General features: G+C 59.7%; 37 protein-coding genes and 1 pseudogene (2 of these 38 only partly in view). 18 read left to right on the top strand and 20 right to left on the bottom strand.

Annotated elements, in window-relative coordinates; translation table 11 throughout:
* The 3 genes from H9646_RS06825 to H9646_RS06815 all read right to left on the bottom strand — a co-directional run.
* A protein-coding gene (locus tag H9646_RS06825) for an efflux transporter outer membrane subunit (protein WP_404813088.1) crosses the window boundary here: on the bottom strand, positions 1-1287 show its 5' portion. The gene continues 168 nt to the left of window position 1, outside the view; only the first 1287 of its 1455 coding nucleotides appear in the window; its start codon is at positions 1285-1287; its stop codon lies off the left edge, out of view.
* A gap of 14 nt (positions 1288-1301) precedes the next feature.
* The gene (locus H9646_RS06820; protein WP_191722592.1) at positions 1302-4466 is read right to left on the bottom strand and encodes an efflux RND transporter permease subunit; all 3165 of its coding nucleotides are present in this window, start codon (positions 4464-4466) and stop codon (positions 1302-1304) included.
* Between the two features lie 105 nt (positions 4467-4571).
* Positions 4572-5765: an efflux RND transporter periplasmic adaptor subunit gene (locus tag H9646_RS06815; protein ID WP_191722591.1), complete on the bottom strand. Its 1194-nt coding sequence runs from the start codon at positions 5763-5765 to the stop codon at positions 4572-4574.
* Between the two features lie 179 nt (positions 5766-5944).
* Between H9646_RS06815 and H9646_RS06810 the strand changes: the two genes are divergently transcribed.
* Positions 5945-6505: a TetR/AcrR family transcriptional regulator gene (locus tag H9646_RS06810; protein ID WP_191722590.1), complete on the top strand. Its 561-nt coding sequence runs from the start codon at positions 5945-5947 to the stop codon at positions 6503-6505.
* Between the two features lie 229 nt (positions 6506-6734).
* Here H9646_RS06810 and H9646_RS06805 read toward each other — a convergent pair whose 3' ends face one another.
* On the bottom strand, positions 6735-7655 hold the full coding sequence (locus H9646_RS06805; protein WP_191722589.1) for a LysR family transcriptional regulator: 921 nt from the start codon (positions 7653-7655) through the stop codon (positions 6735-6737).
* Between the two features lie 179 nt (positions 7656-7834).
* Here H9646_RS06805 and hglS point away from each other — a divergent pair, with 179 nt between their 5' ends.
* The 5 genes from hglS (at position 7835) to H9646_RS06780 (ending at position 13362) form a co-directional block, all read left to right on the top strand.
* Entirely contained in the window at positions 7835-9238 is a 1404-nt protein-coding gene (hglS, locus tag H9646_RS06800; RefSeq protein WP_191722588.1) for a 2-oxoadipate dioxygenase/decarboxylase HglS, read from the top strand.
* On the top strand, positions 9235-10674 hold the full coding sequence (locus H9646_RS06795) for an FAD-binding oxidoreductase (protein ID WP_225214028.1): 1440 nt from the start codon (positions 9235-9237) through the stop codon (positions 10672-10674). Before hglS ends, H9646_RS06795 begins: the two co-directional genes overlap by 4 nt.
* An 83-nt stretch (positions 10675-10757) precedes the next feature.
* Entirely contained in the window at positions 10758-12002 is a 1245-nt protein-coding gene (locus H9646_RS06790; RefSeq protein ID WP_191722587.1) for an aminotransferase-like domain-containing protein, read from the top strand.
* A gap of 189 nt (positions 12003-12191) precedes the next feature.
* The gene (locus H9646_RS06785) at positions 12192-12590 is read left to right on the top strand and encodes a diacylglycerol kinase (protein ID WP_191722586.1); all 399 of its coding nucleotides are present in this window, start codon (positions 12192-12194) and stop codon (positions 12588-12590) included.
* Between the two features lie 67 nt (positions 12591-12657).
* On the top strand, positions 12658-13362 hold the full coding sequence (locus tag H9646_RS06780) for a riboflavin synthase subunit alpha (protein WP_191722585.1): 705 nt from the start codon (positions 12658-12660) through the stop codon (positions 13360-13362).
* Between the two features lie 136 nt (positions 13363-13498).
* On the opposite strand, the gene H9646_RS06775 is transcribed toward H9646_RS06780, so the two are convergent.
* The 8 genes from H9646_RS06775 to H9646_RS06740 all read right to left on the bottom strand — a co-directional run bounded on the left by H9646_RS06775 (position 13499) and on the right by H9646_RS06740 (position 23594).
* Positions 13499-14086 (bottom strand): hypothetical protein, encoded by a 588-nt coding sequence (locus tag H9646_RS06775; protein ID WP_191722584.1) that lies wholly within the window; start codon positions 14084-14086, stop codon positions 13499-13501.
* Between the two features lie 172 nt (positions 14087-14258).
* Positions 14259-15683, bottom strand: coding sequence for an efflux transporter outer membrane subunit (locus H9646_RS06770; protein WP_318244906.1), 1425 nt, complete (start codon positions 15681-15683; stop codon positions 14259-14261).
* Positions 15684-15685: 2 nt separating this feature from the next.
* Positions 15686-17704, bottom strand: a complete 2019-nt coding sequence (locus H9646_RS06765; protein WP_191722583.1) for a MacB family efflux pump subunit — start codon at positions 17702-17704, stop codon at positions 15686-15688.
* On the bottom strand, positions 17698-18879 hold the full coding sequence (locus tag H9646_RS06760; protein ID WP_191722582.1) for an efflux RND transporter periplasmic adaptor subunit: 1182 nt from the start codon (positions 18877-18879) through the stop codon (positions 17698-17700). Before H9646_RS06760 ends, H9646_RS06765 begins: the two co-directional genes overlap by 7 nt.
* A gap of 110 nt (positions 18880-18989) precedes the next feature.
* Complete coding sequence (locus tag H9646_RS06755; RefSeq protein ID WP_191722581.1) at positions 18990-19343, bottom strand: DUF3325 domain-containing protein; 354 nt, start codon at positions 19341-19343, stop codon at positions 18990-18992.
* The gene (locus tag H9646_RS06750) at positions 19340-21052 is read right to left on the bottom strand and encodes a PepSY-associated TM helix domain-containing protein (protein ID WP_191722580.1); all 1713 of its coding nucleotides are present in this window, start codon (positions 21050-21052) and stop codon (positions 19340-19342) included. The genes H9646_RS06755 and H9646_RS06750 overlap by 4 nt, the downstream gene beginning before the upstream one ends.
* Positions 21053-21055: 3 nt before the next feature.
* Positions 21056-21346: a hypothetical protein gene (locus tag H9646_RS06745; RefSeq protein ID WP_191722579.1), complete on the bottom strand. Its 291-nt coding sequence runs from the start codon at positions 21344-21346 to the stop codon at positions 21056-21058.
* Positions 21347-21359: 13 nt separating this feature from the next.
* Positions 21360-23594 (bottom strand): TonB-dependent siderophore receptor, encoded by a 2235-nt coding sequence (locus H9646_RS06740; RefSeq protein WP_191722578.1) that lies wholly within the window; start codon positions 23592-23594, stop codon positions 21360-21362.
* A gap of 519 nt (positions 23595-24113) precedes the next feature.
* On the opposite strand from H9646_RS06740, the gene H9646_RS06735 reads away from it, so the two are divergent.
* The 7 genes from H9646_RS06735 (at position 24114) to cueR (ending at position 32259) form a co-directional block, all read left to right on the top strand.
* Positions 24114-24413, top strand: coding sequence for a hypothetical protein (locus H9646_RS06735; protein ID WP_191722577.1), 300 nt, complete (start codon positions 24114-24116; stop codon positions 24411-24413).
* Between the two features lie 178 nt (positions 24414-24591).
* Positions 24592-25653 (top strand): biotin synthase BioB, encoded by a 1062-nt coding sequence (bioB, locus tag H9646_RS06730; RefSeq protein WP_191722576.1) that lies wholly within the window; start codon positions 24592-24594, stop codon positions 25651-25653.
* 13 nt (positions 25654-25666) lie between these two features.
* Entirely contained in the window at positions 25667-26260 is a 594-nt protein-coding gene (locus tag H9646_RS06725) for a biotin transporter BioY (protein ID WP_191722575.1), read from the top strand.
* A complete protein-coding gene (locus tag H9646_RS06720; protein WP_191722574.1) occupies positions 26248-27756 on the top strand; it encodes an AMP-binding protein in 1509 nt (502 codons plus the stop codon). The genes H9646_RS06725 and H9646_RS06720 overlap by 13 nt, the downstream gene beginning before the upstream one ends.
* A complete protein-coding gene (locus H9646_RS06715; protein ID WP_191722573.1) occupies positions 27747-28925 on the top strand; it encodes a thiolase family protein in 1179 nt (392 codons plus the stop codon). Before H9646_RS06720 ends, H9646_RS06715 begins: the two co-directional genes overlap by 10 nt.
* A gap of 367 nt (positions 28926-29292) precedes the next feature.
* Positions 29293-31791, top strand: coding sequence for a heavy metal translocating P-type ATPase (locus tag H9646_RS06710; RefSeq protein WP_191722572.1), 2499 nt, complete (start codon positions 29293-29295; stop codon positions 31789-31791).
* 21 nt (positions 31792-31812) lie between these two features.
* Positions 31813-32259: a Cu(I)-responsive transcriptional regulator gene (gene cueR / locus H9646_RS06705; RefSeq protein ID WP_191722571.1), complete on the top strand. Its 447-nt coding sequence runs from the start codon at positions 31813-31815 to the stop codon at positions 32257-32259.
* Between the two features lie 166 nt (positions 32260-32425).
* Here cueR and H9646_RS06700 read toward each other — a convergent pair whose 3' ends face one another.
* Positions 32426-32620: a heavy-metal-associated domain-containing protein gene (locus H9646_RS06700; protein ID WP_191722570.1), complete on the bottom strand. Its 195-nt coding sequence runs from the start codon at positions 32618-32620 to the stop codon at positions 32426-32428.
* A 279-nt stretch (positions 32621-32899) separates the two neighbouring features.
* Positions 32900-34351: an MFS transporter gene (locus H9646_RS06695; protein ID WP_191722569.1), complete on the bottom strand. Its 1452-nt coding sequence runs from the start codon at positions 34349-34351 to the stop codon at positions 32900-32902.
* Positions 34352-34439: 88 nt separating this feature from the next.
* Between H9646_RS06695 and H9646_RS06690 the strand changes: the two genes are divergently transcribed.
* Positions 34440-35105 (top strand): helix-turn-helix transcriptional regulator, encoded by a 666-nt coding sequence (locus H9646_RS06690; protein WP_191722568.1) that lies wholly within the window; start codon positions 34440-34442, stop codon positions 35103-35105.
* Positions 35106-35309: 204 nt separating this feature from the next.
* Positions 35310-36335, top strand: a complete 1026-nt coding sequence (locus H9646_RS06685) for a serine/threonine protein kinase (protein WP_191722567.1) — start codon at positions 35310-35312, stop codon at positions 36333-36335.
* Positions 36336-36547: 212 nt separating this feature from the next.
* Here H9646_RS06685 and H9646_RS06680 read toward each other — a convergent pair whose 3' ends face one another.
* On the bottom strand, positions 36548-37819 hold the full coding sequence (locus tag H9646_RS06680; protein ID WP_449720074.1) for a hypothetical protein: 1272 nt from the start codon (positions 37817-37819) through the stop codon (positions 36548-36550).
* On the opposite strand from H9646_RS06680, the gene H9646_RS06675 reads away from it, so the two are divergent.
* The 3 genes and pseudogenes from H9646_RS06675 to H9646_RS18630 all read left to right on the top strand — a co-directional run.
* Positions 37800-40040 (top strand): DUF7933 domain-containing protein, encoded by a 2241-nt coding sequence (locus tag H9646_RS06675; RefSeq protein WP_449720073.1) that lies wholly within the window; start codon positions 37800-37802, stop codon positions 40038-40040. The genes H9646_RS06680 and H9646_RS06675 overlap by 20 nt on opposite strands.
* On the top strand, positions 40018-41913 hold the full coding sequence (locus tag H9646_RS18635) for an SdrD B-like domain-containing protein (RefSeq protein WP_318244910.1): 1896 nt from the start codon (positions 40018-40020) through the stop codon (positions 41911-41913). Before H9646_RS06675 ends, H9646_RS18635 begins: the two co-directional genes overlap by 23 nt.
* Positions 41914-42555: pseudogene (locus H9646_RS18630) on the top strand (OmpA family protein); the annotation flags it as partial.
* Between the two features lie 2195 nt (positions 42556-44750).
* On the opposite strand, the gene H9646_RS18625 reads toward H9646_RS18630, so the two are convergent.
* The 5 genes from H9646_RS18625 to H9646_RS06645 all read right to left on the bottom strand — a co-directional run.
* On the bottom strand, positions 44751-48683 hold the full coding sequence (locus tag H9646_RS18625; RefSeq protein ID WP_191722563.1) for a DUF7933 domain-containing protein: 3933 nt from the start codon (positions 48681-48683) through the stop codon (positions 44751-44753).
* Between the two features lie 966 nt (positions 48684-49649).
* Positions 49650-52463, bottom strand: a complete 2814-nt coding sequence (locus H9646_RS06660) for a tetratricopeptide repeat protein (protein WP_191722562.1) — start codon at positions 52461-52463, stop codon at positions 49650-49652.
* An 875-nt stretch (positions 52464-53338) separates the two neighbouring features.
* Positions 53339-54214, bottom strand: coding sequence for an EAL domain-containing protein (locus H9646_RS06655; protein ID WP_191722561.1), 876 nt, complete (start codon positions 54212-54214; stop codon positions 53339-53341).
* A gap of 126 nt (positions 54215-54340) precedes the next feature.
* Entirely contained in the window at positions 54341-57526 is a 3186-nt protein-coding gene (locus tag H9646_RS06650; RefSeq protein ID WP_191722560.1) for an ATP-binding protein, read from the bottom strand.
* Positions 57527-57541: 15 nt separating this feature from the next.
* Positions 57542-57671 carry the end of a response regulator transcription factor gene (locus H9646_RS06645; protein ID WP_191722559.1) on the bottom strand. 488 nt of this gene lie beyond the right edge of the window, so only the last 130 of its 618 coding nucleotides appear in the window; the start codon falls outside the window, past its right edge — the gene reads right to left on this strand; its stop codon occupies positions 57542-57544.

Here is a 57671-nt window from a genome sequence, read left to right as displayed (position 1 = left end):
TTGGCTATCCACCCCTGCTCGCCAGCGAGCCTCGGCCAGTCGAAGAGACTCCATGCCTGACTGGGCCAGCTGCTCGCGCGCGCTCTCCTCACGCCGCAGGGTATCGGTCGCAGCCAGCGCGTCAGCAACCTCGCGGAAGGCGGTCTGAACCGTGCCTTCATAGGCAGCGACTGCGCTATCGCGCCGCAGCGTTGCGAGCTCCAGATTGGCGCGGTTACGACCACCATCGAAGATCGGCAAATGGATCTGTGGCGTGAACGACCAGGCGCGCTGCCCCCCGGAGAAAAGGTCCGACAGCTCGGCACTCGAAGAACCGAACAGGCCGGTGAGTGAAATGCGCGGGAAAAACGCTGCACGCGCAGCCCCGATGCTGGCGTTGCGCGCCTGCAGCCGGTGTTCGGCGGCTTTGATGTCAGGGCGATAGTTCAGCAGTTCAGAAGGCGCTCCCACCGCAATGTCCTGAACCAGCAATGTCGCAGTGCTCGGACTATCAGGCAGGGCAACCGCGGCATCCCCCACCAGCAGCCCTAAAGCATGGCTGGCCTGACGCACTTGCCGCTCTACGCTAGCCTGCTCAGCCCTTGCCTGCGCAGCCAGACCCAGGGCATCTTGGTACTCCAGCGCCGTCGCAGCACCCGCCTCACGGCGATGCTTTATCAGCGTCAGGCCAGCTTCACGCGCCTTCAGGGTGCTGGATGTGAGTGACAGCCGGTGCAGCGCACCATCACGTGTCACGTACGCCTGAATGACTTCAGACACCAGACTGATCTGCACGGATCGGGCAGCCTCTTCGGTCGCCAGAAACTCCTGGAGCGCAGCGTCCGACAGGCTGCGAACACGTCCCCACAGATCCAGCTCGAAAGCGGCAAGCCCTATGCCCGCCTGGTAGGAAGATTGCACCTGCGAACTGCCGGTGCTGCTCAGATCTGCAGGGGTACGCTGCCGTGCCCCGTTGCCCTGCAACCCCACAGCAGGCAAGCGATCCGCGCGCTCAACACGATAGGTGGCGCGTGCGGCCTCCACATCCAGCAAGGTTTGACGCAAGTTGCGATTGTTCGCCAGGGACTGCGTGACCAAGCCGCGCAGCGTGTCATCGGTGACAAACGACTGCCACTGCAGCGATGCAGCCGCAGAAACTGCGGACACATCCGACGGGTTTTGCACGGTGCTCCACTGCGCAGGAAGACTCACGTCTGGCCGCTGGTGTGCAGGGGCAAACGAGCAACCGGCTAAAAGCACGCTCAAAGTGAGCACTGCCAAAGTTGCTGGCGTGCGTTCAAGGTTCAATATGTTCATGTCGGTCAATCTCCTGCTGCATCGGCCGCAGGTTGGTGGGAGGTGGAAGTCGACGCGCTGGCTCCGGTCGACTTACGGCCTTGAAAGCGTGACAGCACCCAGACAAAGAAGATCGGTACAAACAGCACACCCAGCACCGTTGCCGTAAGCATGCCGCCAATCACCCCGGTGCCAATGGCACGCTGGCTGGCCGCGCCGGCCCCTGAAGCAATAGCCAGTGGCACCACCCCCAAAATGAAGGCCAGCGACGTCATCACAATCGGGCGAAAACGCAGGCGCGCAGCTTCGATGGCTGCTTCCGCCAAGCCCATGCCTTGCTCGCGCAGGCTCTTGGCAAATTCCACAATCAAAATCGCGTTCTTCGCGGCAAGGCCGATGATCGTAATCAGCCCCACCTTGAAGTACACATCGTTGGGCATACCCAAGGCCGTCACCGCCAGTACGGAGCCCAGGGCGCCCACAGGCACCACCAGCATCACTGCAGCAGGAATGGCCCAGCTCTCATACAAAGCGACCAGCAGCAAAAACACCACCACGAATGACAGCACAAGCAGCACAGGAGCCTGCGCACCGGCAGAGCGCTCCTGCAGGGACAGTCCGGTCCACTCGTAACCAATACCCGGTGGCAATTCATGCATGAAGCGCTCCAGCTCTGCCATGGCCTCCCCGGTACTGCGTCCAGGGGCAGCATCGCCCGATATCTTGAAGGCCGGATAACCGTTGTAGCGCGCAATCTGCACGGGACCGGTCTCCCAGACCGTCGTAGCAAAGGCGGACAGCGGCACCTGCTCGCCGCGTGCATTTGGCACATGCAAGGTGAGCAAGGACTCTGGCGTCATGCGGCTGGCCATGTCGGCCTGCACGACCACACGCTGCAAGCGCCCTTGATTGGCGAAGTCCGCCGCCACAGCTGAGCCATAGGCTGTTGAGAGGGCCGCGCTGATGGTGCCGTAGTTCACACCCAGTGCTTGCGCCTTCTCGCGGTCAATGTCCAGACGCAGCTGGGGTGCATCCTGCAGGCCTTCCATCATGGCGTAGAGGAACATGGGCGAGGTGTTGGCTTGCTGCAGCAGCTTGTCACGTGCCGCAGTCAGCGCTTGACGGCCCACACCGCCACGGTCTTGCAGCCGCAGGGCGAAACCGCTGGCATTGCCCAGACCTTCGATGGGCGGAGGAGACACCGCCATGACGCTGGCGTCGGTCATGCCCGCAAAGTGCGCGTTGAATGCCGCCACTTCATCGTCAGCCGACTGACCCGCTGCGCGCACAGACCAATCCTTGAGCACCGGAAACCCAATGGCCGCATTTTGACCTGTGCCAGAAAAACTGAACCCCATCACCATCGCGGTGGACTCTGTGGCTGGACGCGAGAGCAGGTACTCATCGATCGACTTCACGACCTGCTCGGTGCGCGCATGCGTCGCACCGGGGGGCAGTTGCACGTCCACGATGTAGTAGCCCTGATCTTCGGAAGGAACGAACGATTCGGGCAACCGGGTGTACACAAATGCCAGCAGAGCGACGACAGCCAGATACACCAGCATGTAACGGCCGCTGCGCTGCACCAGACGCGTATTGAGCCATGTGTAGCGCTCAGTCAGCGCACCAAATCTGCGGTTGAACCAGCCAAAGAAACCACGCTTCTCGTCATGGTGACCTGCAGGAATGGGCTTGAGCAGTGTCGCGCACAGGGCAGGCGTCAGGGTCAGCGCCAGGAAGCCAGAAAACAAAATGGAGACGGCCAGCGACAGCGAGAACTGTTGATAGATCACCCCCACCGATCCGCTCATGAAAGCCAGCGGCAAGAACACAGCCGACAGCACCAGCGTGATGCCCACAATGGCACCCGAGACCTGCCCCATCGCCTTGATGGTTGCCTGTTTGGGGGGCAGGCCCTCATTGGCCATGATGCGTTCCACGTTCTCCACCACCACAATGGCATCGTCCACCAAAATACCGATGGCCAGCACCATGCCGAACATCGTCATCATGTTGACGGAAAAGCCCAGCGCATACATCACCGCCAGCGTGCCGGCCAGACACACCGGCACCACGATGGCGGGAATGGTGGTGTAGCGGAAGTTCTGCAGGAACAGGAACATCACAACGAACACCAGCAAGGCCGCTTCCACCAATGTCTGAATGACCTTGGTGATTGCCACATCCACAAAACGCGATGTGTCGTAAGGCACGGCATATTCAATGTCGGCGGGGAAGTCTTTGGACAGCTCCGCCAGCCGCTCCTTGACGGCTTGTGCCGTCTGCAGTGCATTGGCCCCGGGTGCCAGCTGCACCGCGGCACCCACAGCCTTTTTGCCACTCTCCAGCATCTCGAAACTGTAGTCCTGCCGGCCCACGTCGATACGAGCCACCTGGCTCAATGTGACCTGTGAGCCGTCTGGGTTGGCGCGCAGCACGATACGCCCAAATGCTTCGGGCGACTCCAGCGTGCCCTGCACGGCAATCGTGGCCGACAGCTCCTGCTCGGGCGTGCCCGGACGTGCGCCAAAGCTGCCTGCTGGCACCTGCACGTTTTGCGCTGCAATCGCCGTATTGACATCGGCGATCGACAATCCATAACCCAGCAGCTTTTGCGGATCAACCCAGATCCGCATGGCGGCCTCGGCAGCAAAAAACTGCACTTTCCCCACGCCCGGCAGACGCCTGACTTCTGGATTGATCTTGCGTGCAGCGTAATCGGCCAGACCCACGACATCCTTGGTGGAATGGCTGTCCTTGTAGGCCAGCGTATAGATCATCAGAAAACCTGAGCTGGCCTGCTCAATCTGCAAGCCTTGCTGTGTCACCTCGCGCGGCAGGCGCGACTCAGCCTTCTTGATGCGGTTTTGCACATCCACCTGGGCCTGATCGGGATCAGTGCCGGGCGCGAAGGTGGCGGTGATCTCCGCCATCCCCGAAGAGCTGCTGGACGACTCGTAGTACATCAGCCCTTTGGAGCCATTGAGCTCTTCTTCGATCACGCTGGTGACCGAGTCGACCAGCGTAGAAGCCGACGCGCCCGGATAGGTGGCGGAAATCGTCACCTGTGGTGGCGCCACGGTCGGGTACTGCGAGACCGGCAGCGCGGGGATAGCCAGCAAGCCAGCCAGCGTGATGAAAATGGCGACCACCCACGCGAAGTTGGGGCGGTCAATAAAGAAACGGGGCATGTCGGGTCCTAGGACACGCAAATGTTCAGCGCAGGGCAGTCACAATCCGCGACAGGTGCGGGGGCATTCACGTCAAATGCAAGAGCTGGGGGACTGGGGCAGGCCTCAGGCCGTTTTGGCATCAGGTGCCAAGGTGGACGATGCAGCGGGCAATGCCGAAGCGGCGGGAGGGGCTTCATCTTTTTCAGTCACCTTCACCTTGGCACCAGGCGCTGCGTTGCCGCCAATCACCACGCGGTCTCCAGCCTGCAGTCCCTGCGTGATGTGCCACTGCGCTCCATACATGGCGCCCGTGTTCACTGGCCGCGACTGCGCCACATCGTCTGCCCCAATCACCAGCACCTGCGCACTGCCGTCCGCGCTGCGTTGTACTGCACGCTGCGGCACCAAAATGGCCTTCGGATCCGTGCCTTGCACGGTGGTTACACGCACATACATGCCCGGCAGCAGCATGCCATCGGTATTGGGGAACTTGCCGCGCAGCAGCACCTGCCCGGTGCCCTGATCGACAGAGATATCGGAGAACAGCAAACGCCCCTCACGCTCCTGCCCCGAGCCTTCTACCTTGAGCGTGATGCGGTCACTGGCCTCCCCCGTTTTCTGCCCCGAAACAGCGGCTGCCCGCAGTTGCTGGGCATCTGCCACGGGCTGCCTGAAGTCGGCATACACCGCATCAATTTGCTGAATGGTGGCCAAGGGTGTGGCTTCGTTTTGGCCCACCAGTGCGCCTTCAGTCACTTGTGCGCGGCCAATACGGCCAGCAATCGGTGCTGTCACTGTGGCGTAGGAAAGGTTCAGCTGTGCAGTCTCTACTTCGGCCCGTGCCGACTGGCGCTCGGCCTGCGCTGCCTTCAGTGCAGTTTGGGCAGCATCAAAATCTTGTTGACTCACTGCGTCAATGCTAACCAGCGGCGTATAGCGCTTCACCACCATCTGGGCATCCGCCAGCGTAGCTTCGGCCCGCGCCAGCCCTGCCTGTGCACGCGAGAGGACGGCTTTAAAAGGTGCCGGATCAATACGGAACAAGACTTGCCCCGCCTTGACATCCGCCCCCTCCTCAAAGTTGCGGCTCAGCACAATGCCTGCCACCCGTGCCCGTACCTCGGCAACCCGCGCAGCCTCGATACGACCCGGTAATTGACTGGAAATCGTGAGGGGGCGAGGCTGTACCGTCATCGTCTCCACAGCGGGTGCCTGCTGTTCATAGGCTCCTTGATGACTCTGGCCGCAGGCAGTCAGTACTACGGTGGCCAGCAAAGAAAGAGGCAGCAAGCGCCTTTTATGGGTAGATATGGACATCACAACGTCTCAATGCATGCATTTAAAAGAGCCGCAATGATTACAAAAAAATATCAAATGAATCAAATAAGTTTCAAATAGTCCTTTTAAAAGCCACTGGAATTGTGTTGCAGCACACAAAAGAAACTTATGTGATTCAATTAGTGAAAAATTTTTCTCAAAAGAAGTCCCACCCACCGATGAATGCCCACGCTGTCACCGAAGCCGATGACTCCCGAATGCTTGCTGCCTTGGCGCTGGCTTTGGTTGACCACCCGCGAGCCACACTGCAAGAGCTGGCCAAGGCGGCTGGCGTTAGCAAGGCTACGCTGTATCGCTTCTGCCGCACACGCGAGCAGCTGATTCAGCGGCTGGCAACACAGGCCAGTGAGGCCTTGAATCAGGCGACCGAGGACGCCTGCTTAGAGACAGACCCGCCTGCCGAGGCATTGCGCAAGCTCATCGCTCGCCACCTGGAACACCCTGAACTGACCGCCTTTCTGACGCATTACTGGAACGATCTCGCTCGAGAGATGCCACCTGAGACGATTGAAAAGTGCGAGCAAAGGATGGATGCGTTTTTTTTACGCGGCCAGCAAGCTGGTGTTTTCCGTATCGACGTCACTGCTGCCACGCTGTCAGAGTTGTGGTTCAGCATCTTTAGTGGACTGGTTGATGCAGAACGCCGTGGCCGTCTGGCGCGAGCAGGGCTGGCCCATATTGTGGAAACCACATTCCTGCGTGGTGTGTCAGCGCCTTGACGCTTTCTCGGGCTTTCTAGGGCGGCCCCCGGCTGTGGCCTTGCAGCGAGCGCTGTGGTGTCGCCACAGACCACGTCGATTGACAGCCATCCCATGCGTCAGCGCTGCAGCAACGCTCGATCGCTCATCGCCTGTCAGCAACGCCTGCATCCCACTTTGCCACCCACACATCGCCTGTCAGCGCGGCCTTGCAGATACGGGCTTGTGCAGCTTGCCCCGAGCAGCTTTTTCAGGGCTGGGGGGTGCCAGTCATGAAGCTTTGGGCTGCCTCCTGCAGCCAGCCCCGAAACGCCTGCAGCGGCGGATAGCCCGCACGGCTGGTGGGCCAGGCCAGGTAATAGCGCTCAGCACTCTCAACTTCCGGCAATTGCGGCAGTGCCCGCACCAGCTCTCCGCTTGCCAGCTCCCGTTCAATCAGGAACTTGGGCAGCAGCGCCACGCCAACGCCTGCCGTGGCCGCCTGTGCCGCCGTGGCGAACTGGTCAAACAACATGCCCTGAATTTCGCTGACATGGCAGCCCTGGTGGTCAAACCAGCGCCGCCACGCATCAGGGCGCGACACCAAGTGCAAGAGCGGTGCACGCAGCAAGTCCTGCGGCTGGGCAAACTGGTGCTGTGCCCACACGCCGGGGCTGCAGGCGGGCACCACCGTTTCGCTCATCAAAAACGCAAGCTCCGCCCCCGGCCAGTGCGGCAGGCCAAAGTGGATGCCCGCGTCCACTGCCTCGAGCTGAAAATCAAACTGTGACAGCCGTGTGGTCAGGTTGATGGTGATGCCGGGGTGCGCACTGAAAAACTGCGGCAGGCGCGGCGCCAGCCAGCGTGTGCCAAAGGTGGGCAGGATGGCCAGATTGAGGCTGCCGCCTTGCGGGTTGGTGCGAAACCCCAGGGTGGCGTTGGAGATGCGCATGAGTGCCCCTCGAATCTCCAGCGCATAGGACTGTCCTGCAGGGCTCAGGCGCACGGTCTGGCGCTCGCGCACAAACAACTCGGTGCCCAGCCGCTCCTCCAGCGCCCGGATCTGTCGGCTGACGGCGCTTTGCGTCAAGTGCAGCTCCCCCGCCGCAGCCGTAAAACTCTGGTGGCGGGCCGATGCCTCAAAGGCGCACAGCAAGGACATGGGCGGTAAAAAACGGCGGGACAGCTGCATGGAACGGGTACTCAAAGTCTGAAGGCACGCAGTCATTCCAAAAAGGTATGACCTGCGTGCCAGATTATCGTTTGACCAAAGTCAATACTGATCGCACCATGCACTGTGAATAGGGTTGCTGGCATACGTATTTACACGGTGCATGCACCCTGCCCCCCACTTTTACGCATTCGACTGTCATGAGCGCTACGCATCAACCCACGCCCGCCTTTGTCTCCAGCAACGAAATCCGCACCCGCTTCTCGCGCGCCATGTCCGAGATGTACCGCAAAGAGGTGCCGCAGTACGGCAGCCTGATCGAGCTGGTGGCCGATGTGAATGCCCAGACCCTGCAGGCCAGCCCCGAGCTGCGCGCACAGATGGAGCGCACGGGTGAGCTGGAGCGTCTGGATGTGGAGCGCCACGGTGCCATCCGCGTAGGCACACCCCAGGAGCTGTCGACCCTGCGCCGCCTGTTTGCAGTCATGGGCATGGAGCCTGTGGGTTACTACGACCTGTCGGTCGCGGGCGTGCCCGTGCACTCCACGGCGTTTCGCCCCGTAAGCGATGCAGCACTGCTGGCCAATCCGTTTCGCGTGTTCACCTCGCTGCTGCGTCTGGAGCTGATTGCCGACCCCGCCCTGCGCCAGCAGGCCAGCGATATCTTGGCGCGCCGCAACATCTTTACCTCTGAAGCGCTGACCCTGATAGAGCGCGCAGAAACCGACGGTGGCCTCGGCGATGCCGATGCCAACCGCTTTGTGCAGGCTGCGCTGGAAACCTTCCGCTGGCACAGCGATGCCACCGTAGATGCCGCCACCTACGATGCCTTGCAAAAAGCCCACCGCCTGATTGCCGATGTGGTGTGCTTCAAAGGCCCGCACATCAACCACCTGACCCCGCGCACACTGGACATTGATGCCGCGCAAGACGGCATGCCCGCGCGCGGCATGGACGCCAAGGACGTGGTCGAAGGCCCGCCGCGCCGCGCCTGCCCCATCTTGTTGCGCCAGACCAGCTTCAAGGCCCTCAAAGAGGCCATTCGCTTTACCGATGCCGCTGACACCAGCAACGGCGCGCACACCGCCCGTTTTGGCGAGATTGAGCAACGCGGCGTGGCACTGACCCACAAAGGCCGTGCGTTGTACGACGAACTGCTGGCCCAGGTGCGCAGCATGGGCAGCGCTGGCAGCGCCGCCCCCGACTACACCACGCGCCTGCAGCAGGCATTTGTGCAGTTTCCAGACACGCACACAGCCCTGCGCAAGCAGGGTCTGGCTTTCTACCGCTACACGCTCAGCGCACAAGGGCAGGCCCAAGCGGCGTCTGTGGACGCCAGCGCCGATCTGGAGGCGCTGATTGCCCAAGGCCTGGTGCATGCCGAACCCATCACCTATGAAGACTTTTTGCCGGTGAGCGCTGCGGGCATCTTCCAGTCCAATCTGGGTGGGGACGAGCAGAAACACTACCAGGCCAACGCCGCACAGCAAGTGTTTGAAACCGCACTGGGTGCACAGGTGCATGACGAGATTGCCCTGTACGCCGATGCGCAGGCACGCTCCATGGCTGCAGTGCGTGCTGCGCTGGCCGGAGTTGCTGCATGAGCATGTGGACCACTGACACTGTGGCGCAGGCGCTGCTGCCGCTGGTGGGCGATCGCGGTCTGCTGCAAGGCAGCGACATGGCCAGCTACGAACAAGGTGCCCGCTACGGCCACGGCAAGGCCTTGTGCGTGGTACGCCCTGCCAATGTGCAGGAAGTGCAGGCCGTGGTGCGCTGGTGCGCTACGCACCACATTGCGCTGGTACCGCAAGGAGCCAACACGGGCTTGGTTGGTTCCAGCACGCCCGACGACAGCGCCACACAAGTGGTGCTGTCTACCAGCCGTCTGCGCAATGTCTGTGAAGTCGATGCCGCCAACCGCAGCGTAACCGTGGACGCTGGCATTACGCTGCAGGAACTGAACGAAAAGTTGGAGCCGCATGGCCTGTGGTTCCCGATTGATCTGGGCGCCAACCCTTCGGTGGGCGGCATGGTGGCGGCCAACACTGGCGGCACGCGCCTGATTCGCTACGGCGATGTGCGCCACAACCTGCTGGCACTGCAAACCGTGCTGCTCAACCCGCAAGGTGAGCTGCTGGACATGGGCCGCGCCCTGCGCAAAGACAACACCGGACCCGACCTCAAGCAGCTGTTTGTCGGCACCTCAGGGGCAGGAGCCATCATCACCCGCGCCACGCTGGAGGTGCACCGCAAGCCCCAGCAGTCGGCCACCGCCTTGGTGGTCCCCACCTCGGACGAGGCCGTACTGCAGCTGCTGCAGGCACTGGAGCGGGACCTGGGTGACTACCTGAGCGCCTTTGAAGGCCTGTCTGGCCACGCCATGCAGGCGGCCATTGACCATGTGCCCAATCTGCGCAACCCCTTTGCCCCGGAGCCCGCCCCCGACTTTGCCATTCTGATTGAGCTGGAAGCGGCCAGCAGCAAGGCCTACACCGGGCTGGATCTGCAGGACACCCTGAACCTGTTCCTGCAAGATCAGTTTGAGCAGACGATTGACAACGCCGTCATTGGCAACGGCCATGAGCTGTGGCACCTGCGCCACAGCATCAGCGAAGGTGCCCGTGCACTGGGCAAACCGATTGCATTTGATGTGTCGGTGCCCCGCTCGCGCATCATGGACTTTTGCCGCGCTGCGCGCGCCGTGGTGGCGCAGGATTTCCCGTTCCTGCACGTGGTGGACTTTGGCCATATTGCCGACGGCGGTGTGCACTTCAATGTGATCTGGCGCAGCGATGCCAGCAAGGCCTATGACCCCGCCGTGGTCAGCGCACTGCGCGATCGCATCTACGCCATGGTGGTGCAGGACTTTGCAGGCAGCTTCAGCGCCGAGCATGGCGTGGGCCCGCACAACGTTGCCTACTACCGCCAGTACACACCGCCCCCTGCACGCCGGCTGGCGCAAGGCCTGCGCCAGTTGATGGACCCGCAGCAACTGTGCGGCACCGTGGATTTTGGCGACAGCAGCGCCGCGGTTTAGAGCGGTTTTCAAGCATTTCGCACATTCCTGGGCCGGTGCTCACACCGGCCTTTTTTACGCCTTTTCTTGCATCTTTGACGACCATGACAACCACCGCTGCACCTTTGGCTGCCTTCACGGCGTTGTTTGCTGAGCCTGCGGGCTCCCCGATCCGGGAGCTGTTTCCGTACCTGAGCCGCCCCGGCATGATCTCGCTGGCCGGGGGCTACCCCTCCACCAGCCTGTTTGATGCCCAAGGACTGGCGCAGGCCGCCACCCACGCCATGGCGCAAGGTGCCAGCGCCTTGCAATACGGCGCAACCGAAGGCCTGCCCGCGCTGCGTGAAGCCCTTGCACAGCAAGCCCGCGACCGTGGCATGCAGGCCAGCGCTGGCGATGTGCTGGTCACCACCGGATCGCAGCAAGCGTTTGACCTGCTGGTGCGCGTGCTGATTGAGCCGGGCGACACCGTGCTGGTAGAAGTGCCAGCCTACCCGGCCACCTTGCAGGCACTGCGTCTGGCACAAGCCAACATCGTTTCCATCCCCATGGATGAACATGGCCTGCAAACCGACGCGCTGGCCCAGCTGCTGGCCGATCTGCCTGCGCACCAGCGCCCCAAGCTGCTGTACACCGTGCCCAATTTTTCCAACCCGCGTGGCACGCTGCTGTCGGCGCAGCGGCGCACTGCGCTGGTCGAGCTGGCCTTGCAATACGGTTTTTGGATTGCCGAAGACGACCCTTATGGCGAGCTGCGCTTTGACGCTGCCAGTGGCCAAGCCGTCACCGTGCCCGACACCCTGCGTGCAACAGCGCAAACGCTGGCAGCGCCGGGCCACAACCCGGTGGTCTATCTGTCCAGCCTGTCTAAAACAGTGGCCCCGGCACTGCGCGTGGGCTGGATGCTGACCGATGCCGCCATGCAGCGCCGCTGCACCGTGGCCAAGCAAACCGTGGATTTGTGCACCTCTCCGCTGGCGCAGATGGTGGCGGCCAGCTATCTGCAAAGTGGCCGCTATGCCGGCACAGTGCAGCGCGCGCGCCAGGAATACCAGCGCCGCATGCAGGCGCTGGTGCATGGCTTGAATGCCTTGCCCGGCCAGCCCATCCGCTGCAGCACGCCCGCAGGCGGCATGTTTGTGTGGGCACAGATCGACCGCGACCTGGAGCCGCAGCGCCTGTTTGATGCGGCGGTGAGCCAGTCTGTGGTGTATGTGCCGGGCAAGGCGTTTTACCCCAGCCAGCCCGACATTCACACCCTGCGCATGTCCTTTGCCGCCCCCGAGGTGCCGCAGATTGAACAAGCGGTGCAGCGCCTGGCACAGGCCGTGCAGCAGGTGCTCAGCTAAAGCGTAGCGCGCGTGGCGCACCGCGCCAGCATGCTGCAGGAATGAGGCATGCTGGCAGCAACACCGCTCCCAGCAGGAAGCAGAAAGTAGCAGGCAGCAAGCACTGCGACAAACAGCCGCAGCCATGTTTTCTACAATCGTGCCTTTGCAGCAGGGCGCGCTGCGGTCTTCCACTTCTTTCTCTTTTGTATGCAACCCACTCCCACCGAACCCGTCAACGCCCAGAAAAAGCGCCGAGGCCTGACGCGCATGTGGCATGCCGCGCGCTACTCACTGGATGGGTTGCGGGCTGCATGGCAAGAGACCGCGTTCCGCCAGGAAGCGCTGGCGGCCATGGTGCTGGTACCTGCTGCGTTCTGGCTGGGCCAGACATGGCTGGAGACCGCCGTGCTGGCAGCCGTGGTGGTACTGGTGCTGGTGGTGGAGCTGCTCAACAGCGGCATCGAAGCGGCCATTGACCGCATGGGAGACCAGTGGCATGCCCTGTCCAAAAAAGCCAAAGACATGGGCAGCGCTGCAGTGCTGCTGAGCCTTTTGCTGTGCATGGGGATTTGGCTGGCGGCGCTGTGGCAGCGCTTTGCGCACTAAACTTGGGTGCGCTGGCACGCTGGTGCCGCATTGTTTTTTGTCTCTCTATCTCTGAAGGCCCCGACCCGTGTTCACCGGCATCATCCAAGCCGTGGCAAGCATTGCCGCGCTGCACGATCAGGAAGGTCTGCGCACCTTCACCATGGAATTTCCCGAAGGCTTTTGCCAGGACCTGGCCATTGGCGCCAGTGTTTCGCACGATGGTGTCTGCCTGACGGTCACTGAGCTGCTCTCGCCCACCCGCGCCACGTTCGATGTGATGCTGCAAAGCCTGAACATCACTACGCTGGGCCGCTACCAGGTGGGCGATGTGCTCAACGTTGAGCGTGCCGCCAGAGATGGCGCAGAAATTGGCGGCCACCCCCTGTCGGGCCACGTGGATTTCACCGCGCCGGTGCTGGAGGTGCTGAGCACCGAGACCAACCACAAGATACGTTTTGGCATTCCTGAAGCATTTCGCCCCTACGTGTTTGCCAAAGGCTATATCGCCATCAACGGCGCCAGCCTGACCGTGGCCGAGGTCGACCGCAAGCAAGGCTGGTTCGAGGTATGGCTGATTCCCGAAACCCTGCGCATGACGGTGTTTGGCCACAAGCGCGTGGGCGATGAGGTGAACATCGAAATCGAGCGCAGCACGCAGGTGGTGGTGGACACGGTGCGCGAAACCGTTCAAGCCAGTCTGGGCCGCTTGCAGCCCGTGCTGGAGGCCCTGCTGCAGGAAAAAGGCCTGAACCTGGATGACTTTGTGGATGTGCCAAAACTACCAAAATAAGAGCTTATATCGCTTATACAGCAAGGACTTCAGATACAAAACTATCTGAAGTCCTTTTGTTATGGGCGCTTTAAGCTATTAATTTCATCTGTGCACTTCACCCCCTGTACCACGCGGTGTGGCAATGCAGCACCCGTCATGCATGCACGTGAGACTTGCCTCGCTGTTCAATTTCTTCGTATTTCAGCGCTGCCAGATGCTTGAGCGCCAGCGTGCTGGCATCCCCCAGCCGCTGGGCAGCAGCTTGCAGGAGAGGCTGCGTTTCAATGAAGCGTGTAAAGGCGGCTGCGTCATAGGTGAACGGCTGACCGTCCAGCGCATCGAGCAATCGAAGCAGCATCAAATTGCCTTGCCGTGCGCGGTGAACCGTACGCTCCATGCGCCACAGCGCAAAGCAGGCCATGGCCGCTGGCAGCACCAGCCCGAGCACGCCAACGTCCGGGGTGGTAAAGGCCTGGTACATCACATACACCATCGCCAGCACAATCACACCGAACAGCGTGGCAATCGCGTAATGGCGGCGAGCAATCCGGTCCTGGTGCGCAATGGCGCTGCGGGCAAACGCCGCAGGCTGCTCCAGCATGGCGAGTACACCGCGCGGTAAATCGTTGCCGTGCGATTGCCTGGCCAGCGAAAGCACGATGTAAATTTGCTCCACATCCGACGGCTCAAGGAATGCTTCAAAGCTGTCACTGGCGGAGATGGGGGATGTGGATCGGGACATGGAACAAGCAGACACTGAAAGAGTGCGCAACTCTACAGGCTTCGCTCCTTTGCGGCCATAGCTGGCGCGAAAGGCAGCCCTTGACATACAGCTTCAGCGCCTAGCGGCTCATACGGTGCGCCCGCACTGCTAGTGCTGGTAACTGGTAGTGGTGCCAGGCAGGGCGCAGCCTTTACTGCGTATTCAGGCCATTGCCTGCGCCAACCGCTGCGGCCATGTCCCAGCCGCCGCCCAATGCTTTGTACAGCGACACATGGGCCTGCAGATGCGCCAGCCGCAATTGCACGGCCACATCTTGTGCGGCGTACAGCGTACGCTGGGCGTCGAGCAGCGTCAGCAAACTCTCGGCCCCAGAGCGGTAGCGCGTTTCTGCCAGGCTCAGCGCCTTGTGCGCCTGCGCAAGCTCCTCGGCCTGCGCCTGCGCCTGCGCCTGCACACCGCTGACGGCATGCAGCGCCAGCTGGACATCGGCAAACGCCTCAATGATGGTTTTGCGGTAAGTGGCCAGCAGTTCTTCGCGCTGGGCCATGGCCAGCGCATTGCCTGCCGCCAGCCTGCCCGCATCAAAAATAGGCGCTGTCAGACCGGCTGCCAGTGCATACAGCGGGTTGTCAAAAATGCGCTGCCAGCGCTCGTCCCCCGCCCCCACACTGCCGGTCAACGTCAGGCGGGGCAGCATGGCGGCACGGGCCACCTGTACGTTGGCCTGGGCTGCGGCCAGCTGCGCCTCAGCCCGCGCAATGTCTGGGCGGCGCACCAGCAACTGGGCTGGCACACCCGCCCCCACGGCAGGCATCTGCAACCCCAGCAAGCTGGTGGTGACCACCTCGGCCCCTCCCGCCTGCCCCAGCAGCGTGGCCAGCGCGGTCTGCGCATCCAGTGCCTGCTGCTGCAGTGTCAGCAAACTGCGGCGCTGGCTGGCCACCAGGCCCTTTTGCTGCGCCAGCTCCAGTGCAGACGCGGCCCCGGCACGCGCTCTGGACTCCACCAGCTGCACCAGCCGCTCAGCGCTTTGCAGATTCAGCCGGGCAATATCCACCCGTTCATGCAAAGCCACGCTGTGCAGCCACGCCTGGGCGGCACCTGCGGTGACCGTCAATTGCACGGTGTCGCGGTCAAACACGCTGGCTTTCCAGACGGCCTGGGCGGCATCACGGCCTGCACGGTTCTTTCCCCAGAAGTCCACCTCATAGCTGGCTGACAGCGAGACTGCGAAACGGTTTTGCGCTGCATCCACCCCGCCACTGCCACTGAGCGATTTGTTGCGGGTGGCGTTCATGCCGCCGCTCACCTCTGGCAGCAAAGAGGCCCCTGCCTCATTCCAGCGCGCCGCAGCCTGGCGCACACGTGCTGCGGCCTCTGCCACGCTCCAGCTCTGTATGCGCGCACGATCCACCACGCTATCGAGCTCGGCGCTGCCAAAGCTGCGCCACCAGTGCTGGCTCAGCGCAGCGTCGGCGTTGGCAGCATCAGCAGCAGCCTGTGGCCATTGCTGTGGCAAGGCAGGCTCTGGCTGGTCGGTATCGATCGCAGGCGCCGCACAGCCCCCCAGTACCAGCGCCGCGCCCCACGCAGCCACTGACTTATGCATACCCATTTTCATTCTCCTGCCAATGCCCGTACGGGGTCTAAACGCGCAGCCGTCTTGGCAGGCATGTAACCAAAAATCAAGCCAGTAATGACGGCGCACGCAAACGCCCCCACCATGGCGCGCACTGAAAACACCACAGGAACCCCGGCCACAATCAGTACCACACCCACCGCCAGCCCCACCAGCAGGCCCACGGCACCGCCCACCAAGGTCAGCAGGCTGGCTTCGGTCAGAAATTGCCGCAGGATGTCGCGCTGGCGAGCGCCCACAGCCATGCGGATGCCAATCTCTCGCGTGCGCTCCTTGACGGTCATCAGCATCACATTCATCACGCCAATGCCGCCAACCACCAGAGAGACCGCAGCAATCAGGCCCAGCATCATAGTCATGCTCTTGCGGGTAGCGGCTTCTGCCTGAATGCGTGCTGCCGCATTACCAATGCCGAAATCCTCGCGCCCGCCATGGCGGGCCAGCAGCAGCTGGCGCATCGCGTTTTCTGCGGCATGCACCTGCTCGGATGACATGGCCTCAATCACCACATAGTCCGGCTGCGTCTGGCTCTGGTAGACCCGCGCCCGGCCCGAGCGGTAGGGAATGAACACCATGTCGTCATAGTCCTGCGCGCCAGAATCTGCGCCGCGCTCACTCATCACGCCAATCACCTCAAAAGCCGAATTGCCGATGATGAGCTGGCGCCCCAGCGGATGGGGTTCATCCGGGAAAAAGTGCAATCGCGCCTTGTGCCCCAGCACCACCAGCGGGGCCAGATCCTGATCTTCTGCATCCGTGTAGAAGCGCCCAAGGGCCACCGGCCAGTGGTGCACGGCGGGCATTTCCTCGCTGGCCGCAAAAGCGTAAATCTGCTTGTCGGCGCTGCCATAGCGCACGGTAATGGGGTCACCGATGACAGGCAGCACCCGGCGAATGTCAGGCAGCTCGCGCACGGCCTCCAGGTCCTCCTCGGTCAGATTGCCTGCAGGCCCGCCCGTGGCCGGTGGCTTGCTGCCCATGTACAAGATGGCGGTTCCCATCGTTCCCATGCGCTCCATGACCTGGCGGCGCGCACCCTCACCAATGGCCAGCATCACGATCACTGAAGCCACGCCAATCACAATCCCCAGCAAGGTCAGGCTGGTGCGGGCGCGGTTGGTGTGCATGCCACGCCAGGCGCTGCGTGCGGCCTCCATGAGGTCGGCCCACCAGCTGGCACTGCTGCTGTCGGTGGCTGCAGGAAAGTGCGGCAAGGCAGGTATCGGTGCGCCCTCTGGCGCAGGCAAAGCCTGTGGCGCATGGGCGGCCTGACTGTCACTCACCACGCTGCCATCGCGCACTTCGATCACACGCCGCGCCTGCGCAGCCACTTCACGGTCATGGGTGATCAGCAAGATAGTGTGGCCTGCATCGGCTAGCTCGCCCAGCAAGGCCATCACCTCGGCACCGCTGTGCGAATCCAGCGCGCCCGTCGGCTCGTCGGCCAAAATAATGCTGCCGCCATTCATCAGCGCTCTTGCAATCGACACACGCTGCTGCTGTCCGCCTGAAAGCTGGTGGGGGCGGTTGTTCAAGCGCTCCTGCAGCCCCAGCCTTGCCAGCAAGCTGGTGGCACGCTGCGCACGCTCTTCTTTAGACAGCCCGGCATAGACGGCTGGCATTTCCACGTTTTCTTGCGCCGTCTCACTGGCAATCAGGTGGTAGCCCTGAAACACAAAGCCAAAAGCCTCGCGGCGCAGCCATGCCAGCGCATCGGCATCCAGCCCCGCAACGTCCTGCCCCTGAAAGTAGTAGGTGCCGCTGCTGGGCCGATCCAGACAGCCCAGAATGTTCATGAGTGTGGATTTGCCTGACCCCGAACTGCCCACCACCGCCACGAACTCGCCCGCGTAGATGTCCAGATCAATTCCGCGCAATATGGTGACCTCGGGCTGCCCTGTCGCAGCCCCGCCATAGTGCTTGCAGATGCCGCGCAGACTGATCAGTGGCGCAGCAGGTTCTGAGGAGGGCGTGCTGTCATGTACTGCATTTACCATTGCAGCCACCGCAGCGCGCTATCGGTGGTGCTCTGGCCGGTCACCACTTGCTCGCCTTCTTTCAGGCCTTCCAGTATTTGCACCTGGTGCCGGCTGCGCACGCCCACACGCACCTGCCGGGCCTCGGGCTGGTTTTTGGCGTTCAGCACCTGCGCCACATATGCACCACTGTCTCCATCGCTTTTCAAAGCAATCAATGGCACGGCCAGGGCACCTTGTGCACGGGCTGTGACAAACACCACCTGCGCGGTCATCTGCGGCATCAGCTCAGCATCCAGGTTGTCCACATCAAATAGCACGGTGTAGGCCACAGCTTTGGTGGCGGGTGCGGGCGCGCCTGTCGCCGCTCCCGCCGGTGCAGTACTGGCCGATGGCGCAGGCAATATCTGGCGAACCTGACTGCTCCAGCGGCGAGGCTTGTCCTGGTCCGCGCTGCCCAGTGTGGTGAAGTACACCGGCATATCTTCTTTGACACGGCGCACATCGGCCTCAGAGACATCGGTCCACACGGTCATGGCCGTCAGATCAGCAATACGCAAAATGCTCGGTGTCTGGTATGTGGCATTGAGTGTTTGCCCCTCACGGGCATCCACCGCAACAACGGTGCCTGTCATGGGGGCATAAATGCGCGTGTAGCTCAGTCTGACTTCGTCGGCCTTCAAGGTGGCCTGTGTCTGCGTGATTTGCGCCTTGAGGTGTTCAATCCGGGCAGCAGCACCGGCCAGTTGCGCCTGTGCAATCTGCAGATCTTCTTCGCGTGTGGCGCCATCGCGGGCCATCTGCTGCTGGCGCGACCATTGCTGCTGGGCCAGCCGGTGCTGCGCTTGCTGCTCAGCCAGCTGGGCACTCAGCCCAGCCAGAGAAGCACGGCCTGCATCCACCGTAGCCTTTTGCACACTGGGGTCAATCTCCACCAGCAGCGCCCCTTTTTGTACCTGGGTGCCCGGTGTCACCAGCAGCCGGGTGATCTGACCGGACACCTGCGCCCCCACATCCACATAGCGGCGCGGCTGAACCACACCTATGGCGGTGACTGTTGCCTCCACCTCACCTCGCGCCACCGGCGTACTTTGGTACGTCGTCACCGGGCGACTGGCCCACCACAGCATGGCACCCAGCCCACTCACCGCCACCAGGGCAATGATTGCCCAACGCTTCTTGCTACCCAACAACATCAGCCTGGCACTTTCAAAGAAAAACAAGAAAGCCCTGCGGCTTCCCACTGCACAAAAAACACATCAGCCCGGCGCTGTGCGGCACGCACATGCCTTGCCGCCACCTTGACTTACCCAGCCAGACCGAACACCGCCGCGCACGCGCCCAGCAGCCCAGCGCCGGCACCCATCCACGCAATCAGGCGCGGTGACAGCGACATCAGCCCTGCCACCAGCAGCGCTCCCAGCGACCAGAACCCCAGCATGGCAACCACCCCCACCGATGCACTCCAGGCCAGCACACAGGGCAGCAGGACTGCCGCCAAAAACAATGCGCCCAGGCTGCGCAAAACCACACGCTGCGTGGCAGGCTGCGCATCCGCGCCAGTTAACTGCTCATGGTGGCGGTCGATGGCAAAAGCCAGTGCTGCCATGCCTGCCGTAGACAGTGCCAATGCCTGCAAAGATGCGTAAAGTGCACTCATGCGGTCGTCTCCTGCACTGGCTCCAGCGGGGCCGGATGGCTTAAAGATCTGGGCTTCTTTGGCGCGCGGGCAGCGCCCATGGCACGCCGCTGGCGCTGCACACGCAAAGCCCACAGCGCGCACAGACCTGCAGCCACCGCAAACAGCTCCACGCCTGCACTTTCCCAGTCGCCCTCCAGCAGGTAGGCAAGCAAGTGCTCGTCCGTAGTGAGCGCATTGAGTACGGGCAGTGCAAGACACAGCAGCGCAAGCACCCCCAGTTGCTCACGCCATGCAGCAGCAGGGGGGCGGGCCAGCGCGTGCAGCAAGCTGAGCAGCCACACCGCAAAAAATGCCCCCAGCTCCCAGTCATCGCGGTGAGCCAGGTGAACAGGAATGACGCGGTTGGCCCACAGGAAGCCCACGCATGCCACCGCCAGCCCGGCAATGGCCGCCACGTTCATCCCCTCTATCAACCGGTAAACCGACGCGGTTGCGCCGCCAAACTCACCCTGATGCTTGCCGCGGCGTTTGACCATGAACAAAATGGCGCCCGTGGCCATCATGGCGCTGCCGGCCAGCCCGCAGACGAAGTACACCCACTTGAGCATCCAGCCGCCAAAGGGAACCATGTGCAAGCCCCCCATGACCGACTGGGCCAGCCTGGCGGTGCCACCATCGGTATCGCCGGGTGCGCGAACCTGAAGCACCTCACCCGTCGATCCCGAGAACATGGCCATGCCGCTGGTGGAGCTCAATCGCCGGTTCACGCTGTCTTGCGCGTTCCAGCCATACACGCCAATACGTGCCGATGCGTCACCCGGATAGTCCACCACCACCGCCCGCACAGGCTGACCTATCAAGGCCTGCCCTCGCACCACAAACGGCTCCAGATCAGGAACCGCCATGAAGTGCCCCGAGCGTTGTGGCTTGCCCGGCTCGTTCAGCTCGGACAAGTACGTGCGGGTGCTGTCGGCGCCCGCTCCAAAGTACGCTGCAATGCCTGCAGGCATGAACGTCAAACCTGAAATCGCTATGCCCGTATACGCAATCATGAGCTGAAACGGCAAGGTCAGCACTGCCACGGCGTTGTGTGCATCCAGCCAGCTGCGCTGCCCTTTGCGGGGCCGGAATGTAAAGAAATCCTTGAAGATGCGCCGGTGCGTAATGACGCCACTCACCAAAGCGACCAGCATCGCCATGGCCGCAACCCCCACGATCCACAGCCCCAGCTGACCTGCATGCAGCTGGTAGTGAAAGTCCACAAAGTGATGGCCACCCATGGTCTGGCGCACCGGCTGCTCGCTTTGCGCAATGAGCGGCTCTCCGGTCGCGCTGTCCAGCTCTGCTGACGCGTACTGGCCATTGGCATCAAACCAGAACACGCGCAAATCGCCAGCACCGTCTGCCTCCGCAGGCCACAGCTCCCACATGCCTGCACCGGGGTGCTGCTGCTGCATATAGTTTGTTGCCCACGCCAGACGCTGGCTGAGCGAGGCTGCTGGCGCTGACTGGGCTGTGGCCTTGGCATCATTGGCAGCCTTTTCCTGGGCATGGTGCTCCGGGGTCATCCAGTGGGTGATCGGATCTTGAAACACCGCCAGCGTGCCGGTCAGAAACACCGCAAACAGCAGCCAGGAAAACCACAGCCCGCACCAAGTGTGCAGCCATGACTGCGCCTGCCGAAAACCACCTTGCCCTGCGCGCAGGGCTTTCTTTTTCTGACCCATCACTCAACCCCACACAACCGAAAGCAGCATGGCAGCACCCAGCAGCGCCACCACCGCAGTGAGCAATACGCCCCAGACACGGCCCAATGGCACCGGTGCAAACGCCCAGATGACCGCCGCAACGTACAGCACAAAACTGGTTTGCACACCCGCCAAAATGGCCTCCACTTTGCTGGCCTGCATGGCCCCCCACAGCACGACCCAGGCGCTGGACAGCCCATAGCCCCCCAGCACAGCGGCCGCTATGCGCGAAACAGTCGCCCAGCTCGGGTATCTGTCAGAAAACTGATCCATCACTGCCATCCCATCAGAACCGACCCTTCAGGGTCACTGCCATGGTGCGTTTTTCACCATAGAAATTGCCATAGCCGGCGTAGCCCACGGTGCTGTAGTACGTCTTGTCAAACAGGTTGCCAACGTTCAATGCAACGCTCCAGTCCTTGTTGATCACATAGCCCAGACGGGCAGACCAGATGGCATAGCCTGCCGATGTGAACTGGTACGGCGTCCACGCACCGTCATAGCGGCCACTGACGGGGTTGTAGGCATTGATGCCCGATGCGCGGAAGGTCGAGCCTTGCGCCACAACGCCAGCGCCCAGACTCCAGCCACGCAGGGCACCGCTCATGCGGTAATCGGCCCACGCCTTGAACAGATGGCGCGGTGTGACGGTGCTAAATTGCGCGCTGTCTTTGCGCTTGTCTTCGTTGTCGTTGTACGTGTAGCCCACCGCCACCTGCAGGTTGGGGGTGATGCGCCCCGTCACCTCCAGGTCGATGCCCTGGCTGAGCTGATAACCATCACGGAAGTAGCAGCAGCCACCGCGCCAGTCGGTCTGCGGGTAAGCGGGGTCCACCACGCCCTGACCTTTTTTCTCGGTACGGAACAGGGCCGCGCTGGCCATCAGATCACGGCCCCACTCACCCTTGATACCCAGTTCATAGGTGCGCCCGCGCACAGGGTCCAGCGGCACCCCCGGCAGCGGCGCCGAGAACTTGCCTGCTTGCGACTGGTAAATTTCTGCCGTGCTGGCGTACACACTGGTTGTTTTGGACAGGTCATACACCACCCCTACATAGGGCACAAACACATGGCTTTCACGGCTTTTTGACGTGAGCAGGCCCTGCATATCGTGCTGGGTGTTGTTATCTTTCAGGGTATAGCGACCACCCAGGATCACTGCAAAATCCTCAATGGGCCGCAAGCGCAATGAGCCATAGACACCCGACTTTTGCGTGCGGGTCTGCGAGCCCCCCGTCCATGCGCCCAAAGGGTAGCCAGGGTCTGCCGGAGGGGTACGATCAAACACATCGGCGGGGCCAATGCGGGGCCACAGGTTGCGATTGAAATCGCTGGTGCGGTGCATGTCCCAGCCCACGATCACATCGTGGCGTTGGCCAAAGGCATCAAAGCCGCCTTGCACATTCACATCCAGACTGGTTTCACGCGCATTGGATTTGCTCTGGTGAATCCACCAGTCAGTACCATCCAAAGTGACGGGGTCTGGTGCATTCTCAATTTCAGCGCCATTCACACCCTCATTGAAGCGGGTATGCCGCAGCTGTGTTTTCAGTTGCCAGTTGGATGTCAGCTGGTGCTCCAGCTTGGCAAACACGGTTTTGTTTTCACGCTCAATCCAGTTCCACGGCGCGCCCATGTTCGTGTCACGTGGCAAACCGATATCACTGCCATCTGCATAGCGCGGCAAGCTGGCGTTAAAACCTGTGTTGCGGTCTTTTTGGTAGCTGGCACCCAGCATCAGCGTGGTTTCCGGAGCAACATCCATCTCCAGCGCGCCGTAAAGCATTTGCCGCTTCAGGCGCGACGGCTTGGCCATTTCGCGGCGGTCGTGATTGACCGCCACAAAACGCCCGCGTAAGCTGCCTTCGGCGTTGAGTGCGCCGGTGGTATCCAGCTCTGCGCGGTAGTTATTCATCGTGCCGCCAGACAGCAGCACCTGCGTCTGGCGCTGCGCCAAAGGGCGCTTGTAGGTGAAGTTGATGACACCGCCAGCCTCGCCAGCGCCAAACATCCCATCGGCACCACGCAGCAGGCTGACACTGTCAAACTGCGCCATGTCCAGACTGCGCGTGCCCGAGCGGGTAGAGCCTGCCGCACCACCGTCATAGCGCACATTGCTGATCTGCAGACCCCGCGAAAGGTAGGTGGTATCCAGCCAGCTCTCCTCGCGTGTCACGCCCGTGGTCTGGTTCATGACGTCATCCAGCGTGCGCAGCGCCTGATCGTCCATGCGCTGGCGCGTGATGACCGTGACGGATTGCGCAATTTCGCGCAAGGACTGCGCCGCCTTCCCCACTTCCACAGCCTTGGGCACGTAAGAGTCGCTGGCTTCGCTGTAGACGCTAGGGGCCAGCTTTTCGGTCACCGTCACCTCATCCAGCGCAGCCGCAGCTGAAGGCGTGGATGCAGCTTGTGCCCAGGCCGCACAGGGCAAGGCAAAAGCCAGAGATGCCGCCACGGCGTGGGCATGCAAAGGGCCGGGCACGGCACGGGAAAACGCGCTGAAAGAATGGGACAGCATGAGCGGGAAAAGAGCGAAATCTATGAAAAAGCCCATAGAAACCGCACGGTGCGCTTGCTAGGAGCTGCCAGTAATTGCTGTGGCTAGAACGGAAAAACACCGTTTGGCTGGCAGGCAATGCAACTGATAACAAGTCTCAATTGCATAATCGATCGCATTGTAAAGACTTTGTAAATACGCGGCGCACTTGTCGCAAAAATCTGACGCAAGCGCCCATGCCCCTGCTTGGGCGAAAGCGCACCTGCCTAGCGCACGGCCATTCACCGCGACCGCATTACCCCCGCCACACACTGCGTTGTGCTGGGCATGCGCCACATACACCCAACGCGCCCAGCACCGCAGGCAGCAGCGCCCTCGCAACCTCGCCTGCGTACACAAGGCGGCTTCACGCCCCCTCGCACCGGGCAAAGGCTGGCAGGGCTCCATGCATAACAAAAAAGAGAGCTTCCAGCGCTTACGCACTGGTCTTTTCAAATACAAAACACTTTGAAAACATTTTTCATCAAGCGCTAACAGCTCATGTTTTCTAACTCTGTGTACACATTGCAGCCAGCAGGCCTGCCGCACAAGGTCACCCTCCCCATCAAAAACCAGCCCAGCAACACCCCCCTCAAAAATGTAAAAAACCTTACAAACGAATCAACTAATCAAAAAAACCAAAAAGACATGCAACAGCAAAACCAACCAAAAGCAATCAAAACACCATCAAAAAACATGCATCAGCACTCAAATTCAAAAATAGCTTTCGCAGGATTTGTAACCCTGATTTTTTACTCCCGCCGAAATAAAGCTTTTTACAGACAGATCACACCAAGATAACGACAAAACATTTTTGCGAAAATTGAAAAACAATAACGTCGCTTAAAAAGCGCTAATTTCACCCACAAACCCCACAAAAACCCACCAAGTACAAGAAAACAGCAACGCCAGCCAGCAGCGTTTTGCATTTCGCCGGGTTGCTCCAGAATGGAAAAAGTCTTTGCCACTTTCCATTGCCATGTCCAACACCACCGCTCTCCACTGCGCATCCGAAGCAGGCCACGCACAGTCTCAGCCCATCGTGCTGCACCGGGCAGCCAGTGATTTACCTGCCAGCAAGCAGCCATCCACATGGTCGATTCCTGCCATTCAGGCGTTGCTGGATTTGCCGCTGATGGATTTGCTCTTTCAAGCGCAGCAGGTGCACCGCGCCCACTGGCCAGCCAATGAAATTGAGCTGGCAACGCTGCTGTCAGTCAAAACCGGCGGGTGCCCGGAAAACTGCGGTTATTGCCCGCAGTCCGCAGAATTTGACACCGGGGTGCAAGCACAGAAGTTGATGGACATTGATGCGGTGCGCAGCGCAGCGCAGGCCGCCAAAGATGCCGGAGCCTCACGCTTTTGCATGGGGGCCGCCTGGCGAGCGCCCAAGGATCGCGACATTGAAAAAATGGGCGCACTCATCGCTGAGGTTAAAAGCCTGGGCCTTCAGACCTGCGCCACGCTGGGCATGCTCCAGCCCCATCAGGCCCAGTCATTGCGCGCTGCCGGCCTGGACTACTACAACCACAACCTGGACACAGCCCCCGAGTACTACCAGGACGTGGTCAGCACGCGCCAGTATCAGGACCGCCTGGACACGCTGCAGGCCGTGCGCGATTCAGGCATCAGCGTGTGCTGCGGCGGCATCATTGGCATGGGCGAATTGCCCGTGCACCGTGCGGGCCTGATTGCGCAGCTGGCCAATATGCAGCCCTACCCGGACTCCGTTCCCATCAACAGCCTGGTGCGCGTGCCAGGCACTCCGCTGGCAGACAGCGAACCCGTTGACCCGCTGGACTTTGTGCGCGTGATTGCACTTGCTCGCATCACCATGCCGCAAGCCCGTGTACGCCTGTCTGCAGGCCGCCAGCAACTGGGCGAGACGGTTCAGACGCTGTGCTTTCTTGCCGGAGCCAACTCCATCTTCTACGGCGACAAGCTACTGGTCACCGGCAACCCCAGCTTTGACGCCGACAAAGCCCTGATGCAAAAACTTGGCCTGCGCGGTGCCTCCACTGGCACACCCAGCCAAGCGTGAAAGAAAGTACGCCATGTCTGCACCACTGAGCCGACACCATGCGACATCGGTCGCCTATGTGGGACTCTTCGCCGCACTGATGGCGGTACTGGGCCTGGTGCCCAAGATTGATCTGCCCTTTGGCGTTCCCATTACCTTGCAGTCACTGGGCGTCATGCTGGCTGGCTGCCTGCTGGGCGGTTTGCGCGGCTTTCAGGCCATCACCCTGTTCCTGATTGCTGTCGCTGCGGGCCTGCCCTTGCTTGCAGGCGGGCGGGGTGGCATGGGCGTCTTCCTGACACCGTCATCAGGCTATCTGGTTGGATACGCACTGGCCGCTGGCGTCACCGGCTGGCTGATGCGCTGGCTGCCCGTACACAGCCCACGCCGGGCAGCAACCAGCGCTTTCATCGCATCAGCGCTCGGCGGCATTGTGTTTTTGCACCTGCTGGGCATTGCAGGCTTGATGCTGTTTGCCAAGTTGACACTGCAACAAGCGATATGGATTGACCTGGCGTTTGTACCCGGCGACCTGATCAAGGCGCTGCTGTGTGCCGCCATTGTGCACAGCGTAGCCAAGGCCATGCCGGACTGGCGCATGGGGGGTCGCACGTCATGCCATGCCTGAGGCCTGCGCCAGCCTTGCCGTTTGATGCGGCAGGCGGCATCCACGCACTGCCTGCCGCCTTCCAGACCATGCACGGCCCACTGGCTTACTGGGCTGGCACGCAGGGTGAGGCCACGGCTTTGCGCTGCGACACCCAGCAATGGAGCTATGCCCAGTTGCATGCGCTGGTACAAACGCGCGCAGCAGACATTGAGCGCCAGGCTCCAGGGCACACGCCGCTGCTGCCCATGCACCTGAGCGCGTGCGAAATGGTCATCGAGTTTTTGGCCACCAACTGCAGCGGGCGCTGTGCTGCCATTGGCGATGCACAGTGGCCCGATCACGTGCTGCATGCCGTACAGGCCAGCCTGACCAGCCTGCCTGCCGCCCCCCCGGATACGCCCGCACAGCTTCAGCCGTTTTACGTGGGTTTTACCTCGGGCAGCACAGGCCAGCCCAAGGGCTTCAGACGCCATCACCTGTCATGGGCAGAAAGCTTTCGCGTGGGCCTAGCGGACCTGGGGCAGGACATGCACCAGCACATCCTCTCGCCCGGGCAGATGACGCATTCTCTGTTCCTGTTTGGTGCCTTGATGGGCATCTGGATGGGCACAGGTGCCACGGTGCAAAACCAGTTTTCTGTCGCACAGACCTTGCTGGACGTGGCATCCACAAGCGCATGCGCTGTGGTGGCTGTGCCCAGCCAGCTGCTGCTGGTGCTGCAGTACGCACAGCGCCATGCGCTGCCCCCGCAGCCCCAAGTCAAACTGGTACTGATCAGTGGCGCACGCTGGCTGCGGGAGCACTCTGGCGCACTCAAAGCCCTCTTTCCACAGGCACGCATCATTGAGTTTTACGGGGCATCAGAGGCCAGCTTCATCACATGGATGGAGGCCCGGGCCGACACCCCTGCGCAAGCGGTAGGCCAGCCCTTTAGCAACGTGCAGCTGCGCGCTGCCCAGCACCCCGAGCACAGCGCTGAAACCACCCAGGCACAACCCATCTGGGTGCGCAGTCCTATGCAGTTCATGGACTATGTACATGCTGCAGACGGCTCTGCTGCACAGCAGTCAGGGCCCTGGCTGTCCGTCAGAGACATGGGCCGTATCGACGCAAACGGGCAACTGCATCTGTATGGGCGCGAAAAACGCATGCTGGTCACCAAGGGAAAAAACCTGTTCCCCGAAGAGGTGGAGCAACACCTGCTCAGCCACCCTGACGTGGCCCACGCCAGCGTACAGGCATTGCCTGATACCTTGCGCGGCACACAGGTGCACGCCGTCTTGCAGTGGCGCACCCCCGATGCAGCAGCCGCTGAACCTTGGCCGGGCGCTTTGGCGCTCGTGCAATGGTGCCGCAGCACTCTGGATGCTTACAAAGCGCCCCGGCGGTGGTGGGTCTGGCAAGGTCCATGGCCCCAGACACGCAGCGGCAAGACAGACCATGAGACATTGCTGGCCACCCTGCAGGCAGCCCACCAAGGGCGCCCTTCGCCCCACTTACAGCCATGGCGATAAATCCAGCCACCACCGCATGGCCCATTGTGGGCTGCGCGCGCACGCCGGTGGTGCCTGTCAACGGGGCCTTCAAAGCACTGTCGCCCCACGCCCTGGCAGCGCCTGTGCTGCAGCATTTGCTGCAGCAAAGTGGCGTGCCAGCGCATGCCGTCGATGGCGTGGTCATTGGCAATGCCCTGGCCGCAGGCGGCAACCCCGCAAGGCTGCTGGCGCTGGCCGCAGGATTGCCGCAATCGGTGCCTGCCGTCACGGTGGACACCCAGTGCTGCTCGGGCCTGGACGCCATCACGCTGGCCTGTGGCTGGCTGGCACTGGGTCATGCAGACATCGTCATCGCTGGCGGTGTCGAAGCGTGGAGCCGCGCACCGCTGCGCATGCACCGCCCGTTGAACGCGGACCAGCCTGCGCAGGCCTACCTGCAACCCGCTTTCAGCCCGTGGCCCGAGCGTGACCCCGACATGCTCGATGCCGCAGCGGCCGTGGCCCAGCGCATGCAGATCAGCCGCGCTGAACAAAACCGCTATGCCATTGCCAGCCACGAACGTGCCGTATCCCACGCGGCGCAGCTGATGCAAGAGATCGTCCCCATTGCCGGCATCACGCAAGACGTTTATCCCCGTTCATTGCAAGCACAGCGCGTGGCACGCATGCCTGTGGTGCGAGGCATCCACTCGGCTGCCCGCATTGATTGCAGCTTGCAGGCTGTGGCCATTTCTGCACAGGCGGATGGCGCAGCACTGGTGTTGCTGGCCAGCCCGCAGGCCTGTAAACGCTGGAACTTGCAGCCCAAAGCGGCATGGCTAGGTGCCAGCAACCTGGGCGCAGCCCCTGAAGCACCACTTCTGTGCGCACATATCGCCGCTCAGCACTTGCTGCAGCGCCACGCACTGAGTGCGCAGGCATTGAGCAACGTCGAACTGCACGATGCTTTTGCCGTTCAAGGCTTGCTCTTTGCCCGTGCGCTGGGACTACGCAGCGAGCAGCTCAACCCCGCAGGCGGCGGCCTGGCGCGCGGCCACCCCATTGGCGCATCTGCAGCCATCGCGTTTGTGCGCGCCCTCGCCACCTGGAGCCACTGCGCCACGGCACAGCAGCCTTATGCCATGGCCTGCGCAGCCGGTGCAGGCGGGCTTGGCACGGCAGCACTGATCGGCCCATGGTTGCCATAAAGCATCCCAGGCACCTGTGTCTTTAAAAACAAGGCCCATGCCCGCATGTACCGTAAAGTCATGACCACGCACCTCCTGCAGGCATCAAGACGGGCTTGCTGACCGGCCACCGCAAAGCTTGTACCCAGGCTGCACAGCATGTGTTTTTGTGATTTTTGGCGTACCCGTGCTGGCAAAAAGTTGTCATGCACTGGTTGTGGCTGCTGCACGCTGCCCGCTCTGCCGCCCATGCCATGCCAGACAGACTAGAAAAAAGAAGGAAGGAAGGAAGGAAGGAAGGAAGGTTATTTTTTACCCCCTGCGCTTGACCTTCCAATGATGTCAACCTTTACGCTACGCACCATTGCAATGAGCATGAGTAAAGAACATGAACCAGCCAAGTCAAAATCAAAGCCTGTCCCGTGCCGCAGAGATCAGCCTGCCTGTCGAAGGCATGAGCTGTGCCAGCTGTGTCGGCAGGGTTGAATCGGCACTGCGCAAACTCAGCGGTATTGACCAGGTGTCTGTCAACTTAGCCACCGAGCGGGTTCATCTTGCATCGAATGGCGGTCTGGACATCATGGCTGTCGTTCACACCATCGAAAAAGCTGGCTACGAAGTACCCGCCCGCACCACAGAGCTGGCCATCGAGGGCATGACCTGCGCCTCCTGCGTGGGGCGCGTCGAACGGGCCCTCAAGGCAGTCCCCGGTGTCTCTGAAGCCAGCGTGAATCTGGCCACCGAGCGGGCAACGGTGCGCGGCGTGGCGCCAGTAGAGCATCTGCTGGCCGCGCTCGAAAAGGCCGGCTATCCGGGCCGGGCCATCGACGCCTTTGCACAAAATACCGATGAGGCTGCCACTGCGCAGAAAGATGCAGAGCGCGCAGCCCTGCAACGCGACCTGCTGATTGCCACGGTGCTGGCGCTGCCGGTCTTTGTGCTGGAAATGGGCTCCCACATGATTCCGGCCATGCACCATTGGGTCATGACCTCTTTGGGCATGCAAGCGAGCTGGTATTTGCAGTTTGCGTTGACCACCCTCGTGCTGCTGATCCCCGGTCGCCGGTTTTATCTCAAGGGCATTCCCGCCCTGCTGCGGGCCGCCCCGGATATGAACTCCCTGGTGGCCGTTGGCACTTTGGCTGCGTATATGTATTCGGTCGTGGCAACGTTCCTGCCCCACCTGCTGCCCGCAGGCACCGTCAATGTCTACTATGAGGCGGCAGCGGTCATTGTGGCCCTGATATTGCTGGGTCGTTTTCTGGAAGCTCGCGCCAAAGGGCGTACCTCGCAAGCCATCCAGAGGCTGGTCGGACTGCAAGCCAAGACAGCACACGTCATCCGCAATGGCCAGCGCATGGACATTGCGCTGGCAGAAGTGGTGACTGGCGACACAGTCGAAGTGCGCCCCGGCGAACGTGTACCTGTGGACGGCACCGTGCTGGAAGGCCGAAGCTATGTGGACGAGTCCATGATTACCGGCGAGCCTGTTCCTGTCGAGAAAATCCCCAGCAGTTCGCTGGTCGGCGGCACCGTCAACCAAAAAGGTGCCTTCACCATGCAGGCAACCGCTGTCGGCGGGCATACCGTGCTGGCCCAGATCATCCGTCTGGTCGAGCAAGCCCAGGGGGCCAAGCTGCCTATTCAGGCGGTGGTGGACAAAGTCACTTTATGGTTTGTGCCAGCGGTCATCGGCGCAGCTTTGCTGACGTTTCTCGTATGGCTGGTGTTTGGCCCATCCCCCGCGCTGAGCTTCGCACTGGTCAACGCTGTGGCGGTTCTGATCATTGCCTGCCCATGCGCCATGGGACTGGCTACCCCGACCTCCATCATGGTGGGCACTGGGCGCGGCGCAGAGCTGGGCATCTTGTTTCGCAAAGGCGAAGCCTTGCAGCTGCTCAAGAACGCCAAGGCGATTGCCGTTGACAAAACCGGCACCCTGACCGAAGGGCGCCCCGCATTGACCGATCTGGAAGTGCTGCAAGGCTTTGAGCGCGCACAAGTGCTGGCGCTCATGGCGGCTGTGGAGTCTCGCTCGGAGCACCCCATCGCCCGCGCCATCGTAGAGGCGGCGCAGCAAGAGGGCCTTACGCTGCCTGAGCTGACTGACTTTGAATCCATCACGGGCATGGGCGTGCACGCCATCGCTGACGGCCAGCGCGTTGAAGTGGGCGCCGACCGCTACATGCGTTCACTGAGCTTGGACGTCACCGTGTTTGACAGCACCGCACAACGTTTGGCAGCAGAAGGCAAATCCCCCCTGTACGTTGCGGTGGATGGCAAGCTGGCTGCAGTGGTTGCCGTTGCAGACCCCATCAAAGCGAGTACGCCAGATGCCATTGCTGCACTGCACGCACTGGGCCTCAAGGTCATCATGATCACCGGCGACAACCAGCGCACCGCGCAAGCTATTGCCGCCAAGCTCGGTATTGACGAGGTGGTGGCCGAGGTGATGCCCGAGGGCAAAGTTCAGACCATCGAGCGCCTGAAGCAGGCACATGGTCATGTAGCGTTTGTCGGTGACGGCATCAACGATGCCCCAGCACTGGCGGTTGCTGATGTGGGCCTGGCGATTGGAACGGGCACAGATGTGGCCATAGAGGCCGCTGACGTCGTATTGATGTCCGGCAGCCTGCAAGGCGTCCCCAACGCCATTGCCCTGTCAAAAGCCACGATTGGAAATATTCACCAGAATCTCTTCTGGGCGTTTGCTTACAACACCCTGTTGATTCCCGTGGCCGCTGGCGTCCTCTACCCCGCCTATGGCGTATTGCTGTCACCCATATATGCGGCAGGTGCCATGGCTTTATCCAGCGTCTTTGTTCTGGGCAATGCCTTGCGCCTGCGTGGGTTCAAGGCACCGCAAAGCGCTGATGCCCAGGCTTGATCAGACAGCCAAGGAGTACTTATGAATATTGGTCAAGCCGCCAAGGCTTGCGGAGTTTCGGCCAAGATGATTCGTTACTACGAATCTGTGGGTCTGATCCCAGCCGCCAGCCGCACGGACTCAGGTTACCGTGCTTACACTGAATCCGATATTCATATGCTGCGCTTCATCCGCAGAGCCCGAGACCTGGGGTTTGCTGTCGCAGAAATCCATGACCTGCTGGGATTGTGGCGTGACCGTTCACGCAAGAGCGCTGACGTCAAGCGCGTGGCGCAGCAGCACATTGACGATCTTCATCGCCGCATCGAAGACCTGCGCCAGATGGCCGACACCTTGCAGGCCTTGACCGCTTGCTGTGCAGGGGACGATCGACCAGATTGCCCCATCCTTGCAGGCCTTGAAAAGCCAGAAAATATGCAGGCAGATTCGGCAAAAAAACAGCGCTCTGTATCCGCTCTGCGGCATTGAAATAGCAGTGAGGCTGGGCCTCAAATTTACGCATGCAGCGCGCACCTCTAGCGCGCGAACGACTAGACACTCGGCAAGGTGTTCTGGATACAAAAATGGCGCAAGATAGCGCCATTATTTTTTCCACATAGCCCGTTTGCGCTCACACGCAGACGGGCTATGTCTTTCAGGCCACTGCTGGCGGATAACCGGCCTCTGTCAGGGCCGCTGCTACTGCGTCTTGCGAAGCAGATGTCTGAACTTGCACCAGGTGCGCAGGTATATCGATGGTCACCTTGGCATCGGCATCGATCGAATGAATCACTTTTGTCACTTTGCCTGCACAGCCACCGCAAGTCATGCTGTTGATTTGAAATTGCATCAGAAAACTCCTTGAAAAATGTAGTAGCAGCAGACTAAGGCTTACCACCGTGAGAAGGTCAAGCAGCACTTCAAATTCAATTCAAATCAGTAGCTGGCACCACACTTGACCACCACAGGTTCCAGTGACTTTGACTCTTGGGCACCACGCAAAGCACGCTGATGCCTTTGGCTATGTGTCTTTGGCCACAATCTACGCTCATGTACGAGCTAGAACCAGCTGCATGTGGTTCGCTCGGGTGCAGCTCAAACGCTCAATACACGCAACCCGGCGCTTGCGTCACACCGATCTGTGCGAGGCTTTCAAGAAGCGCCACATGTAGAAAACGCCCATTGCAGGAAACAGTGCAAACAAGCCAAAAATCCACATTGCGCCATTGCCCAGCGCACCCGGCTCCGTCTGTGTAGACACCCCCGTGGCATTGGCCACCAAGCCCACCAAAGCTGCCCCCACGGCCATGCCATACAGCTGCACCGTAGTGATCGCAGATGCAGCCACGTCGGCATCATCCTTGTCAGCGCTGTGCATGATGGCATTGAGCACATGGGGCCAGGCCATCCCTACTCCCAGGCCAATGGCCGCCAACGCCACTGCGCAGATGCTCAGTGCCCACGTTCCCTGGGAAGGTATGGCCATTGCAAGCACAACCAAACCAGTAGCACCTATCGCAGGCCCGGCAACCATCAGTCTGCGTACCGTGGCACCTGATTTTCCGGAGAAAAACACGGAGGCCAATGACCACCCGCCTGCCAGCAACGCAGTGACGTAGCCCGCTGTCAAAGGCTGAAGCCCATGCAGATGCTGCAGAAAATAAGGGACAAAAATCTCGGTCATCGTGCCCATCAAAAGCAGGGCCACCACGGCATAGAGCATGCCCAGCGGGTGCCCAATGGACGTACCACCTCGTGGCAGCAAACGAGCTGCGGCCTGCCGCTCAGTGCTCAGCGCCAGGCCACCCACCAGCAAGCCCGCCAAGACACTGAGCCATTGCAGTGCCGAACCCGTCACCACACTGGCCGTTGCAATCAGCAAGACAGACAGCGCCAGGAAAGCAATCTGCCGCGTTGCAATACCGCTGCCAGTCACGCTGACGGGCTGCAGCATGCGCTCAGGGTTCAACTGCCGAAACACCAAAAGCATCTGTGCCGCCAGCAGGGGCAACAAGGCCCAGAAAGCCCAGCGCCAGTGGCCGGACTGTGCAAACAAGCCCCCCACTGCAGGCCCGCTCAAGGTTGCAATACCCCACATCCCCGAGACCAGTGCAATCGCTCGCGGCCACAAATGCGGTGGAAACACCATGCGAATCAAGGTATAGCTCAAGGCCCCCACCACACCGCCACCTAGCCCTTGCACCGTGCGCCCCAGCAACATGGCAGGCATGCTGGCTGCGGTGGCACAGACCAGCGTACCCAGCGCAAACACCAGCAACGCTCCCACCATCGCGCCTCTGGCCGTACTGCAAGCCATCAGCTTCACAGACAGTGCAGCACCGATGATCGATCCCACGACAAACAGCGTTGTGCTCCATGCATACCACTGCAGACCACCAATTTCCTGCACTACCGAGGGCAGGACTGTGGTCACAATATGCACATTGATCGCGTGCATTGCGACGGCTCCGGTCAGTGCCAGCGCCGTCAGCCCGTGTGCTCGCCCCAGCAATGCGCCCCAGCTGCCAGATGGACCGTCTGCCACTGCAATGGTGGGCTCTTTGGATGTCATGCTTGTCATATGTTTCTTTTGCACCAGAATAATGCAAGTATTCTCTTTGATAAAAGAGCAAGCCCCAAATAAACAAAGCAATAACTTGCATAAATAAATGCCATCACACGCCACCTCTTCTGATGCACCTTCTGCATTGCGCATGCTCGAAACGATGAAGCGCCTGGCACCCGTCAGCACCAGCGCCTTGGCAAAGGCGCTGCAAATGACCCCGGAAGCAGCGCGACAGCAGATCAACAAGCTGGTGGAGCAAGAGCTGGTACAGGGCACAACGCAGCCACCAAAGGGGGCCGGGCGTCCCCGCCAGTTATGGACTTTGACGCCAGCCGGGCAGCGTTACTTTCCCGATGCACATGCCCAGCTGACCGTGCAGCTCATTGGTTCCATCCGGAAATTGTTTGGTGAACGCGGACTCGATGAACTCATTACAGACAGAGAAGTCGATGCCCGTACACGCTACGCCCAGGCATGCACGGCGCAAGATTTACCGCAACGGCTCGAGCAGCTGGCCAAAATTCGAACCCTTGAAGGCTACATGGCACATGTGGAGCCACATGGCGAGGGCTGGCTTCTGGTGGAAAACCACTGCCCGATCTGTGCCGCAGCACAGAGCTGCCGTGGATTTTGCAGATCCGAACAATGTCTCTTCCAGGAAGTCGTGGGCCACCTGGCTACGGTAGAGCGTGGAGAATACCTGCTGGAAGGTGGCCAGCGCTGCGTCTATCAGATACGCCCCGCCCGCAGTGCCGTCAGCACCCTCTGAGCCCCCTCTCAGCACCCACGAGACATTCCATCTTTGAAGGCGCAACTGCGCAGCCGGGGCAGCGTCTGCAGCACGCTTGATCTTCACATCGAGCACCGCTGAGTGCCGGCACAGGATCGCCTGCGGGCCAATCACCTGACGCAGCATACAGATTGAAACGTACTGAGCTTGTCCATCATTGAAGGCGCACGACAATCTGATCGTATGAGCCACACCCAAACTGCTGACGCCTCTCATCCCTACGACGCCCTGACGCCCGACTGCGTGCTGGACGCGCTCAATGCCGCAGGCTTATGGCCAGATGGTCGTTTGCAGGCGCTTGGCTCCTACGAAAACCGTGTGTACCAGGCTTGTCTGGACAAGCCGGTAGAGGGCTGCGACAAAGTGGTTGCCAAGTTCTATCGACCTGGCCGCTGGAGCGACGCACAGATTCAAGAAGAACATGCGTTTGCCAAAGAGCTGCAACAGGCCGAAGTGCCGGTGATCGCCCCCCTGCCATTGCAGGCTGCCACGCTGCACCACCACGCAGGTTTTGCGTTCAGCATCAGCCCTTGGCGCGGTGGACGAACGCCCGAGCTGGAAGACTGGGACACCCTGGAGTGGATTGGCCGCTTTCTGGCCCGCTTGCATGTGACTGGTGAGAAAAAAAGTTTCACCTCCCGCCCGCCGCTGGACGTGCAAACCATGGGTATGCAGCCCATGCAATGGCTCTTGCAGCATGCCGACATGCCGCCTCATGTGCGCCAGCGCTGGCAACCGGCATGCGAAGCCGCCCTTGCGCAAGCTGCACACACGCTGCAATCTACCCCTTACCGCAGCATTCGCCTGCATGGTGACTGCCACCCGGGCAACATTCTGTGGTCCCCCGTAGATGCGGATGGCAGAGGTGGCCCGCATTTTGTGGATCTGGACGATGCACGCATGGGCCCTGCCGTGCAGGACCTGTGGATGCTGCTGTCAGGCGATCGCATGCAGCGCAGCCAGCAACTTTCGACCTTGGTAGAAGGTTATGAACAAATGCGTGCGTTTGACCGGCGAGAGCTGGCACTGATTGAGCCACTTCGCACACTGCGCCTGATTCACTACAGTGCATGGCTGGACCAGCGCTGGAGCGATCCCGCTTTTCCGCGTGCCTTTCCCTGGTTCGGGACTGAAACATATTGGCTCGAACAAACCGCCACCCTGCAAGAGCAGCTGCAGGCCATGCAAGACGAACCTCTGTATATCTGAAGACCGTTAAAAACCACCGGGTGACACAAGGCCTCCCATCGCTCAAGCCGCTGGTCGCTCCATGCGAAGACCCATTCAACAGGCCCGTCCTGCAAACGTCCAGGCCAGAGCATTTACCTTTCGCCGTTTTTATCCGGCTCATAAAAAAAGCCTTCCCGCCTGAGCGGGAAGGCACTTACTAGAGCCCAGAAACAACGCGCAGATGCGCCAGCTCAGAACGTACTCAGCACATTGATGAACCAGCCACGGCTGCGGTAGGAAAGATCGGTCAAGTCGTCAGAATAGTTGGTGAAGTTGTAGCCCACGCCCGCCTTCACATGCTTGCCCACATGCCTGTAGACAGCGACCAGTGCGCCCGCGCGAGCATCTTGCGCTTCCTTGGCGCGCAGATTGCGCACCTCGGTCACGATGTCCCACTCATGCACCCAGTGCCAGTCGGCGCGCAATACCACCAGATCTGCTCGGCTGGAGAACCAGGGGCCATCCACCTTGTTCATGCGCAGCTTGCCCACGCGCAGGCCGTACTTGAAGCCCAGAGAGACCCACGGTTTGACGTCCCAGATGGTGTCCACCGCGAAAATCTGGCTCTTTTGTGCATAGTCGGCCACTTGCCCGTTGCTATCGAGCTGACCAGCCGTGGGCACGTTGTTGTAACTGGTCAGCTTGACCAAAGTGTTCCAGCGGTCATTGTCCACCGGGCGGTAAGCCGCGCCAATCACGGCTTCGTGGAAGTTGCCGTCGTAGAACGCACCCTCTGAATTGCTGCTGCGCGAAATATTGAACTTGCCCAGCAGACGCCACGCCGGTGTCAGCTGCTGGCCATAGCTGTTACGCATCAGCCAGGTGTCACGCGTCTGGCCATTGGTGTTCTTGTCGCGGCGCAGTTCTACAGCACCTGCGTACTTCACACCGTCAAACTTGTAGCTGGTCGAAAAACCCACGGCCTTGCGGTCGTAGTCGCCACCCAGCGCGTCGCTGATGGTGCCAAACTCCATCTTGGTTCCGAAGCTCCAGCGGTCGTTGGGTGCCAGATCCACGCCAAAAGCCTGCACCAGACTTTGCGAGCCTGCACCATCGGTAGCGCGTACCTCACCAAAGAGGCGGGTGGTGTCGTTCAAGCGATAGTTGCTGCCAGTCACCCAGCTGCCGTAGCGGCCACGGTAGTTAGTGTCGGGGTTTTCACTTTCCAGACGGTAGTTCAGATACGCATTGCTGCGATCGCTGATGCGGTAGTCCGCACCCAGCATGCCGCCTGCACCCAGGTTGCCGCCCGAGGCCTCGGCATTCAGTGCCCAGCGATCATTCAGACGCAACTGGCCACCAACACCAGCGCGGTTGTTCGCGTCACGCTCTTGACTGCGCTCCAGCGTGCCTTGCACAAAGCCATAGAGCGACCAGTCTTCCTTCTCTGCGGGCTTGCCACCGTCTTTGAGCGGCACGTAATCGGCACGCAGTTGCAAGTCGGTGCGTGTACCGTTTCCCAAGGCCTCCACAACCTGCAGCGGTGGTGTGGTTACGGCCCCGGCATCTGCGCGCGAAGTGCGACTGACGGGCGCCAGCTTGCCTGCCAAAGGCAGTTGCACGGTGACAGTGGATGTGCTGAGCAATACGCCTGGCACGTACGTGAACACCATCCCTAGCGGAGGGGTGACCAGCCAGGAAGGCGTACGCAATGAGGACAGCACCAGCGCCGAGCTGGTGGTGAGCACGCCGCCATTGGTCAGCAAGCAGTTCTCTCCGGCTGTGGTGGCCGCCAATGGCGAATCCACTTTGACGATCCGCATCACCAATGACAACGCAGCGGCCATTACCTTGAGCAAAGACATGGTGGACGCCCTGCCTGCCATGCCGCAACAGATGAAGGTTGCCAGTACGCCTGGGGTGGCAGGTACCTGCCCAAGCGTGCAAACACAAGTCACTGCGGTGGCCGGCGCATCGTCCATCACATTCAAGAGCGGTGCTACGGTGCCAGCGGGCGGTTGCTACATCACTGTGCAGGTACTGGCCGGAAGCGTGGCTGGTAATTACAACAACACCATTCCTGCCGGTGGGCTGGAGACCAATGTGGGCAAGAACCCTGAGCCAGCCAATGCTGTGCTGAGTGTGAGTGCCAAGGGGGCGATTTCCGGCAAGGTGTTCAAGGACAACGAACTGACGGGTGGTCAGTTTGACCCGGGTAAGGACACCCCGCTTGCCGGAGAGACCATCAATTTGCACCAGGGAAGCAGCTGTTCGGGCACACCGCTGAAGACGGTCAAAACCGATGCCTTGGGCAATTATCTGTTTGCCGATTTGGATGCAGGTGAGTACACCGTGTGCCAACCCGGACAGCCAGCAGGAACTGCCAACGCGGTGCCGCAGGCGGGTTCAATCAGCGTGGGTTCTGGCACCCCGGGAACTGCATCCAATGCATCCACGACCAGCAGCCAGATTGCCGGCATCATATTGGTTGATACGGCAGGCCAAGTGGCGGGCAGCACGGGCAATGATTTCCCGGAAATTGGCTACTCCAGCATCACCGGCAAGGTGTTTGTCGATTCGAACAACAATGGCTTGCTCGACGGATCGGATCAGGGGATTGCGGGTGTTCCCATTGAGTTGCTCAATGAACAGGGCCAGCCTGCGACGTGCTCGGTGGCTGGTGTGTCCAGAACACCGTGTACGACAACCACGGGCCCCGACGGCAGCTACCGCTTGGATGACCTGCCACCCGGTAAATACACCGTGGTGCAGCCTGAACAGCCTGCAGGAACCAGCAATGGAAAGACTGTGCCAGGGACAACAGGAGGCACGCCGTCGAATCCGAATACCGAAGGCAATACCAGCCGGATTACTGATGTCACGCTGCCGCCCAACACGGTGTCCAAGGAGAACAATTTCGCAGAGATCCCTTCCTCGCGCAGCATTGCGGGCAAGGTGTTCTTGGACTTCGGTGACGATGGACTGTTCAACGACAAGGACTATGGCATTGCCAAGCAAAAAATTGTCTTGAACGGCACAGATGTTGCGGGCAACCCCATTTACCGCGAAGTGGACACGGATGCCAGCGGTAACTACCGCTTCGAAAATTTGCCGGAAGGCACGTATACCGTCACCCAGCCCAACCAGCCTCAAGGTACGGCCGAAGGCAGGACGGTTCCGGGCACCACAGGTGGCTTGGTTACAGCTGCAGACCCGAGTGCTGGCAAGGTCAGCACGATTGCCACTATCGATCTAAAAGGCAATAACAAAGCGTCTGCAGAAAATAATTTCGCAGAAAAACCCGGTGACGCGGCTGACCTTGCTATCAAGAAGACGCATGAGGGCGAGTCGTTTGCCGCTGGCTCGGACATTTTGGGTGTGTTTACCATCACCCCGCACAACGTGGGCGGACAGCCCACGCAGGGCACCATTACGGTGGTGGATACCTTGCCCCACGGCATGACGCTGGGGGCTGCGGCGTATGGCACAGGGTGGGCCTGTACGGGAGCAGTGGGCGCGGTAGTGATTACCTGCACCAGTAACACGCCGATTGAGGCTGGCAGCGATGGCAACCCCATCACCATCAAAGTTCGCTCGGACGATGCCCTGGACGGCACGATTGCAGTGAACACGGCGCAAGTGCGCAATGTGAACGAGCCGCCGGGGCTGGACAGCAACAATACGGTGAAAGACCCCGTGCCCGTGGGCCAAGGGCGCTCGCATCAGTGGCACTGTATGGCGTGACAACAACCACAACCGCCAGCTCGATGGCGGGGAGCCCAAAGTGGCTGGCGTGCTGGTGGAGCTGGTGCGCAATGGTGTGGTGGTGGCTTCCGTACTGACAGACGAAAACGGCAAATACCAGATCAACGATTTGCCGCCAGGCTCTGGCTATGAGCTGCGCTTCCGGGATCCTGCCAGCGGTGGTGTGATCTATGCGGGTGGCGTGACCAATGAGAGTGGTGCGACGGTAAAGCCGGGTGAGCGGGATACGGAGGAGGCCAATGAAGCAGGCTCCAACAGTGGCAATCCTGCTGGCGCCACCATCAAAAATGGGGTGCTGACGGGGCTGACCTTGCTGCCGGGTGACAACATCACGCAGCAAAGCCTGCCACTGGACCCCAGTGGTGTGGTGTATGACGCGGTGACGCGCCAGCCTGTCAAGGGTGCGGTGGTAACGATCAGCGGACCTGCTGGGTTTGATCCGGCACTGCATATTTTTGGCACGGGTTCCGGCACCCAAATCACCGGTGCAGATGGCCTGTACCAGTTCTGGCTGAATGCCAACGCACCGGTCGGCAAGTACACCTTGACTGTGACAGCGCCAGCCGGGTATTTGCCCGCGCCTTCGACCATGATTCCGGCCTGTGTGCCCGACACACTGGATGTGCGTGCAGGCGCGAACAATCCGGAGCTCATCCAGGCCAGCAGCTATGCGCCTGCAGCCAGCGTACCGTTGCATGCACCTGCGGGGTCTGTGCCTTGCGTGGGCGGGACAGCGCCGGTGACGACGCAGTACTACTTCAGCTTCGAGATTGATGCGATGAACTCGCATAACGTGCTCAACAACCACATCCCGCTGGACCCCATCCTGGGCGGAGCCATTGTGGTGAGCAAGACATCGCCCAAGGTCAATGTGACCAAGGGTGAACTGGTGCCCTACACCATCACGGCGACCAACACGCTGCAGTCGGCGCTGAGTAACGTCAATGTGCAGGACCACATTCCGCCAGGTTTCCGCTATCGCACGGGTTCGGCGACGTACAACGGTATGCCGCTGGAGCCAGAGGTCAGCGGCCGTCTGCTGGACTGGAAGAACCAGACCTTTACTGCCGGCGAGAGAAAAACCTTCAAGCTGCTGCTGATGGTGGGTGCTGGTGTGGGCGAAGGTGAATACATCAACCAGGCCTGGGCGCTGAACAACGTTGTGGGGGACCGCATATCGAACGTAGCCAATGCCATGGTGCGCGTAGTGCCAGACCCGCTGTTTGACTGTTCTGACCTGATCGGCAAGGTGTTCGACGACAAGAATGCCAACGGCTACCAGGACCAGGGCGAGCCCGGCATTCCCAATGTGCGCGTGGTGACGGCCCGTGGCCTGCTGGTGACGACCGATGCGGATGGTCGCTTTCACGTGGCGTGTGCCGCCATTCCGCAAGCGGACCGTGGCAGCAACTTTGTGATGAAGCTCGATGAGCGCACCTTGCCTTCTGGCTACCGCGTGACGACGGAGAACCCGCGCGATGTGCGGGTGACCCGAGGAAAGATGGTGAAGCTGAACTTTGGTGCCACCGTGCACAAGGTGCTGCGTCTGGAGGTAGATGCCCGTGCTTTTGCACAGGACGGCAAGCAACTGTCGACGCAGTGGGACAGCCAGCTGGAGCAGTTGTTGATGCAGCTGGCAGAACGCCCCACGGTGCTGCGCCTGGCCTACCGCATGACGGGTGAAGGCAAGGATGTGGCGCAGCAGCGGCTGAAGGCGTTGACCCAGCGTATTCAAGCGGGCTATGCGCAGCAGGCCAAGCAGCGTCAAAGCAAAGATCAAGAGGACGAAGCACCACCCCTGGTGATTGAAACGGAGTCCTTCGAAAACAACCAGGGACAGGGAGTGCGTTAAATGGAATCGTTGATGCAAAAAGGGTGCACTCAGATGCACCCCGAATGGACTCGTTCGTCTGTAGCTTGTGCCGTGACCCTGGTTTTAATGGGCAGCATGAGCAGTTGGGCCGCCGAAGCGGTGGATGCGCATGCAGAGCAAGGCAAGCGCGTGGACAACGCACGCCAGGTGGTGGTAGTGACGCCGCCGCCAGCGGAGCTGGTGCCACAGGGCTTTGCCTACGAGCTGCCCTCAGGGGTGACGCGCAGCGATGCGCTGGCGATGCGTGCTGCCAAAGATCATTTGCCGACCAGGTCTGCACAGCAGATGCTGGCTTTGTCAGAGAGCGGGCAGTCGGGCGCTTTGTTTGAGTCCGGTTATGCAGACCTGACGCCGGGTGCCGTGGCTGCGCTCGATGCCGTTGTGGCGCAGTTGAAGGGCAAGCACAACGTCAAGATTTCTGTAGTGGGCCACACCGACAGCCAGCGTCTGTCGCCACGCGCCAAGCGCCGTTTCACAGACAATCAGGGGCTGTCGGAGGCGCGCTCTTTGGCGGTAGCCAGCTTTTTGCGCAAAGGCCTGGGCCTGCCCGCAGAGGCGGTAGCCATGGACGGCAAGGGACAGACCATGCCAGTGGCTAGCAATGCCAGCCAGCAAGGCATGGCACAGAACCGCCGCGTGGAAATTGCGATGTGGTGGGACAGCGAACCTGCAGCCGTTGTGCCTGCGCAGCCTGTGTCTGCCGACGAGTGTGCGGCTGTGCAAAGCACCGAAGACTTGCCATTTCGCGTGACGGTGGATGGTGCAGATATTTCTGGCGCGGCCATCAATGAAGCCGATCGTCAGCGTTGTGTCGACGTGGCGCTGGAGCGCGCCGACATTCAGATCAAGTACGACGATCTGGCTGCCAAGCCAGCGTTGAATGTCTGGGCTACCAAGGATCTGACGCTGCGTGGCGAGGCTGCGCAGTTCCGAGGCTGGAGCAACTACGTCAGCTGGATCGATAAGGCTGAGGTACGCATCTTGCGCAAGGGCGAGCCCACCGATGGCAAGGCTCTGGCCGTGTTGCCGCTGCAGTGGGCCCAGACCACCGCCTGGACTGTGCCTGTGCAGTCGCAAGGGCTGGAGCAGGACGAATACATCTACGTGCTGCGCGTGTACGACGCCAAGGGGCGCTTTGACGAGACCGCCACCAAGTCGCTCAATGTCGCCACCCGCGAGCGGCCTTTGAACGATCTGGACACACCCAGCCGCGAAGCGCTGGTGGGATGGGGCGAGAACGCGCTGCAGGTCAGCAATATTCCCGTGCGCGGTGGCACCATCACCGTCAGCGGCACGCAGATCAAGCCGGGCGAAGCTGTCACGGTGCTGGGCCAGCAGATTCCGGTGGATGACAAGGGCCGCTTTGTGGCGCGCCAGATTCTGTCTACAGGCCCACATAGCGTGGATGTCAGTGTGACTGGCACCGATGGCCGCACGGCCACGTTCCGCCGCAATGTATCTATCCCGGACAGCGACTGGTTCTATGTCGCAGTGGGCGATTTAACGGTGGGCAAAAACCAGACCACCGGCCCGGCACAGCTGGTCACCAGCGACCTGCAGCACTACCGCAACGAAACCTATGTGGATGGACGCGGGGCTTTCTACCTGAAGGGCAAGATCAAGGGTGATTGGCTGTTGACGGCGGCAGCCGACACGCGCGAACAGCCGCTGAAAGACCTCTTTCATAACTTCAGCGAGAAAGACCCGCGCTATCTGCTGCGCCGCATCGATCCCGATGTGTACTACCCCGTCTATGGGGACGACAGCACCACGGTGGACGACGCCCCAACCCAGGGCAAGTTCTTTGTGCGTCTGGACAAGGGTGACTCCCAGGTCATGTGGGGTAACTTCCAAACCTCGTGGAGTGGCTCAGAGCTGATCCAGTATTCGCGTGGCCTGTACGGCGCGCGTGCCAAGCTGCGCTCGAATGATGCAACCTCGTTTGGCGAGCGTCGCACCGGTCTGGATGCCTTCGCGGCCGACCCGGGCACCATGGGTGCCCGCGAAGAATTTCGAGGCACCGGCGGCTCACTCTATTACATGCGCCATCAGGATGTGACCGTTGGCTCCGAGCGCGTGTGGGTCGAAGTGCGTGACCGTGATTCGGGCATGGTGATCGAGCGCCGCCAGCTGGCAGCCGGTCAGGACTACGAGGTCAATTACCTGCAGGGCCGCATCATGCTGAGCGCGCCGCTGCCGTCGACCGCTTCGGGTGGCGGCCTGATCTACACCAGCTCTCTGTCGGGTAATCCGCTGCATCTGGTGGTGACCTATGAATACGTGCCGGGCGTCAGTGCCGTGGATTCCATGGCCTACGGTGGCCGTGTCAGCCACTGGATGAACGACCATCTGCGCGTGGGGCTGACCGGTTACCGGCAGGGTGAGAAGGAGTACCGCCAGACCCTGCAGGGTCTGGATGCCACAGTGCGCCTTGCCGCTGGTACCCAGGTGAAAGCCGAAGTTGCCCGCTCCAGCGGCGTGAGCGATATCAGCACCACCTCATCGGTGGATGGCGGTTATGGCTTCAACGCTATCAACGGCGCCAGCCCCAACGAGGCCAAGGCCTACCGTGTGGAAGCGACGCTGGACCTGGCCGAGGTGACCGACAGCCACAAGGGCACGCTCAGCGCCTATGTGCAGGACAAGGAAAAAGGCTATTCCGCCCCCGGCCAGATTGCCTACAACGGCGAAGCGATTCGCCAGGCTGGAGTGAAGGTACAGATTCCGCTGACAGAGCGCACCACGGTGCAGGCCAAGGCCGATGACCGTGCAGGCGACTACCAGACCTCCAGCAACGTTGAGCTGGGTCTGCGTCATCAATGGGATGAGCAGTGGAGCACCACTGCGGCCGTGCGCCACGACAAGCGTGAGATGACGGTGGCCAACGCCAGTCCCACGCTGTCGCAAACCTGTGCAACCACCACACCATCTGGCAGCACGTCGGTAAAAGTTAACGCCGTCAGCGCCAGGTCGGGGTTTTTGTTCTCCACATGGATGGTCAGCGTGGCCACTTCACCGGCCTTGTGTGTGGCTACACCTTTGCTCCAACCGCCAGGCAAGGTGCCGGAGTCCAGCGTTTTCAGGTCAAAGGCCTTGTGCACCACCAGTGGCTGCACCGCGTGCATCGTGTTCTCTGCCGGAGGATGCTTGACCGGCTTGTCCTGCACGGTCAGACTGTTTTCGAGAATCTTGTTGGCGTAAGAGCCGTCTATATCGGCCAGCACATCCAGTTCCACATAGCAGACCACCACCTGCACACCGGTACCTGCGCCTGCCAGGTTGGCATTGCTGATGACGACCTTCTTGGGGTCGCTGACATCCACCTTTGTCACATCACCGCAGGTCTGAACGATATTCGGGCCGGGGGCCACCGTCATCTGGCCGCCACCAGAGGCGGCTGCAGGCAACTGGTCCACTAGGCCCACATTGCCCAGCGCCACCGGCGTCGGGTTGTAGAAGTTGATGCGCAGACGCGAGCGCTCGCCCGCAGTCACCACGGCCGGCGTGAAATGCTTGCTCACCCCCACCTTGCTGCCGGTCTGGAACGAGGCGGTCGCTGCGCCGCCATTGCTTTGCCCTTCGTTGCTGACCAAGCCTTTGGCAGGAATGGTGTTCTTAAAAGCCCCTGGAATGGTGGCCATGACGTCAACACTGACGGTGCAAGTGTTCTTGCCAGGCTCATCCACGCCGTTGCGCTGCTCCAGAGTTGCCCCTTGTATGGTCACCGACGTACCACCAGAGACCGCCTGCACAGAGCCGCCCGAACAGGTGGTTGCGGCATTCGCAGGGCTGGCAATCCGCAGTCCCGTATCGGCGCCTGCCTGCGTACCGTCCTGGGTAAACCAGTCCGTCAGCGTGACGCCCGTCAACTTCTGCTGCCCATTTTTGATCTCGATGGACAGTCGATTCGGCTGCCCCGGCGACACATCGGTCAGTGAAAAAGCCTTGGTGATACTGGGTGTCTCTTCCGAGGAGCGCGCCAGCGTAGCCTGCACATCCTGCTGGTTTTGCACACCGTTGTCCGCGCGAATGTCCCCTGCTTTCAGAATATTGACCCAGTTGCCAGACGTCTTGCTGCCGTCATCCACCACATCAAAGATGAAATCGCAGGTGCCCGATGGCGGCAACGAAGCGCCCTTCATGACAGCCTTGCCCGCCCCCGCTGCTCCTTCAAACGTGGGGCTGCCACCGCAAGTGCTGTACATCTTTGCCGGATCGGCCAGCTTCAGGCCCGCCGTTGCCAGGTTATCGGTGACGGCAATGCCGGTAATGGGCGCCGAGGTATCGCTGTTTTTGAGCTTGATGGTGACCGTGGACTTGCCATTGACCGTCATCACATCCGGAGAAAACGCCTTGCTGGCCGTCAACGACCCAATGAACGTCAACTTTGCCGTGTTGGAATTTACGGTCGCAGTGTTTGCCTCTGCGCCATTGGCATATGTCTGCGTCGCCTGCGTCACCTGTGCCGTATTGGAATAGATGCCGGCGGGGCCGACCACATCCACCTGAATCTCACACTGCCCCGGAGCATTGCTGCTGGCGGTGCGTGCCGGCACCTCTGCGCCATTCAACGCCAGCGAGGTCCCATCGGCTGCTGCGGTGACCGTACCGCCCACGCAGGTGGTACTGGCCTTAGGCAGCGAAGCAATGCGCAGTTGCGCTGTTCCATTGCTTGCAAGCTGCAAGGCATCACCCAGCGTGACGCCGGTCAGCTTTTGGTCGGTGTAGTTGGACAGGCGAATCTTCAACGTCACCGGAGCGCCTTCGCGCACCTCCAAATCGGGCTTGCTGTAGTCACCGCTGAAGGTTTTCTCCGCCTTCAAGGGCGCAATGACCGTCGCAGCAACCTCTTGCGACGCTTTGCCATTGCAAGTACCGGCAGCAGGGGAGCTGCCCGTATAAACACCACACTCGCCAATTCGATTTTTGACCGTGTTTCCTATCGCCGCCGTGGTCGAGGTCTGTGCCCAAAATGTGATGGTGCACGAACCTGGGGTATTGCCACTGGCCGCTGGCACACTGGACAAAGTGAACAGCAGATTGCCATCACCCTTCACATTGGTTGTGTCCACCCTGCCGTTCCCGCTGCTACAAGTGCTGCTGACTGCATAAGGCGCATCCACCAAAAAAGTGCTGCCGCTTTGCAGCGTATCGCGCACCTTCACATCATTGGCAGCAGCGCTGTTGTCGTAATTGAGCACTGTCACGTTGTACTGCACAGGATTACCCGGTGCAGCATTCACAGGCGATTGCGTCTTGTTGACCCAGAACTGATCGACCACCGTCACTGGAGCTGAAGCTGGCTGACTGACAATCGCTGCATTGCCAACATCCACTTGCCCTTTATTGATCGTATTGGTGTACGTCAGCGGTTCGTTGAGCTGATCCAGTGCCCCTGTGAATGTCACCGTGATCTTGCAGCTGCCATTGGCAGGAATGGAGTAACCCGAGGTTGTAAAGCCACGATTGCTCGATCCGCTAAGGCCGTGGCTTCCACCTGCACAGCTATTGGCGACACTGGTTGCATCCAGGTACTTCGTTCCACCCGGCGAAGCATTACTAATGCGCGCTTCATTGAACTGCGCCACGGTCAGAGCCTGGTTGCTGTCGTTGAACAGCTCCACCGTAAACGTGCCAGTCTGCCCTGCACTGACCGTGGCAGGACTCACCGTTTTGGCCACCCGCAGCGGAGAGCGCACATTGATGGAGTCACTGGCATTCCCGCTGGGCACCAACCCTTGCGCACTCGAGAAATCAGTCGCCTGCAATGTGTTGGTCTTGCTCAGTTGGTACTCACCACCCGTGTGGCGTGCTTGCACCGGGACGGTGATCGTGCAGGTCTGGCCTACGGCCACACTGACGCTGCTGACTGTCACGCCGGCAGCTGCTCCTGAGTTCGAAGTGATCGAGGGGTTGCCGCAATTGGCGTATGTGGGCGTACCTACGGGGTCAATCACCGCACCGCCGAGACTGCCGCTGTTCGTCGGGAAGATATCTTTGAAACTGACATTGGTCAGCGGCACGCCATTGCTGGGATTGGTCACCGTCAACTTCAGGTTCACGGTACCGCCATTCAGGACGGCGTCGCCCCCCTCAAAGCTTTTATCCCACGTGGGGCGCCCCACAGACTCCACCACAAAGGACTTCGATGCATCGCCCTTGTTGCTCCCCTGGTCAGAGGAGATTTTCCCCGTCAGGTCATAAACCAAGCCTTCTTGCTTCACCCCTGTCTTCGACTTGGCGATCACCGGAATGTCGATGTAACAGCTGACGGGTCCCGCCTCGGCCCCGGACTTCTGAGGAACTGTGAAACCGCTAACAACAATGGTTTTCGTATCGCTGAGGTCCACCGTGCCGGTACAGCCGCTGCCCACTGGAAGAATCTCAAGGCTGCCGACCGCTTCCAGCGAGCCATTCGCTCCCACGGGCAATAACTCGCTGAAACCGACATTGGTCAAAGTGGTTGTACTGCTGTTATTTCCAAGCGTGATCCGCAATGTGGTGGTCTCGCCGGGCTTGAGGCTCGACTTGTCGGTAGCGACATCCTTGACCCCCAACGACACCGTGAAATCTGCGAACTCCGCAGCAATCAATACGCCCGCCCCCCAGAAGCTCCCCCCCGCTAGCAACGCAGAGGCCACCAGATAACGCAACGACCTGCTAGCACACCATGTACGAAAGGGTACAGCTGCGCCCTGGGTGCCAGACGGCAGCAGCTTGGTCCAATTGAGAAGGCGAAAGTTCGGCATAGGGAGGCTTTCCACAGCCCGGAACAACCACGCAAGTGATCTCCCAGGAAAAGCAACACAAAAAAAAGAAGCTCCGCACACGGCAGAGCTTTTTGGCCGACCTAAAAAGATCAACTATTGATACAAATTCTAGGAAACGTCCTACAGATTTATCACTTTCTGTTTCAGACCACACATTTTTGACCTTTATAGACTCAATAAAGAGGTCAAATTCTCATTTATCACCTTTACTGTCCTAAATTTAGGACGAAATGTTCAAAAAAATGCAACACGATGCATGTACCGGTGTTGCATAAAAAATGAAAACTGAAGATTTCGCTTCGTCACTGAAACACTTGTTTTCTGGCCGTTTGTGTCTTTTTTTTCCAGAAAAATGACACGTGCGGCAACGCTACGGATGCCGCAAAAGGAAGTGGCTCCAGTTTTTTCAATGAGTCATCAAGTGGATTTTTTTCGAAAAAAACGACCTTGAGACAGGGTCGATTTGGAGGACGCTATGAGCACCAACCACGGTGCAATCACAGCGCCTTCAATGCAAAGTGGGTATTCGCATGAAATCCGCCAAGCGTTCGCATAGCAAAACCTCCACGGCTTCGCATGCCAAACCTAGCAGCGACTTGCATTCAAGATCGCCACTTTTAGTGCGATGAAGCCACGTAGAACTTTTCTAGCATGTCAAAGCTAGTAGTAGTGGCGCAATGTCGCAAAGCGACCCGTAGCGAACATCGAAGGGCTTGAGCACCCCGCCGCAGACCGGTCGCTCGGGACGCACCCGATCAACAGTACTCATCTGCTGAATTACAGGCATTGCAGATTTCACGACATATGAGTTGTCGCCAACCAGTTTTAGAGCGCATGCCCGTCCTCGATCTCACTACTACCTATACATGGCAGCAGGGTTGTTGACGGGTTTATCTTCAACCTCAACTCAGACGTCTTTGAAACAGGCTGCAGCCCATTATCCAATCATGTTCCCGGCTGAACTTGTGCCGCAGCCGCTTTGAGCCTTGAGAGCCGCTCTTTAAGCTGCTGCATGTACTTACCACCTGCGCCCGATCTGGTGGCATCTTGGCAATATGCAATAGCTGTCGAAATATCAGGAATCGCCTCGGCACATTTACTTAGGAGTTCGTAATAGCTTGCGATTCGGTCTTCAGCTTTGCTATCCTGCTTGGCCACCTTGAGTGCCTCGAGGGCGACATCCAAGGCCGGCTGCGTATTACCCAGTTCCAACAAAGCCTGACTCTTGCGATAGAGCAGCCAGTGATCCTTCGTCTTTGGCGCGAACTGTTCGCAGATGTCAAGGGCTCTATCTGGCATGTCTGCAGCGAGGAATGCCTTCATGACCGCTCGCACAGAGAATGGTTTCAATTCTCCCGCGTTGACCAGTGCTTGTGCAAAGATCGTTGCTGACGCAATCAGTCGATTCGCCAGTTTAGCCTTCCCCACGCTCTTGGCTGACTGCGCAGTGTTTGAAAGAGCCTCACACGCGCTCGTCCATTGCTTAGTGTCAATAGACTCAGGGGGCACCGTAAGCAGTTCTGGCATAGCACCTGCCAGTGCAATGGTGACGTCGATATGCTCATAACCGAACTTCGAAGTGAACGCGAGGAATGCCTCGTAGAACTGATCTAGGCCATCCAGCGCCGCAATTGCAATCACATCTGAGAGCTGTTTGACCTTTTCAGGTTCGGCCGATATAGCGGAAATAACTTTGGGATAAGAACGCAGGCGGGCTATCGCAGCGAGTGAGACACGAAGTGGTACTGCTGAGTAACCGCTGAGAATTCGTTCAACCAGCCAAATCATTGAAGCCTCCCCGGCCGCCTTCATTTGGTCGTTGGCTTCTTTTTGAGTCCCCAGATGCGCAATTTGGCCATGAGCAGCGTGCCACTCCGACCGATAAGCCAAAATCTCTTGGAATGAACTGAGTGCCTCTGCAGCCGATCCCGAGCGACGCAGAGCTTTACCGCGATGATGAAGTAGTTCGACTTTAAGTTCATCACGAACTCCAGAGTCGATGACAGACTGATATTCGTCAGCGCACTGTTTGTAGTAGGCTTCGCGCGCTACGTTATCAGCAATGGTGTATGCGAAATCTTCCTTCGCATCTACGATGCAGAGGACTTCTGCCAGTGAACATTTCCCCGTGATTTTCAACCCGTGAAGCTTTGCCGCGATCTCTGAACGTGCATCACCGCCGGCCTGCATCAAGGCATACATCAGCCAATCTGGCTGCCTAGTGCTGCGCGCACGGTGGGTTGCCATCAATTGCTTTTCACACAGGTGGATCTGGCGAATTGCACTAGTCAGCATTTCGCCGGAACCCTCGGCGACAAACCTCTCGATAGCATCAGAGACAGGTTGAGCGTCTGGAGTAGTTCTCACGGCGTCACAGATCAAATCATGGACTTTCAGGAGACCTGGTGTCGTTGCTGATTGAAGAATTGAAAGACGTTGAAGGTTGATAGATGCCGTCTGTGTGATAAAGGCCCCCAAAAAACGCGCGTCATGCGTTCCTGACGTGGAGTTGGCAATCATGACAAGTGCTTCCTGCGAGTGAGTATCTAGCCGGCTGAGAACTTCACGCAAGATCGATGTTCCATCTTGGCTTGACAGCAGATCTGGCTTCTCGAGAACTTCTTTGTAGAAGGACTCCTTGTCTATGCCATTCACCTTGCAAATACTCCGCGTAGTTGCGAGGATCAGCGGCGAAAACCTGCACGCCTCGACATAGCAACGTGCGAGCTCGCTGAGCTTGCTAATGTCCTCACCCAAGACTTTGACCGCAGTCTCAAATGAGAGAGACGGTGTGGCGACGTAATAGCTTTGCCCGGGCAAATTCAATGTCGACGTCACAAGGATAAGACCTCCAGCGGCCAGCCCTAGCTTCAGCTCCTCAAATGTAGACTCATCGACGGCCCAATCTAGGTTATCGATAACCAGCAACGTGGGGCAGGAGTTGAAAGCTCCAGCAACGTTAAATGGAGTGCCACCGCGCGAGCGTTTTATTGAGCTAAGCGTGGTGCCCTTTTTAAAATCATCACCATAGATCCAGATGTAGTTTCCAATTCGATCCACGTTTTGTCGAACGTAGTCGATAGCTGCTTGCGTCTTACCCGAGCCGCTTAGTCCATGTAGCACGCAAACACCTGTTCCAGACTCGAACTGCTTCTGCACAGCGCTCAGTACCAAATCGTCGGATTGGTGGTTCTCGCATCGACTCGGGATGCGCCCGTAATACTCGTAATTTTCCAGATTCTTAGCAAAGTCGGGGAAGAAATCTCCGAAGAAGGCTCCGTCACTAGGATTTGCTACAGAGAACTCGTAGATGCGCTTTGCCAATTCGCGCGCATCAAGGATTTCAACCAAATTAGCGTACTTCTGACCATGGTCGCTCTTTAGAAATTTTGCTCTGAAGGACTCCTTCTCCTCTTGACTCGCTATGAGGTAGATCTTTTTGGGATTCCCGTGCGACAGCGCATGATCAATATCATTCGCGACCTTTGGGAAGCAGGGTGTCTCGTATTCCTTGCTGGCATTAACAAAGTAGGTCTTCTCTGCACTGTATTCACCAATCACATCGCTGCTTTGAGAAAAAGTGTCGACGGTGTAACCCACTGGGCGATGGTCTTTATTTAACCCATGGTGAATCAGTTTCTTTTTTTCAATGAGCTCGAGAAGTCTGTGCCCAAACAGCTCGAGAGATGTTGCGTCGATGGAGACGATTTCATCAATGAGACTCTTGATGATGCGCTTCTTGATGGATTCAGATTGCATTTGGAGGCCAGATTTTGTTAGATGGCATACCGGCTCGGCATGTTCTTCAGTCAATCGTAACCTTTTGCCAGGAGCGCCCTCAGGTTCTCAGCGACTGCTAGCGGATAGGGAAAGCACCTCGTCCCGCACGACTCCGTAGACGACCTCCCCAAAAGCAGACATTAGCGAGCGACGGCTTGTGGCCGAGAGCAGCCATCGCAGGAAAATCAGTGCAGGGCTAGCTAGCTATCGGCTACGTCAGCGTTAAAAGGCCTCCATGCCACAGCGCGATGAGGTGGTGGATTTTCGATGCGAATCAGTGGCGGTTTTACCTTGCGAACGCATGGTGGATTTACTGCTAATACTCAGCAAAGGCCGCACCCAAAGTGGCACGCAAAGCGAAATGTGGCTGAGCTACCCCAGCACTACGAAATTCCAGCCGGCATGTTGCGAAGCACCGGCCATAACCAACACCGATCAGGGTTGCCAAAGCACAGAGATAAATTCACGGTGTGCCGCCTTGGCATTCACACCTCTTCGCATAGCAAGGCATTGGGCACGCGCGGCAACGTCTTTTGGGGAGATGCCTATCACCCTGAAATTCATCTCAAAGCCTGCGATAACGCACCTGTCGCACAGTGCAGGAGGGCGCAATGCGCAGAATTCTAAAACTCAAAGCACCTGTACTGACACGCAAGCAAGCCACCTCTGATTAGGTTTATTTTGCAGCTATGCAGCTGCACAAATGCAGCTGGCCTCAGCCTCCCTCTGATCCGGCCTAGCTGCTGGGTTGAACTGCCCAAGCGACCGCAGCCTCTCCTCTCTACGGTGTTTACATTGCGTATTTTGGGTCAACTCAACCTTTGTCCCCTCCCTCCCTCCCTCGAAAGACCTGGCTAACTATTGAAAGAACTTCGCGTCGCAATTGCGTAGGGGTTGGCGCGCAGCCACTCCGCAAAACTGTCTGCTGCCATGGGTCGGGAATGCAAATAGCCCTGCCCAAGCTGCACTCCCATCTGCTTGAGCCACACCCGCTGGCCTTCGGTCTCGATGCCTTCCACAACCAACTGCATTCGCAGCTCTTGCGCCAAGGCCACGGTATTGCCAATCACGCTGCGATACGGCCTGTTCTCAATGGAATGCCAGGTCACCTGGCTGGCCAGCTTGAGCTCGTCAAAGGGCAGCTGACACAGGCGCAGCAACGAGGAATAGCCCGTTCCGTAATCATCTAAAGACATGCGCACACCCAGTCTGCGCAGCCGGCTCACGTTCTGAAAACAGGCAGCACTCGCAACAGAGGGCGCATCTTCCGTGACCTCCAAAGTCACAAGGGAAAGTGGCAATGTGTGCTCACCCAGGCGGCCAATCAGGCGACCAATCAATGCGTCATTGGCCAGCTGAAGCATGCTGAGGTTAAAAGAAAAACCCAGCGTTCGCCCCTGACTGTGCAGCTCGGTCTGGCAGGCCAGACCCTGGTCCAGAAGATCGCACAGCAGCTCATCCAAAAGCAGTGTTTCAAAGGCCATCAACGGGATGAATGCTGCAGGCGCTAGCAGACCGCGCTGAGGATGCTCCCAGCGGGCAAGCACTTCCACAGAATGCACCGCATTGCTTTCCAGTTCAAACTTTGGCTGCACGTAAGCCACAAACTCGTGACAGCGCAACCCTCTGAGAATTTCGTGCACATTCGGGGTGTAGCCAAATAAAGTTGCCGGCGCACTTTGGTAAGGTTCAGCGCTGATCGACTGTTGAATGGGGCATGTAGTCCGCATGTCTGGAGCACTTATTGAAGTCATCCAGAAAGGGTATGCGAATGTGCTTCTTTGCGGTCAAAGGTCCGTCTGCACCCCTGCCAAGATACACCTTGAGTAACACCGAGAAACTTCTCGGTACAAAGTTCACCCAGCTTGCAGCAACCGGTTAATTTGTTCCAGTGTCTCAAGTAATTCCTGACCCGCGTCACTCAGGGCCACGGAAAATCCATCGCCACCAAGCTCCTCAAGCTCCATGCACTGCTCCAGCAGTACCTGATGACTGAGCAGGTAAGCAGTCCCCTTGAGCTTGTGCACGATGCGCATCGCTGCAAGCAGGTCGTGCTCATCGAGCGCGCGGCGCAAGGCATCGCCTTCACTTTGATTACTGGTGATGACCTGCTTGGCCATCGCAGCCTGAATGTCATTGGCCATTAATGAAGTTTCAACAGCCTGCGACTGCCCTGTCTCCAGCTTGGGGATGAGGCGGTTGAGCGCAGCCAGATTGGCAGGCTTGGCCAGCGCGTGATCCATACCCGCATACAGACAGCGCTGAAACACTTCGCGCTGCGCATCTGCGGTAAGACCGATGATCAAGCAGGGTTTGATGGACTGCCCCTGCTCCAGACGGCGAATGGCACGGGCCATCTCAAGGCCGTCCATCTCCGGCATATTGCAGTCGGTAATCACTACGTCGATGTCATGCTTGCTCCAGACAGCAAGCCCCTCCAGCCCATTGCAAGCGGTCAGCGTACGGTGACCCAGGTAGCCAATTTGCTGAACCAGTAAATACTGGCTTGGCAGATGGTCCTCCACAATCAGTACCGTCAGCACTGCTGCTGTATTTGCCGAAGATTCGATGCTGTTTTGCGTCGCTGCATCCACCATCACCCGCGCCAGCTTGACCGAAAAATCAATCCGCGTGCCGCTGCCCACCTCGCTTTGCACATTCAGCTTGCTGCCCATCAGCAGGCACAGCGCCTGACTGATCGCCAGCCCAAGGCCTGCGCCAGCATTGGGGTTGCTGACCACACCATCCACCCCGCGAAAAGGTTTGAAGATTTGCTCCAGCTGCGCAGCGGGAATGCCCACTCCGGTATCGATCACGCTGATGTTAAAACGCAATTCACTGTCGCCTGCTACTTCCACCGAGCAGCGCAGATCCACACTTCCTTGCTGCGTAAATTTGATGGCATTGCCAAGCAGGTTGGAGACGATCTGCTTGAGCTTCACCGCATCGCCCCACACCTGCTCTGCAGCGCCTGCATCAATGCTCAAGTTCAGGCGCAACTGTTTCTGGCGCGCAAGGCCAGAGAAAACATTGCCCACAGACTCCAGCAGATCTTTCACCCGGATCGGCTCCACCTCCAAGGTCAGCTTGCCCGCTTCAATCCGCGAGATATCCAGAATGTCGCCAATGAGCGCAAGCAGGCTTATTGCCGACTCATAGGCGATGTGCGCAAACTGATGGTTCTGCTGTGCATCGCCCTTGCGTGTCAGCACCAGCTCCAGCATGCCAATGATGGCATTGAGCGGGGTGCGAATCTCATGGCTCATCGTGGCAAGGAACACCGACTTGGCACTGCTGGCCTTGTCTGCAGACTCTTTGGCAACCTGCAACTCGTCCAGCAGCAACTGCCGCTGCTGCAGATCCTCGCGTTTGCTGCGAATGCGCCTGCGCTGGGCAACAATTAGCACCCCCGCTACCAGCAGCAGCACACCAAGCACCTCAAAGATGCGCCAGACGTAGGATGCAACGCCCTCCCAGTACTTGTCATCAGTGGCTGAATTGGCACGCCAGCGGCCAATAATCTGCAGTGACTCCCGGGGCGTAATCTCCAGCAGCGCCTTATCAAGGATAGAGATTAATGCTGCCTGCCCCTGCGGCGCGCCAAACACAATACCGGCGTCAAAACCACTGAGAACGTCTCCCGCCTTCAAGCTATTTTCGTACTTGTAGGACAGGTAATAGCGCACCATGTTGGCGGGTGCAAGAGCCTGATCCACGCGGCCATCGCGCACCAGCTTGAAGGCCTCGCCCATGGTCTGGGTTTCCTTAAAGACCAGATGCGGATACCGGCTCCTGAACTGCTCGGGGTCGACATAGCCTTTGGCAATAGCTACGGTTGTCCCTTTTTTTTCATCCTGATCGTCACGCACAAAGTCCTTGCGCTGCACAAACAAATAGTGGGTGCTCGACAGCGGCTCCGTACGCAGATAAGGCAGTGACGCTGAAGCTGTATCGGGCAGGATGCTCAGCGTTCCATGACCGTGATCGAGCAGTTTGTGCGCTTCTGTGAGCGAGCTGACGCGATGAATCTTGAAACGCAACCCGGTCTTGCGCCGGATGATGTCCAGCACATCTGACGCAATACCATTGAGGCGCCCGCGACTGTTGAAGAAAGCGAAAGGTGCCAGGTCCTCGCTGACCACCAGCTCCACCGTCTCAGCGCGCTCCAGCCAGTCGAGCTCTGCAGAGCTGAGCCGATGACGAAATTCACTGACACTGCACTCTTCTGTTCCACCCCACAGATGCTGCGCACTGATCATCTGGCATCGGGTCAGCCCACCTAAAGCCTGCTGAAGTATTCCTGCAAGCACCGTGTTGTCTGGCAGCATGCCAAAGCCGGCTTTCACCTCAGGCAGCTTGGCACTCTGGTTGATCACAAACTGATTGCTGAACAACTGGCTAGACAGGTACTCCGTAGAGACGGTGTCGCCCAAAAACACATCGTTTTCACCGTTCAGCACCGAGGCCATTGCCAGCAAAGCCGACGGATACTGCTGAAAACGGCCACGCCCGCCAATGCTTTCAAACAGCTCCAGCATCATGCCGCTGGCTACTGCAATGCGGGTCTTGCCGTCCGTTGTGCTGTACTCATGCAAGTCTCCGCCCTCAGAAAATAGTGCCAGTTGCGCCAGCGAATAGGGGGCACTCAGCACCCAGCCATTGCTTTGCGCCATCAAGGCATTGACATTGCTGACCATGTCAATGCGGCCGTCGCGCAGTGCGGCATACATCTCGCCACGGGTATCAAAGGCACGCACTTGCACAGGCACACCCAGCTCGCGCTGCAAGGCAGATACATAGTCCGCCACAAGGCCTTCCAGACGCTGGCCCTGCGCGAAGATACGAAACGGTGGCAACGGATCGTTGAGAACACCAACTGCCAGCGATTGCTTGTGCGCAAGCCACTGCTGCTGTGGCTTGGACAGGGTGGCCCTCAACTCATTGAGCGCTTGCCGAGGCACAGGCGTGAGCAGGTGTTCGCCCGCAAAACTAGCCCGGCTGCAGATCAGCAGACAAAGGGCGATGTACAGCAGGCGCTTCACTGGCGAACTTTCAGCTCAGATCAGATGGTGCTGCCGAGCGATTTCGCCCAGTTCAATCACTGAAGCAACACTGAGCTTGGTCTGAATATTGACCTTGTGCCCACTCACCGTCTTGTTACTCAAGCTCAGCCGCTGCGCGATTTCT

The organism is Comamonas avium (genome assembly GCF_014836675.1).
GTDB classification, from domain to species: Bacteria; Pseudomonadota; Gammaproteobacteria; order Burkholderiales; family Burkholderiaceae_C; genus Comamonas; species Comamonas avium.
Note: the sequence above shows the minus strand (reverse complement) of the source record. Positions and strands in the feature narration are given on the sequence as shown.

Bases quoted from the DNA above. Each gene is read 5' to 3' on its own strand.
- H9646_RS06710 (WP_191722572.1), top strand. From the start codon at position 29,293: ATGAACCAGCCAAGTCAAAATCAAAGCCTGTCCCGTGCCGCAGAGATC.
- H9646_RS06770 (WP_318244906.1), bottom strand. From the start codon at position 15,683: ATGGGTATGCATAAGTCAGTGGCTGCGTGGGGCGCGGCGCTGGTACTG.
- H9646_RS06810 (WP_191722590.1), top strand. From the start codon at position 5,945: ATGAATGCCCACGCTGTCACCGAAGCCGATGACTCCCGAATGCTTGCT.
- H9646_RS06755 (WP_191722581.1), bottom strand. From the start codon at position 19,343: ATGAGTGCACTTTACGCATCTTTGCAGGCATTGGCACTGTCTACGGCA.
- H9646_RS06725 (WP_191722575.1), top strand. From the start codon at position 25,667: ATGTCTGCACCACTGAGCCGACACCATGCGACATCGGTCGCCTATGTG.
- H9646_RS06695 (WP_191722569.1), bottom strand. From the start codon at position 34,351: ATGACAAGCATGACATCCAAAGAGCCCACCATTGCAGTGGCAGACGGT.
- H9646_RS06785 (WP_191722586.1), top strand. From the start codon at position 12,192: ATGCAACCCACTCCCACCGAACCCGTCAACGCCCAGAAAAAGCGCCGA.
- H9646_RS06795 (WP_225214028.1), top strand. From the start codon at position 9,235: ATGAGCATGTGGACCACTGACACTGTGGCGCAGGCGCTGCTGCCGCTG.
- H9646_RS06740 (WP_191722578.1), bottom strand. From the start codon at position 23,594: ATGCTGTCCCATTCTTTCAGCGCGTTTTCCCGTGCCGTGCCCGGCCCT.
- H9646_RS06815 (WP_191722591.1), bottom strand. From the start codon at position 5,765: ATGTCCATATCTACCCATAAAAGGCGCTTGCTGCCTCTTTCTTTGCTG.
- H9646_RS06700 (WP_191722570.1), bottom strand. From the start codon at position 32,620: ATGCAATTTCAAATCAACAGCATGACTTGCGGTGGCTGTGCAGGCAAA.
- H9646_RS06735 (WP_191722577.1), top strand. From the start codon at position 24,114: ATGTTTTCTAACTCTGTGTACACATTGCAGCCAGCAGGCCTGCCGCAC.
- H9646_RS06745 (WP_191722579.1), bottom strand. From the start codon at position 21,346: ATGGATCAGTTTTCTGACAGATACCCGAGCTGGGCGACTGTTTCGCGC.
- H9646_RS06820 (WP_191722592.1), bottom strand. From the start codon at position 4,466: ATGCCCCGTTTCTTTATTGACCGCCCCAACTTCGCGTGGGTGGTCGCC.
- bioB (WP_191722576.1), top strand. From the start codon at position 24,592: ATGTCCAACACCACCGCTCTCCACTGCGCATCCGAAGCAGGCCACGCA.
- H9646_RS06775 (WP_191722584.1), bottom strand. From the start codon at position 14,086: ATGTCCCGATCCACATCCCCCATCTCCGCCAGTGACAGCTTTGAAGCA.
- H9646_RS06715 (WP_191722573.1), top strand. From the start codon at position 27,747: ATGGCGATAAATCCAGCCACCACCGCATGGCCCATTGTGGGCTGCGCG.
- H9646_RS06805 (WP_191722589.1), bottom strand. From the start codon at position 7,655: ATGCAGCTGTCCCGCCGTTTTTTACCGCCCATGTCCTTGCTGTGCGCC.
- H9646_RS06660 (WP_191722562.1), bottom strand. From the start codon at position 52,463: ATGCAATCTGAATCCATCAAGAAGCGCATCATCAAGAGTCTCATTGAT.
- H9646_RS06760 (WP_191722582.1), bottom strand. From the start codon at position 18,879: ATGTTGTTGGGTAGCAAGAAGCGTTGGGCAATCATTGCCCTGGTGGCG.
- H9646_RS06750 (WP_191722580.1), bottom strand. From the start codon at position 21,052: ATGGGTCAGAAAAAGAAAGCCCTGCGCGCAGGGCAAGGTGGTTTTCGG.
- H9646_RS18625 (WP_191722563.1), bottom strand. From the start codon at position 48,683: ATGCCGAACTTTCGCCTTCTCAATTGGACCAAGCTGCTGCCGTCTGGC.
- cueR (WP_191722571.1), top strand. From the start codon at position 31,813: ATGAATATTGGTCAAGCCGCCAAGGCTTGCGGAGTTTCGGCCAAGATG.
- H9646_RS06685 (WP_191722567.1), top strand. From the start codon at position 35,310: ATGAGCCACACCCAAACTGCTGACGCCTCTCATCCCTACGACGCCCTG.
- hglS (WP_191722588.1), top strand. From the start codon at position 7,835: ATGAGCGCTACGCATCAACCCACGCCCGCCTTTGTCTCCAGCAACGAA.
- H9646_RS06655 (WP_191722561.1), bottom strand. From the start codon at position 54,214: ATGCGGACTACATGCCCCATTCAACAGTCGATCAGCGCTGAACCTTAC.
- H9646_RS06765 (WP_191722583.1), bottom strand. From the start codon at position 17,704: ATGGTAAATGCAGTACATGACAGCACGCCCTCCTCAGAACCTGCTGCG.
- H9646_RS06690 (WP_191722568.1), top strand. From the start codon at position 34,440: ATGCCATCACACGCCACCTCTTCTGATGCACCTTCTGCATTGCGCATG.
- H9646_RS06720 (WP_191722574.1), top strand. From the start codon at position 26,248: ATGCCATGCCTGAGGCCTGCGCCAGCCTTGCCGTTTGATGCGGCAGGC.
- H9646_RS06790 (WP_191722587.1), top strand. From the start codon at position 10,758: ATGACAACCACCGCTGCACCTTTGGCTGCCTTCACGGCGTTGTTTGCT.